Source organism: Pseudomonas sp. P5_109 (assembly GCF_034009455.1).
GTDB lineage: Bacteria > Pseudomonadota > Gammaproteobacteria > Pseudomonadales > Pseudomonadaceae > Aquipseudomonas.
Genome location: NZ_CP125380.1, coordinates 5494108 through 5548983, shown reverse-complemented (window position 1 = coordinate 5548983; position 54876 = coordinate 5494108). Strand labels below are relative to the sequence as shown.

General features: G+C 59.7%; 59 protein-coding genes and 1 pseudogene (2 of these 60 cut by a window edge). 33 read left to right on the top strand and 27 right to left on the bottom strand.

Annotation, left to right across the window (positions count from 1 at the left end):
* The 3 genes in view from zwf to QMK54_RS24590 are tightly spaced (at most 17 nt apart) and all read left to right on the top strand, a layout consistent with a single transcriptional unit that may run on beyond the window.
* Positions 1–208, top strand: the end of a protein-coding gene (gene zwf, locus QMK54_RS24600) for a glucose-6-phosphate dehydrogenase (RefSeq protein ID WP_320401488.1). The gene continues 1262 nt to the left of window position 1, outside the view; only the last 208 of its 1470 coding nucleotides appear in the window; its start codon lies off the left edge, out of view; the stop codon is at positions 206–208.
* Positions 195–908 carry a 6-phosphogluconolactonase gene (gene pgl / locus QMK54_RS24595; protein WP_320401487.1) on the top strand — a complete coding sequence of 238 codons (714 nt, stop codon included), beginning with the start codon at positions 195–197 and terminating at the stop codon, positions 906–908. The genes zwf and pgl overlap by 14 nt, the downstream gene beginning before the upstream one ends.
* 17 nt (positions 909–925) lie before the next feature.
* Positions 926–1591, top strand: coding sequence for a bifunctional 4-hydroxy-2-oxoglutarate aldolase/2-dehydro-3-deoxy-phosphogluconate aldolase (locus QMK54_RS24590; protein ID WP_008032978.1), 666 nt, complete (start codon positions 926–928; stop codon positions 1589–1591).
* Positions 1592–1798: 207 nt separating this feature from the next.
* On the opposite strand, the gene QMK54_RS24585 is transcribed toward QMK54_RS24590, so the two are convergent.
* Together QMK54_RS24585 and QMK54_RS24580 are read right to left on the bottom strand one after the other, a co-directional pair.
* Positions 1799–2980, bottom strand: coding sequence for an aminotransferase class V-fold PLP-dependent enzyme (locus tag QMK54_RS24585; protein ID WP_320401486.1), 1182 nt, complete (start codon positions 2978–2980; stop codon positions 1799–1801).
* A 19-nt stretch (positions 2981–2999) separates the two neighbouring features.
* The gene (locus QMK54_RS24580; RefSeq protein ID WP_003227425.1) at positions 3000–3236 is read right to left on the bottom strand and encodes a DUF3820 family protein; all 237 of its coding nucleotides are present in this window, start codon (positions 3234–3236) and stop codon (positions 3000–3002) included.
* A gap of 203 nt (positions 3237–3439) precedes the next feature.
* Between QMK54_RS24580 and QMK54_RS24575 the strand changes: the two genes are divergently transcribed.
* A complete protein-coding gene (locus tag QMK54_RS24575; protein WP_223589308.1) occupies positions 3440–3907 on the top strand; it encodes a ferritin-like domain-containing protein in 468 nt (155 codons plus the stop codon).
* Positions 3908–4035: 128 nt separating this feature from the next.
* Here the strand turns inward: QMK54_RS24575 and QMK54_RS24570 are convergent, their stop codons facing one another.
* Both QMK54_RS24570 and QMK54_RS24565 read right to left on the bottom strand, forming a co-directional pair.
* Entirely contained in the window at positions 4036–4506 is a 471-nt protein-coding gene (locus QMK54_RS24570; RefSeq protein WP_095967928.1) for a MaoC family dehydratase, read from the bottom strand.
* A 42-nt stretch (positions 4507–4548) separates the two neighbouring features.
* Entirely contained in the window at positions 4549–5493 is a 945-nt protein-coding gene (locus QMK54_RS24565; RefSeq protein ID WP_110662509.1) for an alpha/beta hydrolase, read from the bottom strand.
* A gap of 245 nt (positions 5494–5738) precedes the next feature.
* Here QMK54_RS24565 and fadD2 point away from each other — a divergent pair, with 245 nt between their 5' ends.
* Positions 5739–7427 (top strand): long-chain-fatty-acid--CoA ligase FadD2, encoded by a 1689-nt coding sequence (gene fadD2 / locus QMK54_RS24560; RefSeq protein ID WP_320401485.1) that lies wholly within the window; start codon positions 5739–5741, stop codon positions 7425–7427.
* Between the two features lie 394 nt (positions 7428–7821).
* The gene (fadD1, locus tag QMK54_RS24555; protein ID WP_110662809.1) at positions 7822–9522 is read left to right on the top strand and encodes a long-chain-fatty-acid--CoA ligase FadD1; all 1701 of its coding nucleotides are present in this window, start codon (positions 7822–7824) and stop codon (positions 9520–9522) included.
* Positions 9523–9731: 209 nt separating this feature from the next.
* Here fadD1 and QMK54_RS24550 read toward each other — a convergent pair whose 3' ends face one another.
* Complete coding sequence (locus QMK54_RS24550) at positions 9732–10109, bottom strand: hypothetical protein (protein WP_110659627.1); 378 nt, start codon at positions 10107–10109, stop codon at positions 9732–9734.
* A 202-nt stretch (positions 10110–10311) separates the two neighbouring features.
* On the opposite strand from QMK54_RS24550, the gene QMK54_RS24545 reads away from it, so the two are divergent.
* From QMK54_RS24545 to def, 3 genes are all read left to right on the top strand, one after another.
* Positions 10312–10503: a CsbD family protein gene (locus tag QMK54_RS24545; protein ID WP_110659626.1), complete on the top strand. Its 192-nt coding sequence runs from the start codon at positions 10312–10314 to the stop codon at positions 10501–10503.
* Positions 10504–10680: 177 nt separating this feature from the next.
* Positions 10681–11640: a YihY/virulence factor BrkB family protein gene (locus QMK54_RS24540; protein ID WP_110659625.1), complete on the top strand. Its 960-nt coding sequence runs from the start codon at positions 10681–10683 to the stop codon at positions 11638–11640.
* A 2-nt stretch (positions 11641–11642) separates the two neighbouring features.
* Positions 11643–12182 (top strand): peptide deformylase, encoded by a 540-nt coding sequence (gene def, locus QMK54_RS24535; RefSeq protein ID WP_110659624.1) that lies wholly within the window; start codon positions 11643–11645, stop codon positions 12180–12182.
* Between the two features lie 117 nt (positions 12183–12299).
* Here the strand turns inward: def and QMK54_RS24530 are convergent, their stop codons facing one another.
* The gene (locus QMK54_RS24530; protein ID WP_223589315.1) at positions 12300–12713 is read right to left on the bottom strand and encodes a GNAT family N-acetyltransferase; all 414 of its coding nucleotides are present in this window, start codon (positions 12711–12713) and stop codon (positions 12300–12302) included.
* Positions 12714–13041: 328 nt separating this feature from the next.
* Between QMK54_RS24530 and QMK54_RS24525 the strand changes: the two genes are divergently transcribed.
* The 4 genes from QMK54_RS24525 (at position 13042) to QMK54_RS24510 (ending at position 16655) form a co-directional block, all read left to right on the top strand.
* Positions 13042–13983 carry a fatty acid desaturase gene (locus QMK54_RS24525; RefSeq protein ID WP_320401484.1) on the top strand — a complete coding sequence of 314 codons (942 nt, stop codon included), beginning with the start codon at positions 13042–13044 and terminating at the stop codon, positions 13981–13983.
* 139 nt (positions 13984–14122) lie between these two features.
* Entirely contained in the window at positions 14123–14914 is a 792-nt protein-coding gene (locus QMK54_RS24520) for a phosphate/phosphite/phosphonate ABC transporter substrate-binding protein (protein WP_110659621.1), read from the top strand.
* A 182-nt stretch (positions 14915–15096) separates the two neighbouring features.
* Entirely contained in the window at positions 15097–15645 is a 549-nt protein-coding gene (locus QMK54_RS24515; RefSeq protein ID WP_320401483.1) for a sigma-70 family RNA polymerase sigma factor, read from the top strand.
* Positions 15642–16655, top strand: coding sequence for an ABC transporter substrate-binding protein (locus QMK54_RS24510; protein ID WP_102675437.1), 1014 nt, complete (start codon positions 15642–15644; stop codon positions 16653–16655). The genes QMK54_RS24515 and QMK54_RS24510 overlap by 4 nt, the downstream gene beginning before the upstream one ends.
* Positions 16656–16769: 114 nt before the next feature.
* Here QMK54_RS24510 and gstA read toward each other — a convergent pair whose 3' ends face one another.
* Complete coding sequence (gstA, locus tag QMK54_RS24505; RefSeq protein WP_320401482.1) at positions 16770–17372, bottom strand: glutathione transferase GstA; 603 nt, start codon at positions 17370–17372, stop codon at positions 16770–16772.
* Between the two features lie 99 nt (positions 17373–17471).
* Between gstA and QMK54_RS24500 the strand changes: the two genes are divergently transcribed.
* From QMK54_RS24500 to QMK54_RS31290, 3 genes and pseudogenes are all read left to right on the top strand, one after another.
* The gene (locus QMK54_RS24500; protein WP_320401481.1) at positions 17472–18344 is read left to right on the top strand and encodes a LysR family transcriptional regulator; all 873 of its coding nucleotides are present in this window, start codon (positions 17472–17474) and stop codon (positions 18342–18344) included.
* 415 nt (positions 18345–18759) lie between these two features.
* Positions 18760–19533, top strand: a pseudogene (locus QMK54_RS31295) (PAS domain-containing protein); the annotation flags it as partial.
* A 6-nt stretch (positions 19534–19539) separates the two neighbouring features.
* Positions 19540–20079, top strand: coding sequence for a methyl-accepting chemotaxis protein (locus QMK54_RS31290; protein ID WP_413787377.1), 540 nt, complete (start codon positions 19540–19542; stop codon positions 20077–20079).
* A gap of 169 nt (positions 20080–20248) precedes the next feature.
* On the opposite strand, the gene QMK54_RS24490 is transcribed toward QMK54_RS31290, so the two are convergent.
* From QMK54_RS24490 to QMK54_RS24480, 3 genes are all read right to left on the bottom strand, one after another.
* On the bottom strand, positions 20249–20794 hold the full coding sequence (locus QMK54_RS24490) for a hypothetical protein (RefSeq protein WP_320402945.1): 546 nt from the start codon (positions 20792–20794) through the stop codon (positions 20249–20251).
* A gap of 148 nt (positions 20795–20942) precedes the next feature.
* The gene (locus tag QMK54_RS24485; RefSeq protein ID WP_320401479.1) at positions 20943–21581 is read right to left on the bottom strand and encodes a glutathione S-transferase; all 639 of its coding nucleotides are present in this window, start codon (positions 21579–21581) and stop codon (positions 20943–20945) included.
* Between the two features lie 125 nt (positions 21582–21706).
* Positions 21707–22201 (bottom strand): hypothetical protein, encoded by a 495-nt coding sequence (locus tag QMK54_RS24480; protein ID WP_320401478.1) that lies wholly within the window; start codon positions 22199–22201, stop codon positions 21707–21709.
* 425 nt (positions 22202–22626) lie between these two features.
* Here QMK54_RS24480 and QMK54_RS24475 point away from each other — a divergent pair, with 425 nt between their 5' ends.
* Positions 22627–22875, top strand: coding sequence for a DUF6124 family protein (locus tag QMK54_RS24475; RefSeq protein ID WP_007974480.1), 249 nt, complete (start codon positions 22627–22629; stop codon positions 22873–22875).
* A 178-nt stretch (positions 22876–23053) separates the two neighbouring features.
* Here QMK54_RS24475 and QMK54_RS24470 read toward each other — a convergent pair whose 3' ends face one another.
* Complete coding sequence (locus QMK54_RS24470; RefSeq protein WP_320401477.1) at positions 23054–24085, bottom strand: LacI family DNA-binding transcriptional regulator; 1032 nt, start codon at positions 24083–24085, stop codon at positions 23054–23056.
* A gap of 215 nt (positions 24086–24300) precedes the next feature.
* Between QMK54_RS24470 and QMK54_RS24465 the strand changes: the two genes are divergently transcribed.
* Entirely contained in the window at positions 24301–24834 is a 534-nt protein-coding gene (locus QMK54_RS24465; RefSeq protein ID WP_223589349.1) for a gluconokinase, read from the top strand.
* A gap of 81 nt (positions 24835–24915) precedes the next feature.
* A complete protein-coding gene (locus QMK54_RS24460; RefSeq protein WP_110662595.1) occupies positions 24916–26268 on the top strand; it encodes a GntP family permease in 1353 nt (450 codons plus the stop codon).
* Positions 26269–26495: 227 nt separating this feature from the next.
* Here the strand turns inward: QMK54_RS24460 and alaC are convergent, their stop codons facing one another.
* On the bottom strand, positions 26496–27713 hold the full coding sequence (gene alaC / locus QMK54_RS24455) for an alanine transaminase (protein ID WP_223589353.1): 1218 nt from the start codon (positions 27711–27713) through the stop codon (positions 26496–26498).
* 137 nt (positions 27714–27850) lie between these two features.
* Between alaC and QMK54_RS24450 the strand changes: the two genes are divergently transcribed.
* The 3 genes from QMK54_RS24450 (at position 27851) to QMK54_RS24440 (ending at position 29652) form a co-directional block, all read left to right on the top strand.
* On the top strand, positions 27851–28513 hold the full coding sequence (locus tag QMK54_RS24450; protein ID WP_110662620.1) for a LysE family translocator: 663 nt from the start codon (positions 27851–27853) through the stop codon (positions 28511–28513).
* A gap of 66 nt (positions 28514–28579) precedes the next feature.
* Positions 28580–29065, top strand: a complete 486-nt coding sequence (locus QMK54_RS24445) for a GyrI-like domain-containing protein (RefSeq protein WP_320401476.1) — start codon at positions 28580–28582, stop codon at positions 29063–29065.
* Between the two features lie 98 nt (positions 29066–29163).
* Positions 29164–29652, top strand: coding sequence for a GNAT family N-acetyltransferase (locus tag QMK54_RS24440; RefSeq protein WP_320401475.1), 489 nt, complete (start codon positions 29164–29166; stop codon positions 29650–29652).
* Positions 29653–29776: 124 nt separating this feature from the next.
* Here the strand turns inward: QMK54_RS24440 and QMK54_RS24435 are convergent, their stop codons facing one another.
* Entirely contained in the window at positions 29777–30262 is a 486-nt protein-coding gene (locus QMK54_RS24435; protein WP_320401474.1) for a GNAT family N-acetyltransferase, read from the bottom strand.
* A gap of 140 nt (positions 30263–30402) precedes the next feature.
* Between QMK54_RS24435 and QMK54_RS24430 the strand changes: the two genes are divergently transcribed.
* The 3 genes from QMK54_RS24430 to QMK54_RS24420 all read left to right on the top strand — a co-directional run bounded on the left by QMK54_RS24430 (position 30403) and on the right by QMK54_RS24420 (position 32488).
* Positions 30403–30828, top strand: a complete 426-nt coding sequence (locus QMK54_RS24430) for an SgcJ/EcaC family oxidoreductase (RefSeq protein WP_320401473.1) — start codon at positions 30403–30405, stop codon at positions 30826–30828.
* A gap of 78 nt (positions 30829–30906) precedes the next feature.
* On the top strand, positions 30907–31251 hold the full coding sequence (locus QMK54_RS24425) for a YciI family protein (RefSeq protein WP_057713581.1): 345 nt from the start codon (positions 30907–30909) through the stop codon (positions 31249–31251).
* A gap of 1 nt (position 31252) precedes the next feature.
* Entirely contained in the window at positions 31253–32488 is a 1236-nt protein-coding gene (locus QMK54_RS24420) for an RNA polymerase sigma factor (RefSeq protein ID WP_320401472.1), read from the top strand.
* A gap of 93 nt (positions 32489–32581) precedes the next feature.
* On the opposite strand, the gene QMK54_RS24415 is transcribed toward QMK54_RS24420, so the two are convergent.
* A complete protein-coding gene (locus QMK54_RS24415; RefSeq protein ID WP_110662187.1) occupies positions 32582–33436 on the bottom strand; it encodes a LysR family transcriptional regulator in 855 nt (284 codons plus the stop codon).
* A gap of 90 nt (positions 33437–33526) precedes the next feature.
* Here QMK54_RS24415 and QMK54_RS24410 point away from each other — a divergent pair, with 90 nt between their 5' ends.
* Complete coding sequence (locus QMK54_RS24410) at positions 33527–33958, top strand: multidrug/biocide efflux PACE transporter (protein WP_320401471.1); 432 nt, start codon at positions 33527–33529, stop codon at positions 33956–33958.
* 138 nt (positions 33959–34096) lie between these two features.
* Here the strand turns inward: QMK54_RS24410 and QMK54_RS24405 are convergent, their stop codons facing one another.
* Positions 34097–34855: an SDR family NAD(P)-dependent oxidoreductase gene (locus QMK54_RS24405; protein ID WP_110663078.1), complete on the bottom strand. Its 759-nt coding sequence runs from the start codon at positions 34853–34855 to the stop codon at positions 34097–34099.
* A gap of 121 nt (positions 34856–34976) precedes the next feature.
* Between QMK54_RS24405 and QMK54_RS24400 the strand changes: the two genes are divergently transcribed.
* Positions 34977–35873: a LysR family transcriptional regulator gene (locus QMK54_RS24400; protein ID WP_223589395.1), complete on the top strand. Its 897-nt coding sequence runs from the start codon at positions 34977–34979 to the stop codon at positions 35871–35873.
* A 103-nt stretch (positions 35874–35976) separates the two neighbouring features.
* Here the strand turns inward: QMK54_RS24400 and QMK54_RS24395 are convergent, their stop codons facing one another.
* Positions 35977–37590 (bottom strand): inorganic phosphate transporter, encoded by a 1614-nt coding sequence (locus tag QMK54_RS24395; protein ID WP_320401470.1) that lies wholly within the window; start codon positions 37588–37590, stop codon positions 35977–35979.
* A 286-nt stretch (positions 37591–37876) separates the two neighbouring features.
* The gene (locus QMK54_RS24390) at positions 37877–38899 is read right to left on the bottom strand and encodes a transporter (protein WP_223589399.1); all 1023 of its coding nucleotides are present in this window, start codon (positions 38897–38899) and stop codon (positions 37877–37879) included.
* A 272-nt stretch (positions 38900–39171) separates the two neighbouring features.
* Between QMK54_RS24390 and QMK54_RS24385 the strand changes: the two genes are divergently transcribed.
* A complete protein-coding gene (locus QMK54_RS24385; protein ID WP_110660762.1) occupies positions 39172–40797 on the top strand; it encodes a methyl-accepting chemotaxis protein in 1626 nt (541 codons plus the stop codon).
* A gap of 60 nt (positions 40798–40857) precedes the next feature.
* Here QMK54_RS24385 and QMK54_RS24380 read toward each other — a convergent pair whose 3' ends face one another.
* Positions 40858–41163, bottom strand: a complete 306-nt coding sequence (locus QMK54_RS24380) for a PepSY domain-containing protein (RefSeq protein ID WP_007974512.1) — start codon at positions 41161–41163, stop codon at positions 40858–40860.
* Positions 41164–41411: 248 nt separating this feature from the next.
* Positions 41412–42539: a glycerophosphodiester phosphodiesterase gene (locus QMK54_RS24375; protein ID WP_320401469.1), complete on the bottom strand. Its 1128-nt coding sequence runs from the start codon at positions 42537–42539 to the stop codon at positions 41412–41414.
* 211 nt (positions 42540–42750) lie between these two features.
* Here QMK54_RS24375 and QMK54_RS24370 point away from each other — a divergent pair, with 211 nt between their 5' ends.
* A complete protein-coding gene (locus tag QMK54_RS24370) occupies positions 42751–43077 on the top strand; it encodes a DUF2025 family protein (RefSeq protein WP_320401468.1) in 327 nt (108 codons plus the stop codon).
* 122 nt (positions 43078–43199) lie between these two features.
* Here the strand turns inward: QMK54_RS24370 and QMK54_RS24365 are convergent, their stop codons facing one another.
* Complete coding sequence (locus QMK54_RS24365) at positions 43200–43523, bottom strand: antibiotic biosynthesis monooxygenase family protein (RefSeq protein ID WP_110660764.1); 324 nt, start codon at positions 43521–43523, stop codon at positions 43200–43202.
* Positions 43520–44227 carry a CTP synthase gene (locus QMK54_RS24360; RefSeq protein ID WP_320402944.1) on the bottom strand — a complete coding sequence of 236 codons (708 nt, stop codon included), beginning with the start codon at positions 44225–44227 and terminating at the stop codon, positions 43520–43522. The genes QMK54_RS24365 and QMK54_RS24360 overlap by 4 nt, the downstream gene beginning before the upstream one ends.
* Positions 44228–44242: 15 nt before the next feature.
* On the opposite strand from QMK54_RS24360, the gene QMK54_RS24355 reads away from it, so the two are divergent.
* On the top strand, positions 44243–45184 hold the full coding sequence (locus QMK54_RS24355) for a LysR family transcriptional regulator (protein ID WP_320401467.1): 942 nt from the start codon (positions 44243–44245) through the stop codon (positions 45182–45184).
* A gap of 6 nt (positions 45185–45190) precedes the next feature.
* Here the strand turns inward: QMK54_RS24355 and QMK54_RS24350 are convergent, their stop codons facing one another.
* The 3 genes from QMK54_RS24350 to QMK54_RS24340 form a co-directional block, all read right to left on the bottom strand.
* Complete coding sequence (locus QMK54_RS24350) at positions 45191–45724, bottom strand: DUF1003 domain-containing protein (RefSeq protein ID WP_110660767.1); 534 nt, start codon at positions 45722–45724, stop codon at positions 45191–45193.
* Positions 45725–45806: 82 nt separating this feature from the next.
* Complete coding sequence (locus QMK54_RS24345; protein ID WP_223589407.1) at positions 45807–46874, bottom strand: diguanylate cyclase; 1068 nt, start codon at positions 46872–46874, stop codon at positions 45807–45809.
* A gap of 157 nt (positions 46875–47031) precedes the next feature.
* Positions 47032–47640, bottom strand: a complete 609-nt coding sequence (locus QMK54_RS24340) for a TetR/AcrR family transcriptional regulator (protein ID WP_110662718.1) — start codon at positions 47638–47640, stop codon at positions 47032–47034.
* A 215-nt stretch (positions 47641–47855) separates the two neighbouring features.
* Here QMK54_RS24340 and QMK54_RS24335 point away from each other — a divergent pair, with 215 nt between their 5' ends.
* A complete protein-coding gene (locus tag QMK54_RS24335; protein WP_320401466.1) occupies positions 47856–48911 on the top strand; it encodes an MBL fold metallo-hydrolase in 1056 nt (351 codons plus the stop codon).
* Positions 48912–48972: 61 nt separating this feature from the next.
* On the opposite strand, the gene QMK54_RS24330 is transcribed toward QMK54_RS24335, so the two are convergent.
* From QMK54_RS24330 to QMK54_RS24320, 3 genes are all read right to left on the bottom strand, one after another.
* Positions 48973–49224, bottom strand: coding sequence for an XRE family transcriptional regulator (locus tag QMK54_RS24330; protein ID WP_080925349.1), 252 nt, complete (start codon positions 49222–49224; stop codon positions 48973–48975).
* Between the two features lie 10 nt (positions 49225–49234).
* Positions 49235–49552, bottom strand: a complete 318-nt coding sequence (locus QMK54_RS24325; protein WP_007998876.1) for a helix-turn-helix transcriptional regulator — start codon at positions 49550–49552, stop codon at positions 49235–49237.
* Between the two features lie 121 nt (positions 49553–49673).
* Entirely contained in the window at positions 49674–50639 is a 966-nt protein-coding gene (locus QMK54_RS24320; RefSeq protein WP_110662631.1) for a hypothetical protein, read from the bottom strand.
* A 115-nt stretch (positions 50640–50754) separates the two neighbouring features.
* Here QMK54_RS24320 and QMK54_RS24315 point away from each other — a divergent pair, with 115 nt between their 5' ends.
* Both QMK54_RS24315 and QMK54_RS24310 read left to right on the top strand, forming a co-directional pair.
* Positions 50755–52536, top strand: a complete 1782-nt coding sequence (locus QMK54_RS24315; RefSeq protein WP_223589416.1) for a SulP family inorganic anion transporter — start codon at positions 50755–50757, stop codon at positions 52534–52536.
* A 53-nt stretch (positions 52537–52589) separates the two neighbouring features.
* A protein-coding gene (locus QMK54_RS24310) for an alkaline phosphatase family protein (RefSeq protein WP_223589418.1) crosses the window boundary here: on the top strand, positions 52590–54876 show its 5' portion. It continues 1217 nt past the right edge of the window; the window shows 2287 of its 3504 coding nt (coding positions 1–2287); the start codon lies at positions 52590–52592; the stop codon falls past the right edge of the window.

Below are 54876 nucleotides of genomic sequence, written 5' to 3'. Positions count from 1 at the left end.
GTTGTTGCTGGAAGTGATGCGCGGCAATCAGAACCTGTTTGTCCGTAAAGATGAAATCGAAGCCGCGTGGAAGTGGTGTGACCAGTTGATCGCCGGGTGGAAAAAATCCGGTGATGCGCCCAAGCCGTACGCGGCCGGGTCCTGGGGGCCGATGAGCTCCATTGCTCTGATCACGCGGGACGGGAGGTCGTGGTATGGCGATATCTAAACTGAATCTACCGCAGGGCGTCAGCGCCCATGCGTTCAAGAGCCCGGTGCTGCTGGCTGAAAGCCTGGCACTGAATGTGGCCAAACAATTGAGCAATGCGATCGACGCCCAGGGCACTGCGACCCTGGTGGTGTCCGGTGGCCGCAGCCCGGTGGCGTTTTTCCAGCACCTGGCCAAGCAGGCGCTGGACTGGTCGAACGTGGTGGTCAGCCTGGCCGACGAGCGCTGGGTGCCGGTGGAGCACGCTGACAGCAACGCCGGCCTGATCAAGCGTTACCTGCTGCAAGGCCCGGCGGCCAAGGCGCAGTTCCTCAGCCTCTACAGCGCTAGCGCCAATCTTGAACAGGCGGCCGAGCAGGCCGACCGGTTGCTGTCCGAACTGCCGGTGATCGATGTACTGATCCTCGGTATGGGCGATGACGGCCACACCGCGTCGCTGTTCCCCAACAGCCCGAACCTTGCCGAGGCATTGCAGGCCGATGGCACCCGTCGCTGCTGGCCGATGCTGGCGCCGACCGTGCCGCATCAGCGCTTGACCATGAGCCGCGCACTGCTGGCCTCGGCCAAGCACAAAGTTCTATCGATTTCCGGTCAGTCCAAGCTGACCACCCTGAGTACCGCACTGGCCGGTGACGATGTCGCCGAAATGCCGGTGCGCGCATTTCTGCAACCCACGTTAGAGATTTACTGGTGCCCATGAGCCAAGGAACAGCCGCTATGACAACCCCATCCCCGACCGTTTCCATGGCGGACAAAGTTGCCCTGATCGACAGCCTCTGCGCGAAAGCGCGGATTCTGCCGGTGATCACCATTGCCCGCGAGCAGGATGTCCTGCCGCTGGCCGATGCCCTCGCTGCCGGTGGCCTGACCGCACTGGAAGTGACCCTGCGTTCGCAGTTCGGCCTCAAGGCCATCCAGATTCTGCGCGAGCAGCGTCCGGAGTTGGTGACAGGTGCCGGTACCGTGCTTGATCGCCAGATGCTGGCGGCGGCGGAAGCGGCGGGTTCGCAGTTCATCGTCACGCCGGGCATCACCCGCGACTTGCTGGAAGCCAGCGTTGCCAGCCCGATTCCACTGTTGCCGGGCATCAGCAATGCCTCGGGCATCATGGAAGGCTATGGTCTGGGCTATCGCCGCTTCAAGCTGTTCCCGGCGGAAGTCAGCGGTGGTGTTGCAGCCATCAAGGCTTTGGGCGGCCCGTTCGGCGAAGTGAAATTCTGCCCGACCGGCGGCGTGGGCCCGGCCAATATCAAGAGCTACATGGCGTTGAAAAACGTCATGTGCGTGGGCGGTAGCTGGATGCTTGATCCGGAGTGGATCAAGAACGGCGACTGGGCCCGCATTCAGGAATGCACCGCCGAGGCCTTGGCGCTGCTGGACTGATCGCTTCACCCGACACTTCGTTGTGTGTTCTACGGCTTTACGGTGCGCTTGGTCGGTGCACCGTTTTTTTTGCCCGTAGAAAACTGCGCCAATCCCTGTAGGAGCGAGCCTGCTCGCGAAAAAACCGAGAGCGCCACTGGGCATCAGGATTCACGCGTTATCGTTCACGACCATCGCGAGCAAGCTCGCTCCCACAATGGTGAGTGTTCAGCGCAGTTCTTTCAGCGCGGTGATCAACTGCTGCATATGGTCGGCAGTGCTGGTCAATCCCGGTGTCACGCGGATGCACGGCCCGCAAGCCGCGCCACTGCGCACCACGGTGAACAGGTTGTAGTCGTTGAGCAGCCGTTCGACCATCACCTGTTGATCGGCCTGTTGGGTAAAGCGCATCGAAGTGATGCCGCAATACAGTCGTGGATCATCCGGGGTCAACACCTCGATGCCCGGAAGTTCGCGAACTTCGCGCACCCACAGGTTGCGCAGGTAATTGAGGCGCGCGCCCTTGGCCCCGGCTCCTCCCATCGCCCAATGTTCTTCGAGCACCAGCGGCAGGGTCAGCAGCGCCGGGATGTTGGGAGTGCTGTACGAAGTGCGGGCACGGATGTCAGTCGGCGGATAATGCATCTCGCCCATGTCCGGGTCGATGTCGGCCAGGCGCTCGGGAGCGATATAGATAAAGCCGAGCGTCAACGGCGCGCCGATCCACTTGTGCAGGTTGAAACCGGCGAAGTAGATGCCCAGGTCGGTGAGGTCGAATTCGATCTGGCCGAGGGCATGGGCACCATCGAGGATGACGTCGATGCCATGTTCCTTCGCCGCGGCAGCAATCGCCTGCACCGGCATCACCAGGCCCGTGCGATGGGTGACGTGGGTCAGGGCCATCAACTTCAGCCGTGGATACTTCGCGAAGGCTTCCCGATAGGTATTGAGCAAGCCGTCGAAGGTTGCCGGGTGCGTGTGTTCGATCTCGATCACTTCGACACCACGATTGCGTGCCAGCCAACGCATGGCGCCCTTGACCGTGTCGTATTCCAGATCGCAGAACAGTACTTGATCGCCGGGCTGCAGCCGGTTGTAGTTGCGGATCAGCGACTGCAAGCCTTCCGACGCGTTACGGGTCAGGGCGATGCTGTCGGCGGGTACACCAATCAGCCTGGCCAGTTGCGCGCGGATCTTCAGGCTGTCGTCCTGTTCGAAACGCTGACGCACGTACACCGAGTTACTGCGATTGATGAGTTCGATGTTGCGCTGGTATTCCTCGACCACCGTGCGCGACATGCGCCCGAAGTAACCGTTTTCCAGATTGAGCGGGCCGGGTTCGACATCGTAGCGGTCGGCAAAGGTTTGCCAGAAAGCTTCATCACGGGCGCGGCGGGTGTTGTCGGGCATGGGCTACTCGGTAGGTGATTCAGTGGCGCGGGGCCGGTTTGCCGTGTTTGGCGCGCAGCGGTTCAAGCAAGTCCGACAAACCGTTGTGATCGATTTCCTGCATCAGTGCCAACAGGCCACCCAACTCGCCATGGGGGAAGCCCTCCCGGGCGAACCAGTTCAGGTAGGGGCCGGGCAGGTCGGCAATGATTCGACCCTTGTACTTGCCGAAGGGCATTTCGCGGGTGATCAGCAGTTCGAGCTTTTCAGGATTCATCGATCGGTCGTCTTGATTCAGTCAGTCTGGAAAATACAGGCATTCTGCATGCAGGCCAAATGACAGATCATGCAAATAAAACGGATACAGATTTTCGGATAATAGATAACTGTTTGAAAAATAAAGAATAACGTAACAGTTCCAGGCTGGCATGCAGGGTGCACTACTCATTGCATCTTTCATCACCCGCGAGGAATTGAAAAATGACCGACATGAACAAAGAAGCGATTTCTGTACTCAATGACCTGATTGAAACCAGCAAGGACGGTCAGGCCGGGTTCAAGACTTGCGCTGAAGACATCAAGCACCCTGAACTCAAAACCCTGTTTATCAATCGTGCGACTGATTGCGGCACTGCCGCTGCGGAATTGCAGTCTGCCGTGCGTTCGATGGGTGGCGATCCGGAAACTTCCACCAGTGTCAGCGGCGACCTGCACCGTCGTTGGGTCGACGTGAAGTCGATGTTCACCAGCAAGGACGAAGAGGCTGTACTCAATGAAGCCGAGCGCGGTGAAGACCATGCATTGAAGGCTTATCGGGATGCCATGGAGAAAATCAACAAGCACAACCTGGTGGGCATTCGTGACCTGGTTGAGCGTCAGTACCACGGCGTACAGCGTAACCACGACCAGGTCAAAGCCCTGCGTAACCAGGCGCGTGCCCGTTCGTAAGCCAGCCTGAAACAACTGTGGGAGCGGGCTTGCTCGCGAAGGCGATCCGCCTGTCACCATTATCAGTGACTGACACGCCCCCTTCGCGAGCAAGCCCGCTCCCACATTGTTTGTTTTTGACCCGTCAATCAGCCGATGCTGATCGCCGGCAGTTCAGTCAACGTCACGCTCTGTTGCTTGCGTGGCGCGAGGATTTCCGCCTCGCCGTCCACCACCAGTTCATCGCGCTGGTTGAACACGCGCGTGGCAATGCGCACGCGAAACTTCGGCAATTTTTCGAGGATTTCCAGGCGCACTGTCAGGGTGTCGCCAATTTTCACCGGTTTCTGAAAGCTCATTGTCTGGCCGATGTAGATAGTCCCCGGCCCAGGCAATTCGCAAGCGACCGCCGCGCTGATCAGTGCACCGCTGAACATGCCGTGGGCGATGCGTTCCTTGAACATGGTGCTGGCGGCGTATTCGGCATCCAGGTGCACTGGGTTGTGGTCGCCGGACATTGCAGCGAACAACTGGATGTCGCGCTCTTCGACGGTCTTGCTGAAACTGGCGGTCTGGCCGACTTCGAGGGCTTCGTAAGGGGTGTTGGTAACCTGGGTCATCTGTCTCAATTCCTGTGACGAATTAAAAAATTCACAAAAAAACTATTCGGATCGGTGTGGCCGAGGAGTGCTCAAGGCCTGTGCGATCCAGTTCAGCACATCGGCGATGATTTCATCGCGGTTGCTCTCGTTGAACAGTTCGTGCCGTGCCTGCGGGTAAACGGTCAGTTGCAGGTGCTGGCTGCCGGCCGCCCGCAGCGCGTCGGCCAGATCCTTGAGACGTTTGCCCTCACTCACCGGATCACATTCACCGCCAATCACCAGCAGCGGCAGGCCCGGATCGATCTGGGCGAGATTGGACGCTTTGCTGATTTGCTGCAAGCCACCGAGCAAGTCGATCCACAGTTGATTGGTGCAGCGGAAACCGCAAAGCGGGTCGTTGACGTACAGATCGACCTGCGCCGGATCACGGCTGAGCCAGTCGAACGGCGTGCGTGCCGGTTTGAATTTGTTGTTGAACGAGCCGAAGGACAGCCATTCGATCAAGGCGCTGCGTCCTTTGCCGCCCTGGCGCAGGCGTTCGAGACGGGCGATCTGCCGTGCCGCGCGATAAAGCGCTACGGGTTGGAAATTCGAGCCGCTGAGGATTGCCCCGTGCAGGCTGGCACTGTGGTGCAGCAGATAAGCCTGGGCAATGTAACTGCCCATGCTGTGGCCGAGCAGCACGATCGGTATGCCAGGGTGCTGCTGGCCGATGTGCTGGTTGAGGCTGGCCAGGTCGCTCACGACCTTGCACCAGCCATCGTCATCGGCGAAATGTCCGAGCGTCCCGTTTTCGGCAGTTTTGCCATGTCCACGCAGGTCCGGTGCACACACGCCATAGCCCTGATCACAGAGTTTTTCCGCCAGCGGGCCATAGCGAGCGCTGTGCTCGGCCATGCCGTGGGCCAGCAGAATAATTGCCTTGAGGCTGCCGTCGGGAAGCCACTGGTTGACGAAGAGGCGACTGTGGTCGCTCGTGGTCAGCCAGAAAGTGTCATGGATCATGGCGGTTCCTTTGCATGGGGCTGCCTGGTTGGAAACAGCTCGTTGCAGTTTATAGCGCATCCTTGAACGGGCGTCTGATCAGGCTACGCCACGGCAGAAAGATTCATACGATCAATGACGGCGGTTGGCATATTTGCCTGCTACGTCATAACTGCTAGTGTCCGTGAAGCTCCGCTTTTTGCATTTTTCTTGAGAAATGACAGAACAGTGGCCCCGGATAGATTCAGGTAAAGAGGACAAGAACAATGCAACCTGATTTCTGGAATGACAAACGCCCGGCCGGCGTCCCCCTGGATATCGATCTGGGGGCCTTCAAATCGGTGATCGAGGTGTTCGAGCGTTCCTGCAAGAAGTTTGCTGACCGCCCCGCGTTCAGCAACATGGGCGTCACCCTGACCTACGCCGAACTGGAACGCCAGAGCGCTGCTTTCGCAGGCTACCTGCAAGCCCACACCGACCTGGTACCGGGTGACCGCATCGCAGTGCAGATGCCCAACGTCCTGCATTACCCGATTGCCGTGTTCGGTGCCTTGCGCGCCGGGCTGATCGTGGTCAACACCAACCCCTTGTACACCGCACGGGAAATGCGCCATCAGTTCAAGGATTCCGGTGCCCGGGCGCTGGTGTACCTGAACATGTTCGGCCAGAAAGTCCAGGAAGTGCTCCCCGACACCGATATCCAGTACCTGATCGAAGCGAAGATGGGCGACCTGATGCCCACCGCCAAGGGTTGGCTGGTCAACACTGTGGTGAGCAAGGTCAAGAAGATGGTCCCGGACTATTCCTTGCCCCAGGCTGTTTCCTTCAAGAGCGCGCTACGCATGGGCCGGGGGCTGGGTATCAAGCCGCTGAACGTCGGCCTCGACGACATCGCCGTGCTGCAATACACCGGCGGCACCACCGGCCTGGCCAAGGGCGCGATGCTGACCCATGGCAACCTGGTGGCGAACATGCAACAGGCACGGGCCTGCCTCAGCCAGTCGTCCCGCGACGGTCAACCGTTGTTGCGCGAAGGCCAGGAGGTCATGATCGCGCCGCTGCCGCTGTACCATATCTATGCCTTCACGGCGAACTGCATGTGCATGATGGTGACCGGCAACCACAACGTGCTGATCACCAACCCACGGGACATCGGCGGTTTCATCAAGGAGCTGAAGAACTGGCGGTTCTCGGCGTTGCTGGGGCTCAACACGCTGTTCGTCGCGCTGATGGATCACCCGGACTTCAAGACCCTGGACTTCTCCAGCCTCAAGCTCACCAACTCCGGCGGCACTGCGCTGGTCAAGGCCACCGCCGAGCGTTGGGAGCAACTGACCGGTTGCCGCATCACCGAAGGTTACGGCCTGACCGAAACTTCGCCGGTGGCCTGTACCAACCCGTATGGCGACAAGTCGCGGATCGGTACGGTCGGCATGCCGGTGCCGGGCACCACCCTGAAAGTCATCAGCGATGATGGCGTCGAACAACCTTTGGGTGAGCGTGGCGAGCTGTGCATCAAAGGCCCGCAGATCATGAAGGGCTACTGGCAGAAACCCGATGCCACGGCCGAGGTGCTGGATGCCGAGGGTTGGTTCAAGTCCGGTGACATTGCAGTGATCGACCCGGACGGTTTCGTGCGCATCGTCGATCGCAAGAAGGACATGATCATTGTCTCGGGTTTCAACGTGTACCCGAACGAGATCGAAGACGTGGTGATGGCTCACCCGAACGTCGCCAACTGTGCGGTCATCGGTGTGCCAGATGAACGGTCGGGAGAGGCGGTGAAGTTGTTCGTGGTGGCCCGAGAGGCGGGCGTCAGCCTTGAAGAGCTGAAGGCTTACTGCAAGGAGAACTTCACGGCGTACAAAGTACCCAAGCACATCGTGCTGCGTGAGTCGTTGCCAATGACGCCGGTGGGCAAGATTTTGCGGCGGGAGTTGCGTGATATCGCCTGATTGGTGAATGGCCGCGCTTTGCGCGGATCCCTGTAGGAGCGAGCTCGCTCGCGATGGACGTCAACGATAACGCGCCCTGTTTGAATGATCGCGTTGTCCGGACGTTTTTCGCGAGCAAGCTCGCTCCTACAGTTTTAGCGCTAAAGCCCCGGTTTTCGTGGGCTCCAGGCATAAATAGATTTTTTGCTCTAAAATGACTGCTTTAGGTTCTTGAGTCACAAATGTGACCGTAGAGGCCGTTTTTGGCTCTAGTCGACCCTTGGCAAAGCTGCTACTCTCGGCGCGCTTTGTGCTTCTTGGCCTGTGTAAAAGCCCAGATTCACCAATGACCAAACACCAATAATAATCGCATCAAATGCGGTGCTGAATTCGCGTTGCTGAGGAGTGGGCTTCCATGATCGAAGACTTTTGGAAGGATAAGTACCCAGCTGGGATTGCTGCAGAAATCAATCCAGACGAGTATCCGAATATTCAGGCAGTGTTGAAGCAATCCTGCCAACGCTTCGCCAACAAGCCGGCATTCAGCAACCTGGGCAAGACACTCACCTACGGTGAACTGTATGAATTGTCCGGTGCGTTTGCCGCTTATCTACAACAGCATACCGATTTGCAGCCCGGCGATCGAATCGCCGTGCAACTGCCCAACGTGTTGCAGTACCCGGTTGCCGTCTTCGGCGCCATCCGCGCCGGGCTGATCGTGGTCAACACCAACCCGCTGTACACCGCGCGGGAAATGGAGCACCAATTCAACGACTCCGGTGCCAAGGCCCTGGTCTGCCTGGCCAACATGGCGCACCTGGCGGAAACCGTGGTGCCGAAAACCGGCGTCAAGCACGTGATCGTCACCGAAGTCGCTGACCTGCTGCCGCCGCTCAAGCGCTTGCTGATCAATAGCGTCATCAAGTACGTGAAGAAAATGGTGCCGGCCTATCACTTGCCAAAAGCCGTCAAGTTCAATGACGTGCTGAGCAAAGGCCTGGGCCAGCCAGTGGCGGAAGCCAACCCTGCCAGCAGCGATGTTGCGGTGCTGCAATATACCGGCGGCACCACCGGCGTGGCCAAGGGTGCGATGCTGACCCACCGCAACCTGGTGGCGAACATGCTGCAGTGCAAGGCGCTGATGGGTTCGAACCTCAATGAAGGTTGCGAGATCCTGATCACGCCGCTGCCGCTGTACCACATCTATGCATTCACCTTTCATTGCATGGCGATGATGCTGGCGGGCAACCACAACATCCTGATCAGCAACCCGCGCGACCTGCCGGCGATGGTCAAGGAACTGTCGAAGTGGAAGTTCAGCGGCTTTGTCGGCCTTAATACCCTGTTTGTGGCCCTGTGCAACAACGAAGGCTTCCGCAAGCTGGACTTCTCGGCGCTGAAAGTCACCTTGTCGGGCGGCATGGCCCTGCAACTGGCTGCGGCCGAACGCTGGAAAGCGGTGACCGGTTGCGCCATCTGCGAAGGCTACGGCATGACCGAAACCAGCCCGGTGGCGACGGTGAACCCGATCCAGCACATCCAGGTCGGCACCATCGGCATTCCGGTGCCGTCGACCCTGTGCAAAGTCATCAACGATGCCGGTGTCGAGCAGCCGTTGGGTGAAATCGGCGAGCTGTGCGTGAAGGGCCCGCAAGTCATGAAGGGTTACTGGCAGCGTCAGGAAGCCACCGATGAAATCCTCGACAGCGAAGGCTGGTTGAAGACCGGTGACATCGCGCTGATCCAGCCCGATGGCTTCATGCGCATTGTCGATCGCAAGAAAGACATGATCCTGGTTTCCGGATTCAACGTGTACCCGAACGAACTCGAAGACGTGCTGGCCACCCTGCCTGGCGTGCTGCAATGCGCGGCCATCGGCATACCAGACGAGAAGTCGGGCGAGGCGATCAAGATTTTCATCGTTGCCAAGCCGGGTGTGACCCTGACCAAGGAACAGGTGATGGAGCACATGCGCGCCAACGTCACCGGCTACAAGGTTCCGCGCTCCGTGGAGTTCCGCGACGCTTTGCCGACCACTAACGTTGGCAAGATCCTGCGTCGTGAACTGCGCGATGAAGAGCTGAAGAAGATCAACGCGAAGAAAGCCACCGCGTAATCAACAAAAAGCCCCGCAGATGCGGGGCTTTTTGTTGGTGCAGACTTTTGGCGAAGGGGCTTTTGTGGCGAGGGGGCTTGCCCCCGTTCGGCGGCGTAGCCGTCGCAAATCAGATGAGCGCGGTGTGTCTGACAAATCTCGGTTGCAGGTTTTGGGGCCGCTTCGCAGCCCAACGGAGGCAAGCCCCCTCGCCACAAGGGTTCTGTGTATTACAAGCGAAACGGCGCGAAGTTGACGTTGGTGCCCGCCGGGCGCATGTCCTGCAGGAAGGAGTCCTTGTCAGCGCTCAGTTCCAGGCTCAATGCCGCCTTGCGCTTGCCTTCATTGCGCACCACCAGGCCTTCGAGCTTCTCGCGCAGGAACACGGTCGGCACTTTCAGGTGCAGCAACTCGTCGGTGGCCGGCGAGTGCATCAGCAGGTGAATCCACTCGTACTGACCGATGGCCAGGCGCGTCACCGGGAGGTCGAACCACCAGATGTTGCGGTTGCGGTTCAGTTCGGCGAAGTGGCAGTTGTTGACGCCAAGCACAGCACCGCCGAGTTCCTGGTTTCTGCGGGCAATGGCCTGCTTTTTATCGAGTTTCATAACATTCCTACGGGATTGGATCTTCAGCGCCATGGCCTGAATGTGTTGCGCATTCTCAGGGGTTGGCCCGCAAACATAAAGCGCAACCTGCACTGAGCGATGAAATGTCGCGGTGAAAATAAATGAAACTCCCTGCAAAAGCCCCCGGTCAACCTTGTGTAACGACTTTTCTTCCCATTGAAATGTTCACCGGAGAATCACCATGGGCAGCACAAGCGATAAAGTCAAAGGCATGGCCAATGAAGCCGCCGGCAACGTCAAACAGGGCGTCGGCAAAGCCACCGGCAACGATAAACTGCGTGCCGAAGGCGTGATGCAGGAACGCAAAGGCGAGGCCCAGCAAGCGGTCGGCAAGGCCAAGGATGCGCTCAAGAAAGGTATCGACAAGGCGTGATCCGGCCTTTAATGAAAACAGCAAGCGGCCATCTTCAGATGGCCGTTTTTGTGTCAGCCTGAACTTGCGCATTGAAATTGTTTCAAAGTCGCCAACTGGGCTACCTTGATGAAAGAAAACGGCCCCTGAGTCGCCACGACTTCAACCCAAATCCGTATGCGGCGAATGGAGACGCGAATGATTTTTCCGGACATGAGAGGCTTGCCCCTGCACCGTGTGATGATGCGCACGGTCACCGAGTTCATCGACGACGAGATGTCGACCTATGCCTCGGCGCTGGCCTATCAAATGCTGTTTTCGCTGTTTCCTTTCATTCTGTTCCTGATTGCCCTGATCGGCTTCCTGCACCTGCCGGATTTCTTCTCCTGGCTGCGCCTGCAATCGGAACTCGTATTGCCGCCCCAGGCGTTGGAGCAGGTCAACCCGGTGATCGACCAGTTGCAGCAGTCCAAGGGTGGCTTGCTCTCGGTGGGTATCGTGATTGCGCTGTACACCGCCTCGGCGGGTGTGCGGCTGATGATGAGCGCGATGAACGCGGCCTACGACGTGGTTGAAGGGCGCCCGCTGTGGAAACGCTTTCCGTTGTCGATTATCTACACCGTCGGCATTGCCGGCATGCTGCTGATTGCGGCGGCGCTGATGGTGCTCGGTCCGCAAGTGATGGGCTGGATCGCCTCGCAGGTCGGGCTTGAGGATTTCATCGTCACCTTATGGACCATCGTGCGCTGGCCGGTGATCGTGATTCTGTTGATGGTCGCGGTGGCGTTGATCTACTACGTCATGCCCGACGTCAAACAGGAGTTTCGCTTCATTACCCCCGGTTCGGTGCTGGCGGTGGTGGTGTGGATCATTGCCTCCCTGGGCTTCGGTCTGTACGTCAAGGAGTTCGCCAACTACAACGCCATGTATGGCAGTATCGGTGCGATCATCGTGCTGTTGCTGTACTTCTACATTTCCGCCGCGGTGCTGCTGCTGGGCGCGGAGATGAACGCGGTGATCGAACACATGTCGCGAGAGGGCAAGGACCCGGGCGAAAAAGTTGCCGGCGAGCATGGTCCCGTCCATGAGGAAAAACACCACGTTTCGGGACTGGGCCGTGATCATTCACAACCCAAACCAACCATTGATGAAACCTGATCATGATTCGTGAAATTCTGAAAATGGGCGATGAGCGCCTGCTGCGCATTGCCCCGCCGGTGCCGGCCGAAATGTTCGACAGCCCCGAACTGTGGCAACTGATCGATGACATGTTCCAGACCATGGAAAGTGTGGGGGGCGTTGGCCTGGCTGCACCGCAGATCGGCGTCGACCTGCAACTGGTGATCTTCGGTTTCGAGCACAGCGAGCGTTATCCGGATGCCGAAGCCGTACCGCAGACGATCCTGATCAATCCGTTGATCACACCGTTGAGCCCGACCCTGGAAGAGGGTTTTGAAGGCTGTTTGTCCGTACCCGGCCTGCGCGGCGCGGTGCAGCGTTACCAGCAGATTCGCTACGAAGGCGTCGACCCCAAGGGTGATCCCATCGTACGCATTGCCTCGGGGTTCCACGCACGGGTGGTGCAGCATGAGTGTGATCACCTGATCGGCCGCCTGTACCCGTCGCGCATCACCGACTTCAGCAAGTTTGGCTTCACCGAGGTGATGTTCCCGGACCTGGACCCCAACGCGGACGATTAAATCGCCGCTAAAGCTGTGGGAGCGGGCTTGCTCGCGAAGAGGCCCGGTCAGTCAATATTGCTGGCGACTGATACACCGTCCTCGCGAGCAAGCCCGCTCCCACATGTTTGATCCCGGTTACTTCGGCTCCAACCCCATCGCAATCATCGGCTTGCTGCGCGCATATCGACTCAAGCGTTCAACCATCGCGTAAGGCATCGGCGGATCGACCGTAAACCCGCGACGCTCATAAAACCCGCGCAAGTCCGGATGACAGAACAACCACACCGGCTGTTCGCAATCCTTCACCGCGGCCGCAATCAACCCGGCGGCAATCCCTTGTTCGCGACACTCGGGATCGACAAACAACCCGGTCAGCCAATGCCCGCCGGAGACCGGACGCAAACACAGCGCGGCAACAATCCGGTCACGCCGGGCCACCCACAACTGCGCGTCGCGCACGGCTTTCATCGATGATTGGTGAGCGCGGTAGAACTTGTTCATCAAGGGCCATAACGGCTCGTCGAGCAGGGCGTATCGGGTGTCGGACATGGTCTTGGGCTGTCGGTGTGCAAAACGGGCGATTATAAAAGAACACGCGCTGCGGGATAGGTGTATACCTGATCTCACATCCCCTCGAGTGGAGTACGCATCATGTCCAAAGGTATGGATTCAAAGAAATCGGCGAAAAAAAAACCGGTGAAAACCGCCATTGAAAAACGCGCGGACAAGAAGGCCAAGAAGGTTGGTGTGTTCGGTCACTGATCCCGCGTTGATTGATCGCTCCCATGCAACATGGGAGCGATCCTCCCGAAAATAATCTGCAGGATTTCCCAAGGCCATTGCACAGAAGGGGACTGGTCCCAATCTGAGCAACGCCATGCCCCTTTATTTCGATAGCGCCCACCAAGAAGAAATCGAAACCCTGCGCCGACGCTTCACCGCCCGTACCGAATGGCCGACCTGGTTGCTGTTGATCGGTGTGTATGGCGGCTGGTTTGGCATCGTGTTGAGCAGCCATCGGCTAGGTTTGTGGTGGAGCACGCTGTTGCTGATTCCATTGCTGGTGCTGTGGTTGTCCGTGCAACACGAACTGCTGCACGGTCATCCCACGCGCCGGACAACCCTGAACAAGATCCTTGGTTACGCGCCGTTTGCCGTCTGGTATCCGTACACCCTGTATCGCGATAGCCATTTGCTGCATCACCGTGACGAAGACCTGACTGTCCCCGGTCGCGATCCGGAGAGCCGCTATCTGAGCGCCGGGCAATGGCAGGGCAGTTCACTGTGGGTGCGCAGCCTGCACTGGCTGAACAAGACCGTGCTCGGCCGCTTTGCCCTGGGTGCACCGCTGGCCTTGCTGGCGCTGGCCGGTGAAGAGTTGCAACGATTGAAAGCAGGTAATCGCCAGGCCTGGCTGATGTGGCTGAGCCACGGTTCGCTGACGCTGTTGATGCTGCTGTTCATCGCGCACTTCAGCGTGTTTGCAGTCTGGCATTACCTGTTTTTGATCAGCGTGCCAGCGCTGTCGATCGCCATGATCCGCTCCTACTATGAACATCGACCCCATGCCGCGCCGGAGCAACGAACCGTGCTCAATGAAGCCGCCTGGCCGTGGCGCTGGCTGTTCCTGAACCTCAATTTCCACCTGGTGCATCACGAGTTGCCGGGCTTGCCCTGGTACGACTTGCCCCGCGCTTACCGGGCCCGCCGCGAGCAATGGCTGGCGCGCAGTGGCGGGTTTTTGGTGCAGGGTTATGGACAGTTGTGGCGTGAACATGGCGTCAAAGCCATCGACAGCCCGAGGCATCCGTTTCACTGATTTGCTAACAAAACAATCCCTGTGGGAGCGGGCTTGCTCGCGAAGGCGTCGTCTCTGCCAGCATCAACCTAGGATCACACACCGCATTCGCGAGCAAGCCCGCTCCCACATTGGATCTACGCTGCTTTGGAACATTTTTATGACCCAACACATCGCCGAACTACAGATGTACGTCGCCCCCGAGCTGATTCACCAGGCCAACGAACGTTGGCTGGCGCGAATCCTCGAACATCTGGGCGAAACCCGCCGTGATGCCGCAGGCCTGTCACTGCCGGACCAGTGGCTGTCGCCGCACTTGCTGCTCACACAAACCTGCGGTTATCCGCTGATGACGGCATTGCGCGGCAAGGTCCGGGTACTGGGGCGCCCTCGGTATGAGCTGCCGGACAGCAGTGGCGGCAATCATTGCAGCCTGATTCTGGGACGGACCGACGATTCGCGCCGAACCCTGGCGGATTTTCGAGGCAGCCGGGGCGTGATCAATGGCGAGGACTCCAACAGCGGCATGAATTTGCTGCGCCACCGGTTGGCGTCGTTGCAGCGTGACGGGCGATTTTTTGCTGAGGTCGGCATCAGCGGCAGTCATCGCGAAAGCCTGCGTTGGTTGCGCCAACGCCTTACCGATCTGGCGGCCATCGACAGCGTGACCTTTGCCTATCTGGCGCGCCACGTCGCAGAGGAAGTGGCTGGTTTGCGGGTGATTGAGCGCAGTGCCTTGAGCCCGACCTTGCCTTACATCACGGCAGCCACCGTCAGCGATCAGCAGGCTGAAGCGCTATTGCAGGTGATGAATCAGGCGTTGCGCGAATTGCCTGACGTCGCCGAAACCCTCGGTCTGCCAGAGGTGCTGCCGGCTAGCGAAAGCGACTATCAGGTGGTGCTCGATTATCAGCGTGAAGCCGAGGTGTTGGGGTATGGGCATTTGCGATAGGGCGCAAATGTTGGGTCGACAGGTCCATTTTTCGCGGGCAAGCCCGCTCCTACAGGTATAGCTAAACTATCCAATTGGAATATAAAAATAAGTTTTAAGTATTATTAATGAATAAGGCTCCTTGCTAGGATCCGCCTCACCGGACCACCGGACATTCAGCGACCCCTAACCCAGGAGCCCCTATGTCCGGCGCCGATATTCTTCATCGCAAACACGTGGACGGACTGTTCCGCGCCCACTACCACTGGCTCTGCACGCGCCTGCGCCAGTCCTTGAACGATGCCGCCGGTGTCGAAGACATTGCCTGCGAAACCTTCGTGCAACTGCTCGAAGCCCCTGGGCTGACGGCCATCCGCGAACCCCGTGCCTTGCTCACCACCATCGCCCAACGCCTGCTCTATCAGCGCTGGCGTCGAGCTGATCTGGAGCGCCGGTATCTTCAGCAACTGCAACAGGCCGAGCCGATCCACGCCGATTCGCCGGAGCAGCTGGCGCAGTTGTCCCAGATCCTGACCCGTGTCGATCGCAGCCTTCAGCGCCTGCCCGGGAAAGTCCGCTCGACCTTCCTGCTGTCGCGGATCGACGGCCTGACCTATGCGCAAATTGCCGCTGCGCTGGGCATCTCGCTGCGTTCAGTCAGCGACTACATGACCCGTTCCCAGGCCCTGTGCGACCGGCACAGCGCCAATCAATCCCTGAACCGTCCACTCCAGAACAAGAGGTCCGCATGAGATCGATCAAAACCCTGCTCGGCAGTTCGTTGCTGGCCCTGAGCCTGTTGTCCCACCCGGCATCGGCCACGGAAAAAGCCGCCCCCATTCACTTCGGCGACATCACTTGGGAAAGCGGCAGTTTGATCACCGAAATCCTGCGCCTGATCGTTGAGAAGGGTTACGGCTACCCGACCGACACGCTGCCGGGCAGCACCGTCAGCCTGGAAGCGGCGCTGGCGAAAAACGATATCCAGGTCATCGGTGAAGAGTGGGCCGGACGCAGCCCAGCCTGGGTCAAGGCAGCGGCGGAGGGCAAGGTGTTTGGCCTCGGCGATACGGTCAAAGGCGCCACCGAAGGCTGGTGGGTGCCGGAGTACGTGATCAAGGGCGATCCGGAGCGCGGCATCAAGCCGTTGGCCCCGGAGTTGAAATCCGTTGCCGATCTGGCGAAGTACAAGGACGTGTTCCGTGACCCCGAAGACCCGAGCCGCGGACGCTTCCTCAACAGCCCGACCGGCTGGACCTCGGAAATCGTCAACAGCCAGAAACTCAAGGCCTATGACCTGACCGCCAGCTACGTCAACTTCCGCACCGGCTCCGGTGCCGCGCTGGATGCCGAGGTGGCGTCGTCGATTCGCCGTGGCAAGCCGGTGCTGTTCTACTACTGGTCGCCGACACCGCTGCTGGGGCGGTTCAAACTGGTGAAACTCGACGAGCCGCCGTTCGACGCCGAAGCCTGGAAAACCCTGGCCGATGCCAACAACCCGAACCCCAAGGGCACGCGCTCGATGCCGGCGAGCCTGGCCATCGGTGTATCGGCACCGTTCAAGGCGCAATATCCTGACCTGGTGACGTTCTTTGAAAAGGTCGATTTGCCGATTGATCTGTTGAACCAGACCTTGGGCCAGATGAGTGAAAAGCGCCAGAAACCCCGGGAAGTCGCCGAAGCCTTTTTGCGTGAGCAACCGCAGGTGTGGAAGGGCTGGGTGCCGGGGGAGGTGGCTACCAGGGTGAGTGCAAGCTTGTAGTACTTTCTGACGTTTCTGTGGTGCTTGAACTGCCGTCTTCGCGAGCAAGCCCGCTCCCACATGAGTTCTTTACCGTCCTGTGGGAGCGGGCTTGCTCGCGAATAATCTTCAGTCTTACGCCAATTCGGCGGCCAACGCCGCCTTCACCGCCGGCCGCTGATCCACCCTCGCTTGAAACCCTGCCAACGCCGGCCACCCATTCAAATCAATCTCAAACAACCTCGCCCAACGCAACACCGTAAACAAGTACGCATCCGCAACACTGAACCCGCCCACCATCAAAAAATCCTGCCGCTCCAACGTCTGGTTCAACACCGCAAAACGCTTGAACAGCTTCTCCTTGATCAACGTTTTCACTTCATCCGGGAAGCGGCTGTTGAACAGCCACCCGAGCCCGCCATGAATCTCCGTTGAAATGAAATTCAAACACTCCTGCAACCGTACCCGCTCGAAGGTCCCCTGGGCTGCGGCCAGTTTCGCTTGCGGCTGCAGATCCGCCAGGTATTGCAGGATCGCCGGGCCTTCGGTCAGCAGCTCGCCGTTCTCCAGTTGCAAGGCAGCGACGTAACCCTTGGGGTTGATGGCGAGAAAGTCGTCGCCGTCGGCGGTGGTTTTGGTGATGTTGTCGACGCGGATCAATTGGAAGGGCAGTTCCAGTTCGCGCAATACGATATGCGCTGCGAGCGAGCATGCTTGGGGGGCGTAATACAGCTTCATGGGGCGGGCTCTGGTTGTGGGTTTACGCCAGTGTCATAGTGCTCGGCACCCTCGGTAAAATTAATCTTTCAGAAAACTGCCATAAGGAAAGCTACTGCCATGATGAACCTGATGCACTGGCGAATGGTGGTGGCCGTGGCGGACACCGGCAACATCACCCGCGCCGCCGAACGGGTCGGCATGACCCAGTCAGGCGCCAGCCAGGCCCTGGCCTTGATCGAGGAAACCCTGGGCGTGCAGTTGTTCAGCCGGGAGAATCGCCAGACGTTGCCGACAGCCATCGGCCTGCCGGTCATCGAGCAGGCACGGACCATGCTCGGTGCGCTGGAAGCCATTCGCAGCACCGTCGAGGCCGCAAAAGGTATTCAACGCGGGACGATTCGCCTGGCCAGTTTTCCCATGGTACTGGCGACCTTTCTGCCGCCGTTGCTGCGTCAGTTCAACAGGCTCTACCCCGGCATCGAGGTGGTCGCCCTGGAAGTCAGCGATGACGAAGTGGAAACCCTGCTCGGCGCAGGGTTGGTGGATGTCGGCGTGGTGCTCAATCCATCCGCCGAGCGCAAGGCCAGTCCATTGGGACGCGATGCGTGGATGGCGGTATTGCCCGGCGGCCACCCGCTGGCGCGGCGCTCCCATGAAGAAGGCGTGTCCCTCGCCGAGTTGGCGGCGCAACCCTTTGTATTGGCCACGGGCGGTTGTTCGACCAATGCACGAAGCCTGGCTGCCGATGCGGGCCTGCAACTGCAGGATGTGCGCGTCGAGGTCCGTGAATGGAGCAGTGCGTTCACCCTGGTGCGGGAAAACATCGGCGTGAGCCTGGTGCCGGAAATGACATTGCCGGGTAATCGCCAGGGTTTGCGTGTGGTGCCGGTGTTGCCGAGGATCGAGCGCGAGTTTGCCTTGGTGGTCGCGGCGAACAAACCAACGTCGGCGGCAGTGCAGGCGCTGCTGGACATGCTCGACGAACGGTAACCCCCCAACCAGCTGCTGAACCGTTTTTGTCCTCAATGCTGGCCGACTAGTGGCCTTGCAAGCCCAAGGTTGCTGTCTATGATCAGATGTAACTAACCATGTCGGCCGTGATGAGGCGGTCGATGTCTTGGCGAAAGAGTGCGCAATCGAAGGCACCCACAGTTGATGACAAGGAGCTTTGCGCTAAATGGAGTTTGTTGTGAATCTGTTAGGGCTGGCCCGCATGCGGGCTATCAAGAGAAGGATGTCTTGATGAGCGTGTCGCTATAAGGACCCTCCGATTGATCATCATTTATCACCTGACTAGTCCTTCTTTTTGGAGGGATGCGTGTGCCTGTTCCACGGAACGTAGTGGTGGATGTGAAAGACCTGCAACTTTCATCAATCAAAAAACCGCGCTGAAGGTGATACAACAATGTTCAACCTACATCACAAGGCTGACCTGCTGGAAATCGAACGCTTCAGCTGTGCGCTGACAGAGGCCAACGCCAAGTTGGCGGCGGTCAGTCGTTCAATGGCGATGATTGAATTCACCCCGGACGGCATCGTCATCGATGCCAACGAAAACTTTTGCAGTGCCATGGGTTATAGCGCCGACGAAGTGCGCGGCAAGCATCACCGGGTCTTTTGTGAAGAGCAGTATTACCGCAGCGATGACTACACCAAGTTGTGGCGCGACCTGGCGCGGGGCGAGCCGGTGAGCGGGACCTTTTTGCGCTTGCATAAAAGCGGCCGGGAGATCTGGCTCGAAGCCAGCTACATGCCGGTGCTAGGTCCCGACCGACAAGTTAAAAGCGTGATCAAGGTCGCCACCGACATCACCGCCCGGGTCAACAAGGAGCACGAAAACGAAAGCCGGCTCGCCGCGATCGGCCGCTCCATGGCCGTGATTGAATTCACCCCGGACGGCAAGGTCATCAGCGCCAACGAAAACTTCCTGAAAACCATGCAGTACTCGCTCAACGAAGTGGTGGGGCAGCATCACAGCCTGTTCTGCCACCGTGTCGAAGCCGAGTCCCAGAATTACCGGAATTTCTGGGCGTCGCTCAACCGCGGCGAATATCACTCCCATCGTTTCGAGCGCAGAAACAAACAGGGACAGACCATATTCCTTGAAGCGTCCTACAACCCGTTGTTCGACGCCAAGGGCCGATTGTACAAAGTGGTCAAGTTTGCCAGCGACATCACTCACCAGATGACCACCCTGCAAACCGCCGCTGAATCGGCCCACAGCACCTCGGTGCAAAACGACGTCTGTGCACGCAAGGGTTCCGAGGTGGTGCAGCAGACGGTGCAGATCATCCAGGACATTTCCAAAGACCTGAACGAAGCGGCGCTGAGCATCGATGCCGTGAGCAAGCAGTCCGACATCATCGGCACCATCGTGCAGACCATCCGTGGCATTGCCGATCAGACCAACCTGCTGGCGCTCAACGCCGCGATCGAGGCGGCCCGCGCTGGCGAGCACGGGCGCGGATTCGCGGTAGTGGCCGATGAAGTGCGCAGCCTAGCGGCACGCACCAGTCAGGCGACGCTGGAAATTGTCGAGGTGGTGCGCAAGAACCACGACTTGTCGCTGAGTGCGGTGTCGAGCATGCAATCGAGTCTGAGCCGGACCGGCCTCGGCGTGGAACTGGCGAACGAGGCAGGGGAGGTGATCCTGGAGATCCAGCAGGGCTCGCGCCACGTGGTGGACGCGATCAGCCAGTTCAACTCGACGTTGCAACTGAACTAAGCAGGGCAACTTGTAGGAGCGAGCTTGCTCGCGATGGTCGATAACGATAACGCGTGTTTTCTGGCTAAACGCAGCGCTCTTGTATCCATCGCGAGCAAGCTCGCTCCTACATGAAATGAGCAAATGAGAAAGGGTCCCGGTAGAGGGACCTTTTTTTATTGCGCAATGGTTAGAGCGAGGCGAGGAACTTGTCGACCACCTGGGGACTGCCTTTTTCGCTGCTGCTGTCTTTATCGGCTTGCGCCAATTGCATTTTGTCTTTCATGCGATCGGCAATCTCTTGAGCGACCGCCTGTTGTTTCTCCGGCGGCATGGCTTTCAAGTCTTCTTCGGTAATGCCCATCTCTTTCAGAATACTGTCACGCAGGCGCTGTTCAGGCGTTTTGCTCATGTAGTCCTTGAACTCGGCGGTGGCCGAGCCTTCGTTGAGCTTGGTGGAGTCTGTCGCTTGCAGGTTCACGCGGGTCTTGGCGAACGCTTCGTCGACGTTGTCGCTGATCTTGCTCGCCTCGCCGACCTGCTGCGTGGCGATCTGGGTGGCGGAGTCCTGCACCTGTTTGGTGGCTGTGGTTTGCGCCTGCACATTGTTTTGCATGGCCTGGGCGATGACCGCCTGCATGCCGCCCTGAAGACCGGCGGCGGCATCGGCGGATGGCTCGTCACCGGGACGCTTGGGGAGTGGGGTCACCAAGGATTGTTTTGCACTGACCAACATGATGAAGAGACCTTGTGGGTAATGGCGATACCTGGTCTGAGCAAATAGCGTGCCTCGTCGATTAAAATCAACAAAATCAAATAGTTGAGTTAATGGTGGCAGAGAGGTTTCGGTCACCGGTTGCCGCTGGGCGGCAACCTGCGGCCATTCAAGGCAAGCCGTTGCAGCCGTGCTTGAGGAAACCCGGACGCTGCGCCAGGCGCTGGAAATACTCATCGACGGCGGGGTAGTCCGGGCGCTCGATCGGGGTCATCAGCCAGCGATTGACCGACAAACCGATGACCACATCGGCCAGGGTAAATCGTGGCCCGGCGACATACGCCTTGGTGGTTGCGAGTTGATGTTCGAGAATGCCCATCTTCTGGTTCCAGCCACGGGTACCGACCTCGAGGCTATGCGCGTCCTGGAACTCCGGGTCCTTGCGCACCAGTGCCATGAACGGGTATCTCCAGGACGGATTGAGCTCGGTGGCTTGCCAATCCATCCACTGCTCCACCCGGGCGCGGGTGGCCGGGTCGGTTGGCAGCAAATCGGCATGATGGTGATGGTGTTTGCCGACCAGGTAGCGGCAGATGGTATTGGACTCCCACAACACTCCGGCTTCATCGATGATTACGGGCACTTGGGCGTTGGGGTTGAGCCTGAGAAACTCGGGGCTGTGGGTCGAGGCAAAGCCACTGCCCCAGTCCTCGCGTTCAAAGGACAGGCCCAGTTCCTCGCAGGTCCACAGAACCTTGCGGACGTTGATCGACGAGGCTTTACCCAGGATCTTCAGTGTGTGTTCCATTGAGCTACTCCGTTAGCGAATTGGTGCGCTACGGGAATCTAACAGCGTGCCCACCAGAGGGCGACATTCGTTGCTCTAAAAGGTTAGTTGAAATCCGCTCGCCGCGTTCGGCTCTTGATTGGACTTCAGGCGCTCGGCCGAACCTGGTTGCCCGGCACCAGGTGGGTCCAGATCGGGGTCGAACAGGCACTGGGAATGTATGGATGGAGGGCAGGTTGCTTGAGGATCCAGCCCTGAAGCTGTTGGTCGATGTATACCGGGGTTGGCTCGATACACTCGCCTTTGGGGGCAACCTTGGCTTGATCCACAGATACAAACAGTGGGCCGGGCAGATCAAACACCGTCTGGGAATGGCTTAAAACCCCCGTGTCCTTGCGGGCGAAACAGTTGTTCCTGCGTCCGCTCAGGTCGGTTGTCATGATCCCGGCTTCTTCCAGGTTCGCATGCCAAACATTCATGACAACGGCTGGCCCCTCGGCTTTCGGGTGCAAGGCGAGGCAACTTTTGATTGCCGGCATGAAACGCGGATCACTTAGAAACTGCGTCCAGTCGTTCGGCTGCGAAGCTTGCGCCTGAATCGTTTGGCCGAGCAAGAAGGTCAGGAAAATCGCTTTGCGCACAGGAATATCCGCGAGAAAAAAGTTTGCGGATTCTGCACTCGACGCTCGGGTCGCGGAGGGTAAAAGATGTTTCGAAATGCTGTGTAGGAATGGTCTGAGGCAATCGGCTTCAGGGGCGTTCCGCGGGCTACGATTTCTTGCACCCTTGCCTACAACTACGCCAGAATCCGCCGACTTGTGCGCCTGGTATCCGGACTCTATCGTTCCGTGTCGCTGTAAATTCAGCGATCGGGTCTAGCAGCCCGGATACTTTAGGCGCATAGCGTCCACCATTCGTGATCAGTTCATGTTATGGCGGCTGTGCGTGGGAAGACCTTCGGGTCTACCGGGTTCTAGAGTCCTGGTCTGCTAGCCCGCGCACGGCTGCCACCTTATTTTCGTCTAGCAGCGAATCGTGGCAGCTCCACCACTCTAGGAGCATTGCCATGTTCAAACCCACGCCGAACCCCCCACGCAATCCCAGCCCAATGTTCTCCATCTCACCTGGCATCAATAACGAAACGCTGCTGGCGCACGCCTGCGAATCACTGGCCTCGGCGAGTGTGATGACCAATGACTTTGCTACGTTTCTGGAAGGCAGCCAGCGCAATACGGCACTGGCGATCGCACAGATCATCATGCTGGCCGAGCTGGCGGTGAACCGGGTGCTGGATAACCTTGATCCGCAGGATTAAACACGGAGCGGGGGTGAGAGGCTTTCCCTGTGGCGAGGGGGCTTGCCCCCGTTGGGTTGCGAAGCAACCCCCAAAAAACAGACGCCGCAGTCATACAGGTATACCCCGTGAACTGGATTACGACTGCTTCGCAGCCGAACGGGGGCAAGCCCCCTCGCCACAGTGGTCTATGTCGCGGCTACGTACTCTCGCGCACCTTCAACTCAAACCCCATGTCCTGCACCGGCCTGGCCACGGTATTGCCGGCCATCAGCGTCAGCATCTGCTCTGCCGCACGGCGGCCGATGGCTTCGCGTGGGGTGTTGATGCTGCTCAGGCGCGGGACCATGTGTTCGGACATGGGCAGGTCGTTGAAGCCGAGGATCGCCACTTGCTCGGGGATCTTGATCCCGTGTCGCAGCGCTTCTAGCAGCGCGCCCTGGGCCAGGTCGTCGTTGCCGAAGAAGATCGCATCGACATCCGGGTGACTGGCGAGCATCTGCAGGAACAATTCACCGCCCAGCCCGACCGATGACGGGCGGGGCGTCAGCACTTCCAGCGCCGGGTCATACAAACCGGCCTTTTGCAGGGATTTGCGGAAGCCTTCGCCGCGCAGCAAGGTGCGCTGGTCCAGTTGCGCGCCGATGTAGGCCAGGCGTTTGCGGCCGCGAGACAGCAAGTGTTCGGCTGCCGTTTCGCCGGCGGCCAGTTGCGAGAAACCCACGCAATTGAGCCCGGCGGCGCTGTCCAGCTCCATCATGTACACGCAAGGAATGTTGCTGGCTTCGATCATCCGCCGCGAACTTTCGGTGCGGTCGAAACCCGTCAGCAGCAAGCCGCGCGGCTGATAGGCCATGTAGTTGCGCAGCAGGTTTTCTTCTTCATCGCGCGAGTAGTGGAAGTTGCCGATCAGCACTTCGAAGCCCTTGGGCCGCAAAACCTGATGAATGGCTTCCAGGGTGTCGATGAACAGCAGGTTGGACAGTGACGGCACCAGCACCACGACGGAATGGCTCTGGGCCGAGGCCAGGGCACGGGCGGCAGGGTTGACCACATAGTTGAGTTCCAGCGCCGCTTTCTGCACCTTTTCCACCAGTTCAGTGGCAACAGTGCTGACGCCACGCAAGGCGCGGGAAGCGGTGATCGGGCTGACGCCGGCCAGTCGGGCTACTTCGTTCAGGGTAGGGCGGCCAGTGGTGCGGGTATTTTTATCGTTCTTGGTTGGGTTCATCGATGGCTTGCCAAACAAAATTCAAGGCACTAAGGTAGCGCTGTCTCGATGCAGCTGCAAATGCGTGAGCGAGGGTTCGCCTGATCCTTGCTTTTTGGCGTTGGGACCTAACCTGCTGCAACCCATAAAATGACAAGAAAGGCGTCGGCAACTTCTGCTTTTGGTCTAGTGTCATAACTGGCAAAGGTAGCGCTGTCTGCGCGCTGAGGTGTTACATGAATCATCCCATCACCGCCCTGGTCATCATGGGCGTTGCCGGTTGCGGCAAGACGTGCGTCAGCGAGGCCCTGTGCCAATTGAGCGGCGCCACTGCCATTGAAGGCGACTCTTTCCACCCTGCCGCCAATATCGAAAAGATGAGCGCGGGGATCCCCCTGAACGATGAAGACCGCGCCGGCTGGCTCGACAGCCTGTGCGATGAACTGCGCCGTGTCGACGCCATGGGCCAGCGCCCGGTGCTGACCTGCTCGGCACTCAAACACATCTATCGCGAACGTCTGCGCAGTGCCTTGCCGGGCCTGGGCTTCGTGTTCCTTGAACTGACCCCCGAAGTGGCCGCGGACCGCGTCTCCCATCGGCCGGGCCATTTCATGCCGTCGACCCTGATCGACAGCCAGTTCGCCACCCTTGAATCGCCCGTGGGCGAGCCGCTGACCCTGGCGCTGGACGCTTCGACCCATAGCGTCGAGCAACTGGCAGCGCAGGCTCATGTCTGGTGGCAGGCGAACGGCCTGAAACAGGCGGTATGACTGTGTTTGCAAAGACAGCGCTGTCCTCACGACTTCTGATCAACCCGCTTTAATAACAACAACAACCAGGAGACACCCCTAATGTTTGGCATGTCCCACGAGACGTTCCTGCTGCTCGATGCAGTGGTCACGGTGATCGGGCTTATCTTCCTGATCACCAAGTTCAAGTTGCACCCCTTCCTTGCCCTGATCATCGCCGCAGCTTTCCTCGGGCTGACCTCCGGCATGCCGATCGGCACCATCATCAAGGCGTTCCAGGACGGCTTCGGTGGCGTGCTCGGCTTTGTCGGCATCATCCTCGCGCTGGGCACCATGCTCGGCAAAATGATGGCCGAGTCGGGCGGTGCGGATCAGATTGCGCAGACGTTGATCCGCGCGTTCGGCAAGGACAAGGTGCAGTGGGCGATGATGTTCGCCGCGTTCCTGGTCGGTATTCCGCTGTTCTTCGAAATCGGCTTCGTGCTGCTGATCCCGCTGGTGTTCATCGTTGCCCGCCGCACTGGCGTGTCGATCATCAAGATCGGTATCCCGTTGCTGGCTGGCCTGTCCGCCGTGCACGGCCTGGTGCCGCCGCACCCGGGTCCGCTATTGGCTATCGGCGTGTTCGGTGCCGATATCGGTAAAACCATTCTGTATGGCCTGATCGTTGCGCTGCCAACCGCCATCATCGCTGGCCCGATCTACGGTACGTTCATTGCCAAGCACATTCCCGGTCATCCGAATCAGGAGCTGGTGGATCAACTGGCGCGCGAAACCGATTCGGCCGAACTGCCGAGCTTCGGCATCACCCTGGTGACCGTGCTGCTGCCGGTGTTCCTGATGCTGCTCAAGACCTTTGCTGACGTGGTGCTGCCGGATGGCAATATCTTCCGCGCCTTCATGGACCTGATCGGTCACCCGATTTCGGCGTTGCTGCTGGCGTTGCTGCTGTCGCTGTATACCTTCGGCTACAAGCAGGGCATCGGTTCCAGCCAAATGATGAAATGGCTGGATGCGAGCCTGGCGCCGACCGCCGCGATCATCCTGATCATCGGTGCCGGTGGTGGCTTCAAGCAGATGCTGGTGACCAGCGGCGTGGGCGACGTGATCGGCCATATGGCGGTCAACGCACAGATCTCGCCGATCCTGCTGGCCTGGCTGGTGGCGGCGGTGATTCGTATCGCGACCGGTTCGGCAACCGTGGCGACCATTACCGGTGCTGGCATCGTGGTGCCGGTGGTGGGGATGATTCCAGGTGTGAACCGTGAGCTGCTGGTGCTGGCCACCGGTGCAGGTTCGTTGATCCTGTCCCACGTCAACGACGCCGGTTTCTGGCTGGTGAAGCAGTACTTCAACATGACCGTGGCCGAAACTTTCAAGACCTGGACTGCGATGGAAACGATCCTCTCCGTGGTCGGCCTGGGCTTCATTCTGTTGTTGTCGCTGTTCGTTTAAGCGATTCGACAGGCACAAAAAAACCGCAGCGATGCGGTTTTTTTGTGCCCCAAGGATAACCCAGTTCATTGTGGCGAGGGGGCTTGCCCCCGTTGGATTGCGCAGCAATCCCAAAAGCAGTCACTGCGGTTTTTCAGGCGGAATGCGTTAACTGGTTTTACGACGGCTTCGCCGCCGAACGGGGGCAAGCCCCCTCGCCACAGGAAGTTGTTGCCACAGGTTTTGTGTCAGGTGTTGGATTTGCTGACTAGTCCATCCGCCCTGAACATCCCGCGAATCCCGCGCACGGCCTGGCGAATCCGGTCCTGGTTTTCGATCAGGGCGAAGCGCACATGGTCGTCGCCGTATTCGCCAAAGCCGACGCCCGGCGAAACGCACACCTTGGCTTCAGCCAGCAGCTTCTTGGCGAACTCCAGCGAACCCAGGTGCGCATAAGCTTCGGGAATTTTCGCCCAGACGTACATCGACGCTTTCGGGTTTTCCACCATCCAGCCCAGTTCATGCAGGCCCTTGACCAGCACGTTGCGGCGCTGCCGATACTGCTCGGCGATGTCGCGCACGCATTGCTGATCGCCTTCCAGCGCGGCAATCGCCGCCACTTGCAGCGGGGTGAAGGTGCCGTAGTCGTGGTAGCTCTTGATCCGCGCCAGGGCGTTGACCAGTTCCGGGTTGCCGACCATGAAGCCGATGCGCCAGCCGGCCATGTTGTAGCTTTTGGACAAGGTGAAGAACTCCACCGCAATGTCCTTGGCGCCGGGCACTTGCATGATCGATGGGGCTTTCCAGCCGTCGTAGACGATGTCGGCGTAAGCCAGGTCGTGCACCACCAGCACATCGTACTGCTTGGCGAGGGCGATGACGCGCTCGAAGAAATCCAGCTCCACGCACTGGGCGGTAGGGTTGGACGGGAAACCGAGGATCATCATCTTCGGCTTCGGAATCGAACCACGAATGGCCCGCTCCAGTTCAGCGAAGAAGTCCACGCCCGGCACCAGCGGCACCGAACGCACCTGGGCGCCGGCAATCACGGCACCGTAGATATGAATCGGGTAGCTCGGGTTCGGTACCAGCACGGTGTCGCCCTGGTCCAGGGTGGCCAGCATCAGGTGTGCCAGGCCTTCCTTGGAGCCGATGGTGACGATGGCTTCGCTTTCCGGGTCGATGTCGACCTCGTAGCGCTCCTTGTACCAGTTGGAAATCGCCCGGCGCAGGCGCGGAATGCCTTTGGAAGTCGAGTAACCGTGGGTGTCTTCGCGTTGAGCAACTTGTACGAGTTTTTCGACAATGTGCGGCGGCGTGGCGCCGTCGGGGTTGCCCATGCTCAAGTCGATGATGTCTTCGCCACGACGACGGGCGGCCATCTTCAGCTCGGCAGTGATGTTGAAAACGTAAGGGGGGAGTCGATCTATGCGCGCAAAGCGGCGCGGCGAACCTTGTTCGGCCATTGTTGCCTCGGATAACGTAAGCGCCCGGAACCGTCCGAGCGACGCAGGTCAGCGGTGACCTGTGGCGGAATGTACGGGCAGCTGTGGCAGACTGTCCAGCCTCAATGTGAACAAATTTTTCCGAAGGAATTGGGTCGATGGAATTTACCAGTGGCTTCCTGCTGAGCCTTTCGCTGTGCCTGGACATTGGCGTGGCGAACATCGCGATGATCACCCTTGCGATGCAGCGCGGCTACTTTCAAGGCTTTGCGCTGGGCCTGGGTACCTGCGTCGGCGACCTGATCTACGCGGTGCTGGCGCTGGCCGGCATCACCGTGTTGCTGCAATACGAAACCGTGCGCTGGGTGTTGTGGATCGGTGGCTCGGCGTTGCTGGTGTACTTCGCGGCGAAGATGGTCTATTCGGCGATTCACCACGAGGCGCTGCTGGCCGAGACGGCAGAGGTCGGGAACAACTCCCACCGCAAGGAATTTTTCCGCGGGATCTTTCTCGCCATGTCTTCGCCCAGCGCCATTCTCTGGTTCGCTGCAGTGGGCGGCACCCTGATCGCCCGTTCCGGTGGCGGTGGCCCGCTCAGTTCGGCGCTGTTCCTCGGCGGTTTCCTGTGTGCCGGGCTGCTCTGGTCGGCAGGCTTGTGCTTCGCCGCAAGCCACGGCGGCAAGTTGCTGGGGGACAAGCTGCTGCGCTATTCCTACATGGCATCGGCGGCGATCTTCTGCTATTTCGCGGTCTACGTGATCCTATCGGGTTACAACGAGTTCTTCGGTGCCGCGGCCGTCGAGCAGTTGCACGCACTGTAATTGGGCGAATCGGGTTTGGCCTCTATACTCCCAGCCGAACCCACTTTTAAGCGCAGGAGTCGAGTCATGGATGAGCAAACACGCGTCGAAGTGTCCGAGCCACGTTTTGAGCACGGACACTTCCTGCTGATTGCAGGGCTGGGCGGTCAATTCACCCAGCAAACCACCCAGGGCATTCCTGCACTCTGGGAAAAATTCGAGCCCCACATCGGGAACATTCCCGGCCAAAAAGGCGAAGTCACCTACGGTGTCTGCTGCAATTTCGACGGCAAGGGCGGCTTCGATTACATCGCCGGGGTCGAGATCAGCAAGCTCGACGATTTGCCGGACACGTACCGCTGGGTAGAAGTCCAGCCCCAGCAATACGTGGTGTTTGAACACAAAGGGTCGCTGGAATCGCTGCCGCAAACCTTCCAGTACATCCATAGCACTTGGCTACCGCAGTCCGGTAAAGAGGCGGCGGACGCCCCGGAGTTCGAACGCTATAGCGAAGACTTCAACCCGAAGCTCAACACCGGCAAGCTGGAAATCTGGCTGCCGATCAAGGCGTGACACCGGCATCGAGAGGCGGCTCAGCCGATTCGTCTCTCGATGTCGCGTCAGTGCTGATTTATCATCCCCAGCCTTTCCCCCGCTTATTCCGAGTCGCCATGAACACCGTCATCCGCAATGTCACGCCTGCTGACCTGGACCGCTGCTACGCCATCGAAACCATTGCCTACGAAGGTGACGAAGCCGCGACCCGCGAGAAAATCGCCACCCGCATCGCCACCTGGCCCGAGGGGTTCATCGTCGCTGAAGTGGACGGGGTTGTAGCCGGTTTCATCAATTCCGGTGCGGCGTTTCAGGTGGAAATGTCGGACGAGGCGTTCAAGGAGCTGATCGGCCACGACCCGGCCGGACCGCACGTGGTGATCATGTCGGTGGTGGTGCACCCGGATTATCAGGGGCAGGGCCTGGCCAAGCTCCTGATGGGCGAGTTCATCGAGCGCATGCGTGCGATGGGCAAGGTCAGCATCAACCTGATGTGCAAGGAACGGCATATTCCGTTGTATGCCCGTTTTGGCTTTGCCTATATCAAGCCTTCGGCGTCCGACCATGGTGGCATGGCGTGGCATGAGATGGTGCTCGAGCTCTAAGCACACCGCAAATCCCCTGTGGGAGCGGGCTTGCTCGCGAAAGCGGTGTGTCAGGCAACAGAGATGTTGAATGTACCGGCCTCTTCGCGAGCAAGCCCGCTCCCACAGTTGGGTTGTGGTGGCTTCAGAATCTCAACCCCATCCGCCGCTCATAACCGATCCGGCCCCTGTACGCCTCGCCGCTGTCGACAAAGCCATACCGGGCATACAAACCGATCGCCGATTCGTTGTCCGCATCCACCGACAACTCCAGCCCCTTGATCTCCGGCCAGGCCAAACGCGCCGCCTCGGGCAGCGCTTGCAGGCACGCCTTGCCGTAACCTTTGCCCTGGGACCGTTGATCGACTTGCAGCGCATGCAGCGTTGCGCTGTGTTCATCGGCCCAGGCGGGCAGAACGGGCGGGCGCTTGAGCAGCAGGAACGCCACGGGAGTGTCCTCGACCAACAGGGCAAATCCTTTGACCCCCGGGCCTGGCTTGGACAGCAGAGAATGCAATGCACCATGAATGTCGCCGGAGAACCTGACCTGTTCCGGATGTACTTCAATGGCCTCGACCTGCTGGCGCTGCAGCGCATTCAGGCTTTCATAAGGCACGAGTCGGGCTGTCACGGGAGTGTCCTTTTTCCATCACAAATGAGCCTCGGATTCTAGCGAGTTTGCCTGTTTGGATTATTTTTATTTCACCTGTCGATTCGCCGGATCGCCAGACGACTAAGGGTGTCTTCCAATAAAAACCACGGAGAACCACCATGAGCTCGCAAACCCAGATCCAGAACCTGATCGAAACCTACCGTCAGGCCATGATGGCCAAGGACGTGGATAAAATCATGACCCTGTATGCGGACGACATCGTCTCCTTCGACGCGGTCAAGGCCTTGCAATTCAAGGGCAAGGAGGCGTACCGCGCGCATTGGGAAGATTGCATGAAAATGTGCCCCGGCCCGCACATTTTCGACTTCCAGGACATCCGCATCGAAGCGTCCCAGGAGATCGCCTTCGCCCACTGGCTGGCCCGTTGCGGCGGCACCAACGACAAGGGCGAGACCCAGGCCTGCTGGATGCGCGGCAGCGCATGCTATCGCCAGGAAGACGGGTTGTGGCGGATCGTCCATGAGCACTGGTCGGCGCCGTTTGACATGATGAGTGGCACCGTCCTGTTCGATCTGAAGCCCTGATCGATGTTATTTGTCGGGGCGCCGCGCCAAATGATCATTCCACGGCCATAGTTGATCCGTTCGAGTCAGGAGACGTTCATGAAGTATTTATGCCTGGTCTACAGCGATGAGCGCCTGCTGCACTCGCTGCCGGAAAGCCCGAAGGACGAAGAGTGCATGGCCTATGCCGAGTCGATCCAGGGCAGTGGCCGGATGGTCGCCGCCGAGGCGCTGGAGTCGGTGCAGACCGCCACCACGGTGCGCATGCGCAACGGCAAGATGTCGATCACTGACGGGCCATTCGCCGAAACCAAGGAGCAGTTGGCCGGTTTTTATCTGATCGATGCCAAGGACCTCAACGAAGCCATCCAGGTCGCCGGGAACATTCCGGCGGCCCGGGTCGGCAGTGTCGAAGTGCGCCCCGTTCGGCAGTTGAATCCTTAAGATGCCGGGGCTGCCGGTTCAGGCGCAGGTCGAGCGGGTCTATCGCGAAGACTCGCGGCGGATTCTCGCGACCCTGATTCGCTTGCTGGGGGATTTCGACCTCGCCGAAGAGGCCTTGCACGAGGCGTTTTTCGTCGCGGTCGAACGCTGGCAGCGTGACGGCGTGCCCGGCAATCCTCGGGCCTGGCTGGTGTCCACCGGGCGTTTCAAGGCCATCGATGCCTTGCGTCGGCGCGCACGTTTTGCCGCGTCGCAGCCCTTGCTGATCGCGCAACTGGAGGAGCTGGAACATGCAGACTGGAGTGATGAAGACGTGGAAGACGATCGCCTGCGGCTGATCTTCACTTGCTGCCACCCGGCCCTGGCGGCGGACGCGCAAGTGCCGCTGACGCTGCGCGAAGTCTGCGACCTGACCACGGAAGAAATCGCCCGGGCCTTCCTCTCGGCCCCGGCCACCATCGCCCAGCGTATCGTGCGCGCCAAGGCGAAGATCCGCGACGCGAAAATCCCTTATCAAGTGCCGACGCTGGCAGAGTTGCCCGAGCGTCTGGACAGCGTATTGCGGGTGATTTACCTGGTGTTCAACGAGGGGTATTCGGCGTCCATCGGCGCCGAACTGATCCGCGAGGATTTGACCCGCGAAGCGATCCGTCTCGGCCGGTTGCTGGTGGAACTGCTGCCGGAGCCAGAGGTGAAGGGTTTGCTGGCGTTGATGCTGCTGCACGAGTCACGACGCCCGGCCAGGACCTCGGCGAGTGGCGAGCTGATTGTGCTGGACGAACAGGACCGCTCGCTGTGGGACGCCGGGTTGATCACTGAAGGCTGCGCGCTGATCGAACAGGCGCTGACCATGGGGCGCTTCGGACCCTATTGCCTGCAAGCGGCCATCGCGGCGGTGCACGCCGAAGCCCCGACGGCGGGGGAAACCGATTGGCCGCAGATTGTCGGTCTGTATGACGTGCTGCTGCGGGCGGTGCCGTCGCCAGTGATCGAGTTGAACCGCGCGGCGGCGATTTCGCAACGCGATGGTCCACTGGCGGGCCTGACATTGGTCGATGCCATTCTGCAGCGGGGAGAACTGCTCGACTACCACCTGGCGTATTCGGCGCGGGCGGAGTTTTGTCGACAACTGGGCCGCAAGCAAGAGGCGCGGACGGCGTGGGAGCGGGCACTGGAGCTGACCCGGCAAGAGCCGGAGCGGCGCTTTATCGAGGAGCGACTCAAGGCACTGGATTGATGTGATTTCACTGGCCTCTTCGCGAGCAAGCCCGCTCCCACAGGGATCACATTGAACCTGTGGGAGCGGGCTTGCTCGCGAATGGCCGCGCCGCTATTCCAGCATCTTGCCCAGCAACCAACTCCCCGCCGGCCCCGGCGGATTGAGCCGCGACCACAACGCATCCACCGACACCGTTTTCGGCCAGCCACGCACCACCAGCTCCTGCAACGTGCCAGGCCCAAACCGTTCGACCAGCCAGCGCGGCAACGGCGCCCAGCCGAATCCGCCCTGGGCCATTTCCAGCAGCATCAGATAACTCGGCGCCGACCAGACGCGGCCTTTCGCGCGACTTTCATAGGGATTGATGATGGTGGCCAGGCGCAGTTCGCGGTGCTGTTGCAGCACGTCCTGATCGACGTAGTCCAGCGTCGCCAACGGATGTGCCGGGGACACGAACAAGGCAATTTCGGTGCGCTCGTCCACTGTCGAACTGACCAGGTCCGGTGGGTAACTGTCCTGCATTTCGGCGAAGGCAATCTGCGCCCGGCCGCTTTGCACCAGGGACACCAGGTCATCGCATTCGGCGATCAGGCATTCGAGTTCCAGGTCGGGATAACGTTGCTCGAAGGCACCGAGGGCGGCTTCGAAGCGGTCCGACTGATAGGTATCGGACAGCGCCACCGTCAGCTTCGCTTCCACCCCTTGGGACAGTTGGCTGGCGGTCATCTCCAGGCGACTGGTGGCGGCCAGGATTTCTTCGGCCCGTTGCAGCATGACGCGCCCGGCCGGGGTCAGCCCGGGCTTGCGGCTGCTGCGGTCGAATAGGGTCAGGTTGAGATCGATTTCCAGGCTGGCCACCGCCGCGCTGATGGTCGACTGGCTGCGGCCCAGCTTGCGCGCCGCGGCGGAAAACGAGCCTTGGGTTGCCGCTTCGACAAACGCCAGCAACACTTCGTGAGAAGCCATGAACTATCGCCTTGATCGATGGTTATTGGTTATGAAGTATCGGTGTGATGACAGATCATGGCAACCACAGTCACTCAAGGGAGCTCGGCCATGAGCGCCAACAAATCCATTATTGAACGTATTTTCCAGGCCATCGGTTTCGAACTGCTGGCCATCCTGATCTGTACCCCGTTGCTGGCCTGGATCATGAAGAAACCGATGCTGGAAATGGGCATGGTCACCGTCCTCATCGCCGGCCTGGCCCTGGCCTGGAACGTGGTCTTCAACGGTCTGTTCGACCGGGCGCTCAAGCGCCTCGCCATTGCACACAACGCCTGGGTCCGCGTGGTGCATGCGCTGTTGTTCGAAGGCGGGCTGGTCGCGCTGGGCGTGCCGCTGATCGCCTGGTGGCTGAACATCAGCCTGTGGCAGGCGTTTGTGCTGGATATCGGCGTGCTGCTGTTCTTCCTGCCGTACACCTATATCTACCACTGGGTGTATGACGTGGTTCGCGAGCGGATGGTCGTGCGCCAGGTTTGCTGAGTCGTGTTTTTGTGGCGAGGGGGCTTGCCCCCGTTCGGCTGCGAAGCAGCCGCAAAGCTGGGGAGCGCTTCGCACTCCAACGGGGGCAAGCCCCCTCGCCACAAGTATTGTGTCCTGCCAGTTGTTCAGCATTAAGCCTTACAGAAACATCCCCCCCGAAGCCTCGATGCGCTGGCCAGTGATCCACTGGCTGCCCGGCGCCAGCAGCAGTGCAATCGCGGCGCCGATGTCATCCGGCAATCCGGCGCGACCCAGGGCGGTGTTGTTCGCCACCAGCGTGTTCAGGTCGGGGTTGTCGCGCACGGCGCCGCCGCCGAAATCGGTTTCGATCGCGCCCGGTGCCAGGATGTTCACTGTGATGTTGCGCGCGCCGAGTTCCTTGGCCTGGTAGCGGGTCAGCACTTCCATCGCACCTTTCATCGCCGCGTAGGCGCTGTGACCCGGCAGGCTGAAGCGGGCCAGGCCGCTGGAAATGTTGACGATGCGCCCGCCGTCATTAAGCAATGGCAGCAGCGCCTGCGTGAGGAAGAACGGTCCCTTGAATTGGATGTTCACCAACAGGTCAAACTGTTCGACGGTGGTGTCGACGAAGTTGGCGTGCAGGCCGATCCCGGCGTTGTTGACCAGAAAATCGAAGTGCTCGCGCTGGAAGTGGCTCTGCAAGACCTTTGTCACTTCGCTGGCGAAGGCGCTGAAGCTGTCACTCCGGGCAACGTCCAGTTGCAGCATGACGGCGCGACCGCCCAGGCTTTCGATCTCGGCCACCAGTGCCTGCGCCTCATCGGCGCGGCTGTTGTAGGTGCCGATGATGTCGATGCCTTGGGCGACCAGATGCAGGGCTGCGTTTTTGCCGAGGCCGCGGCTGGCGCCGGTGATCAGTGCGATTTTACGGTTCATGGGACTTCCTCAGGTGCAGTGAGCGGTTGATGTGAGGAAGTTTATTTATCCGCTTGGTGGTGATAAACAGAGTGAAAGCGGAATCACTGGTCGGATAAACCGAACAATAAAGAGCAAGCTGATGAACAAACTGGAACTGTTGCGCACCTTTGTCCGAGTCAGCGAGATGTCCAGTTTCACCCTGGCCGGAGAGAGCCTGGGCCTGCCTCGTTCAACGGTCTCCGAGCATGTGCAGGCTCTGGAGGCATTGCTCGGCACCCGGCTATTGCAACGCACCACGCGCAAAGTACAGGCGACCCAGGATGGCCTGGTGTTGTACGAGCGCAGCAAGGACCTGCTGTCGCACATGGACGAAATCGAGGGTTTGTTTCGCCAGGACGAGGCGTCGCTGGTCGGGCGGATTCGCATCGACCTGCCGAACATTCTTGCTCGTCGCGTGGTGATGCCACGTTTGCCGCAGTTCATGACGCAACACCCCTTGCTTGAACTGGAAATCAGCAGCACCGACCGCCGGGTCGATCTACTCGCCGAAGGCTTTGATTGCGTGCTGCGCATCGGCGCCCAACCCGATCAATCGGTGGTAGCGCGACACCTGTGTGACTTCACCATGGTCAACTGTGCCAGCCCGGCGTATTTGCAGCGATACGGCGTGCCGGAGCGGCTGGACGATCTGGCACAGCATCGACTGGTGCACTACGTCGGCGTGCTGGGCGGGCGTTCGGAAGGGTTTGTGTATGTCGACAAGGGGCAGGTGCAGCGACTACCGATGGCCGGCAGTGTCACGGTCAACAGCACCGATGCCTACGAGGCCGCCTGCCTGGGTGGTTTCGGCCTGATCCAGGCGCCGAGGATGGGTATGCAGCAATACCTGCAAAGCGGTGAATTGGTCGAGGTGTTGCCGGCGTTCAACGCGCCGTCCATGGAGGCGTCGCTGCTCTATGCCCGGCAACGGCATTTGCCGTTGCGGGTGAGGGTGTTCATGGATTGGTTGGGGGAGGTGATTCGTTCAGAAGTCTGAGGCCAGGCTTTATGTGGGAGCGGGCTTGCTCGCGAAGACGGAGTGTCAGTCAACATCAATGCTGAATGATAAAGCGCTTTCGCGAGCAAGCCCGCTCCCACATTTAGAACAACTGCGTGAACAACCAGTACAAACTGCCCGACAGCAGGATCGCCGCCGGCAAGGTCAATACCCAGGCCATCAACAGGTTGCGGATGGTCTTCATCTGCAGGCCGCCACCGTTGGCGACCATGGTCCCGGCCACGCCCGAAGACAGCACGTGGGTGGTCGACACTGGCAGGCCGAACATGTCGGCGGCGCCGATGGTCAGCATCGCCACGGTTTCTGCCGAGGCGCCCTGGGCGTAGGTGAGGTGGGTCTTGCCGATTTTCTCGCCGACGGTCACCACGATGCGCTTCCAGCCGACCATGGTGCCAAGGCCCAGGGCGATGGCCACGGCGATCTTCACCCACAGTGGAATGAAGCGCGAGGAGTTGTCGATCTGTTGCTTGAACAGTTGCAGCTTGCCGCTGGTGTCGGCATCGAAGTTGCCGACCTTGTTCTTGTCCATCAGGCGAATGGTTTCGCTGGTCAGGTACATGTCGTTACGCACGTTGCCCACGGCCTCGGCCGGGACTTTCGACAGCGAACCGTAACCCTTGACCTCGGCGCCGATGCTGCCGGTCAGTGCGGCCAGCGCCGGCACCAGTTGCGGGGTCGCTTCCTTGCTGCGCACGTATTCGGACAGCACCGGGCGCGGGTCGGCTGGCGCTGGCAGCGGCGCGGCCTTGACCAACGCTTGCTGCGTGACTTCGGCCACCGCCGCGAACTGCAAGGCCTGATCGGCCGGCATGGTGCGGTTCAATGCGTACGCCATTGGCAGGGTACCCACCAGAATCAGCATGATCAGGCCCATGCCTTTCTGGCCGTCGTTTGAACCGTGGGCAAACGACACACCGGTGCAAGTCAGGATCAGCAGGCCGCGAATCCACCATGGCGGCGGGGTCTCGCCCTTGGGCTCCTTGTACAGCGCACGATTCTTGACGAACGCGCGCAGGGCCAGCAACAGCAGCGCGGCACAGCCAAAGCCGACCAGGGGCGAGAGCAGCAGTGCGTAGCCGATCTTGGTGGCTTGCGCCCAGTCCACGCCGCTGGTGCCGTCGCGGCCGTGCATCAGGGCGTTGGCCACGCCGACGCCGATGATCGAGCCGATCAGGGTGTGCGATGACGAGGCCGGCAGGCCCAGCCACCAGGTGCCGAGGTTCCACAGGATCGCGGCGATCAGCAGGGCGAAGATCATCGCAAAACCGGCGGACGAGCCGACTTGCAGGATCAGCTCCACCGGCAGCAGGGCGATGATGCCGAACGCCACCGCGCCGCTGGACAGCAGCACCCCGAGGAAGTTGAAAAAGCCCGACCAGACCACCGCAACATTCGGCGGCAGCGAGTGGGTGTAAATCACCGTGGCCACCGCGTTGGCGGTGTCATGGAAGCCGTTGACGAACTCGAAGCCCAGGGCAATCAAAAGCGCCACGCCCAGCAACAGGAATGGCGTCCAGGTGGTGACCACCGTGCCGAGTTCGTTCATGTCGTGCATCAGGCTGTAGGCGGTAAACAACAAGCCGATGGCCAGCACTGCAACAAACACCACGATGGTGATCAGGCCGGGTTTCTTGTCGAATTGCGGTTTGGCGCTACTGGCCGGTGCCGGGGCGGCGGTGAAGGAGGGCGTAGCCATCACGGACATTCCTGAGGAGGGAGGTGTATCAGTGATAATCGTTGCCAATTGTTACAGGGAGAGTGCTCTGGGTCAGTGTTTGGGTTTTTTGCAGGGCCGCTGATCTGAATCGCCACACATTGCCTGGGGGGCATGCAAAACCTTGTGGCGAGGGGGCTTGCCCTCGTCGGGTTGCGAAGCGACCCCAAAACCAGTCACCACAGTCATCAGATTTACGCCTGCTGCGCAGTCGAACGGGGGCAAGCCCCCTCACCACAGTTGATTAGTGTCAGGTGAGGACGGGGGCTCAATAATCCCGCTGCTTGCGAAATGCCCAGCGCCCGGCAATCACGGTAAAGGTCGCGACCAGCGCCACCAGGATCCAGAAACCCTCCGGATCACCGGCCAGCGGAATGCCGCCGACGTTCATGCCGAAGAAGCCGGCAATGATGTTGATCGGCAGCGCCAGCACCGTCACCACCGTCAGGGTGAACAGCGTGCGGTTGGTCTGTTCGTTGATGTTGGCGGCGATCTCTTCCTGCAACAGCTTGATCCGCTCACCCAGTGCCGTGAGGTCGTTGATGATCAGCGCAAACTCTTCGGTGGATTTGCGCAGCTCCTTGACGTCTTCCTTTTGCAGCCATTGTGGCGGCCGGTTGAGCAGGCGCAGCAATGAGCCGGGCTCCAGTGCCAGCAACCGTTGCAAACGCACCAGCACCCGGCGATTGGCGCCCAGTTCGGCGCGGTTGGTCGACAGCCGCGAGGACAGCAGTTGGTCTTCGATCAGGTCCACGCTCTGGCTGGTCTTGCGCACGATCTGGGTCAGCACTTCACCCTGGTCGCGCAGCAAATGCACCAGCAGCTCCAGCGGGGAGCGAAAGCATTCCCGGGCCTTCACCGAGGAGCGCAATTTGTCCACCGAGTGCAGCGGTTGCAGACGGGCACTGATGATCAGCCGACTGCGGGCGCACACCCACAGCGTCGAAACATCCGACGAGACCATGTTGCTGAGGTTGAACACCACGTCGTTGACCACCGCCAGCAGCGCCGAATCGACATGCTCGATGCGCGTCGAACGCGAGCCTTCGTGCAGTGCCTCGAAAAACTCCTCGGGCAATTCCAGATGACTTTTCATCCAGCGTTCGCACGCGGCATGTGCGAGGTTCAGATGTAGCCAGAGAAATTGCTCGTCGCTCTCTGGTTGTCGCAGATAGTGCAAGGCCTCGGCCGAGTTGATTTCCCGACCGGGTTCACCGGGGCGAAAGCTGAAACCGTAGAGCAGGCCGAACAGATCCGTGTCGCGATGGCTTTGATCGATGCTGTGGTTCATGAGGACTCGCAAGGGGAGGCGCCTGTCGCGTGTTTTACAGGTTCACTTGAGCGGCATGATCGCAAGGCGAGATGACGTTTTTGTGACGGGAAAAAAACCAAAACGATTGCTCTACCGGCGGTCGGGATTTTCTCAAGAACCGCTCTGGCACGCCGATCACGCTTGGGTTAAGTTGCGCGCCGCCGGCGATCAGCCGGGACCGCAGACAGGGATGTCCGGACACCTTTCACGCCTTACCGGGCGTGCCTCATTCCTGTCATGAGTACCCTCCGATGCTTTTGCAAAAGTCCCTGAGAGCGCAAATTCTCGCCCTGCTGAGCGGCAGCCTGCTGGCGATGCTGTTGATCGCCCTGGCGTGCTTTCACTTCCTGTCCAGCGGCGTGCAGAACTACGCCAATCTGATCGAAGGCCCGCTGCATACCTCGCAATTGATCGATGAAGCCAACCTGCAATTCAAGGTGCAGGTACAGGAGTGGAAAAACGTCTTGTTGCGCGGCAAGCAACCGGCGGATTTGAGCAAGTACTGGGGGCAATTCGAAGACCGTCAGCGCGATGTGCAAAACATTCTCGGCGAACTGGCCGCGCAGAAGGGCATCGAGCCGCAACTCAAGAACCGCATCGAGCGCTTGCGTGACGAACATCGCCAGTTGGGTGCGGCCTATCAGAAGGGTCGGGACGCGTTCGTGGCCGCCGGTGGTGATCCGACGGCGGGCGACACGGCGGTCAAGGGCGTGGACCGCGCCACCAGCGATCAAATGAGCGAACTGGTCAGCGAGTTGCGCAAGCAGGGCGCCGAGCAATCGACATTGATCAGTGCCAGCGCCGATCGCACGGTGTTGCTGGGGCTGGTCGTGATGCTGGTTTCGGGGGGGCTGATCGGCCTGCTGAGCCTGTGGCTGGTCAACCGCAATCTGGTCGAACCGATCCGCAAACTGATCGAATACGTGGCGCAACTCAGCCAAGGACGTATTGCCGAGCGCGTGGCCAGCACCCGCCAGGACGAGTTGGGCAAACTGGCAATGGCCGCCAATACCCTGCGCGATTTCCTCGCCGAAACCTTCAGCCGTTTACAACGCAGCGCGTCGGACCTGGACAGTGCCAGCGGCGAGCTGAATTCGATAGCCACCGTGATGGCCGGCGGCACCAACGAGCAGTTCAACCGCACCGATCAGGTGGCCACGGCGATGAACGAAATGTCCGCGACGGCACAGGAAGTCGCCCGTCATGCCGCCGAAGCGGCGCGGGCCGCCGATGATGCCGACCAGTCCGCCCAGCAGGGCGAAAAAGTCATGCAGGGCACTATCCACACCATCACCCAGATGCGCGGCGAAATCGCCAACACCGCCACGGTCATCCGCCAACTGGAAACCGACAGCGGGCGCATCGGCAAGGTCCTGGAAGTGATTCGCGGCATCGCCGAACAGACCAACCTGCTGGCGCTCAACGCGGCCATCGAAGCGGCCCGCGCCGGTGAGGCCGGACGCGGATTCGCGGTGGTGGCCGATGAAGTGCGCAGCCTGGCCCAGCGCACGGCGGCGTCGATCATCGAGATCAACCAGATCATCCAGACCGTGCAGACCGGTGCAATCGAAGCGGCCCAGGCCATTGAAAGCGGTCAGTCGCGCAGCGAACAAAGCGTGCAGCAAGTGACCGAGGCTGGCGCCATGCTCGAACGCATCACCCTGGCCGTGGAAGCCATCCGCGACATGAACCGCCAGATCGCCACTGCCGCTGAAGAGCAAACTTCGGTGGCCGAAGACATCTCGCGCAATCTTACCGAGATCACCAGCATCGCCAGCACCAACCTGGACAACGTGCAGCGCACCGAAGCGGCCAGCAACAACCTGCATGGCTTGTCGGGTCAGTTGAACGAGGTGACGGCGCGCCTGAGCGCTTGAATCCAGAATGCACAAAAGCCGCACGAGTTTTGAGTCGTGCGGCTTTTGTGTGTTTCAGGATTACTTGTCCTGTTTGTTTTTCAGGACCTTGCCATTGGAGGCATCGATGTCCACATCCCACTCGACGTTCTTGGCGTCACGCAGCTCGATCTCGTACTCGTAACCGTTGAAGTGGTTGTCCAGTTCGGTTTTGGTGATCGTTGCACCCGGGTGCAGATCCAGCGCGATCTTGTTCAGGTCTTCCAGCGGCTTGATCTTGCCGTCCTTGACCAGTTGCGGGATCTCATCGACCCGGACATCGGCCTGGGCCAGGCCCGCGGTGAGCGTCAGGGTTGCAGCGGTAAACAAAGCAGTCAGGGTCTTCATGGGCTTCTTTCCTTGGGTGATCCGTTTAAGTGAGATCAGGTTAGCTTGTGTAACTTAATCCACCCTTAAATCCCTCTACATGTCCTGCATCAACTCCTGTGGGACTGTGTTCGGACACACAAACACAAATACATAACCTGTGGGAGCGGGCTTGCTCGCGAAAGCGGTTTGTCATTCAGCAATGGTGGTGACTGACACTCCGTCTTCGCGAGCAAGCCCGCTCCCACAGGGTTTTGCGCGTCTCTGGATCAGTAGCCGTTGTTCTGTAGCACCTGCGCCACACTCGCCGGCGCTGGACGTTTATAAAACTTCAACAACTCACTGGCGCGATTGGTGAAAATACCGTCGACACCGGCGTCCATGACTTTCTGGTAGTCCACCGCATCGTCGATGGTGTAGACGTGCACGAGCAGGCCTTGATCGTGGGTGTACTGGTTCATCCACGGTTGCACCAGGTCTGAGTAACTCTGGTCGCCACCCTGGGTCAGTGCGGCGGACGGGCCGGTACCGATGGCACCCTGGGCCTTGGCGTAGTCGATCCAGCGCTGGAATTCGGCTTTATCCTTCGGTTCCTGCTTGGCGTAGTAGGCGGCTTTATCCTTTTCGCCGGACTCGGCAAAGGTCACCTTGGACTTGGGTTCGATACTGCCTTCACCGACCCACAACAGCAGGATCTTGGGCACCGTCGGCATTTCCTTTTGCAGCAGTTCGAGGCTGTTCTTCTCGAAGGTCTGCAGGACCACCTTGCCTTTGCCCAGGCCGACCGCCAGCTCGCCATTCGCCTGTTTCGAAGCGCTCGGGCTCAGCCAGCCACGGTCGTGGAGTTTTTCCTTGAGGTCGTGTTCGATGCCGGGAAACTGCTTAGGCTCCTTGGTCTCGATGTACAGGCCGGGCTTGTGCAGGGCGTTGCCCTCGGCGATGTCGATGATTTCATCAAGGGTCAGAATCTTCAGGCCGGCGAAGGCAGGACGTGCGCGATCCGGGTACGCGGCATTGAACCAGCTGCCCGCATCCAGGGTTTTCAGTTCGGCCATGGTGAACGCATTGGCGGGGCTGTCCTTGCGCTCGGGGAATTTGCTGGCGACGTCGGTGGTGCGTTGCAGGTTGTTGTCGTGCAAGGCGAACAGCACGCCATCCTTGCTGCGCTGCAGATCCATTTCCAGGTAGTCGGCGCCCAGGTCGAGGGCAGTCTTGTAGGCGGCGGCGGTGGATTCCGGTGCATCGAAAGACGCGCCACGGTGGGCGATCACCGCTGGATGTGGAATACCCAAACGGGTCGCCAACGCCGTGGGAGTGGGTTCGCTGGCGGCCTGTGCCTGGCCGAGGCCCAGCAACAGGCTCAGTAACAAGGCACTTTTAGTAAAGGTTGCCGGCATGCTCGAGTTCCTTTCGTTATGAGTGAGCGGTCCCTTTTAACAATTCATCTTTGCAGGCGCTATCGCGAGACCGACATAAAGTTGTCTAAAGCTGATGTTCGTCAGCGCTTTTGTGCGCCCGTTTGCAGTACGCTGGGGCGCTGCAATTTCCCCGGCAGAGGGAGACGCAGGCCCTGCGTGCAAACCAATGATCACCATTGCGGGGTTTAACATGCGCATCACTTCCCAGCTCATCTGCCAGGCTGCCGACCAACTCAAAGGCTTCGTCGGCCTCAATCGCAAGACCGGCCACTACATTGTGCGCTTCAGCGAAGATTCATTCGGCATGGACGTGGCGGACGACGGCATCATCCCGACCAGCGAATTCGTCTGGGTCGCGGGGCCCGGGCAGACCATGACGCTCAAGCGCGAATTGATTCGGTTGTTGTTGGACCAGAACATCGATGACCGGATCAACATCACCGAGCCATTGCGGGTGTACATGAGTCGGGTGGAGGTGCCGGAGATTGCGGCGGTTCGCAGTCTGGTGCAGGGTTGATCGTTTTGCGTTGACCGTTCTGGCCTCTTCCTGGGCAAGCCCGCTCCCACAGGGATCTTGGGTGTGACACAAGACACTGTGCGGGCTTGCCCGCGAAGACGGCCTCAAGCACACCGCATCATTTACAAGCTGAACCCATAGGCCCGCTCAACCCGGCACACCCGCGTTTTACACCGCGCATACCAGGTCGAGCGCCCACGCTCGCGAATCGCCGTGTGTTCCGGATGATGCTTCCACGCCAGAATCGCCGCTTCACTGGCCCAGTACGACACGGTTATTCCCAACCCATCCTCGCCCCGAGCCGATTCCACCCCGAGAAACCCCGGCTGTTCACGGGCCAGCTCCAGCATCCGTGCGGCCGCTGCGGCGTAACCCTGGTCACCCTCGGTGCGCAGAGAGGTAAAAATCACCGCGTAATAAGGCGCAGCTGGCGTATCGGCGATCATGCTGAGCGCCCCGCACAGGCTTCGACAAAGGCGCCAACCAACGGCGGCAAGACGCCCTTGAGCGCCGTTCGCTCGGGTTGGAACAAGGTCGCGACAAAGAACGGATGACCGCTGAGTTCGACCACGCGCAGTCCGTGTTCCGCATCGTGGCCGACGGCGTGCAATTCGCGCTTGAGCAGCTCCCCTTCGAATTGTGGATTCACCCCATAGCGACAGCGATAGCCTTCACGTATCTCGGTACTTTCGTACGCCTGGGCGATCAACGAGCCTTCATCTAAATGAATGGTATCGACCGCCTCCACCAGCGCGCACGTCAGCGGTGTCAGCAGCGCCCGAGTTGCATCGGGCGCCGTTTCGCCGTGTTCGGCGTCCGACCAGCCCAGCACATTGCGCGCATATTCCAGCACCGCGTGTTGAAATCCGCCGCAGGTGCCGAGGAAAGGTCGCTGCTGTTCGCGGGCAAAACGAATCGCCAGCAATGCACCGTCCATGTTGCGGTAGGGGCTGGCCGGTACACACCAGAAGCCATCAAATGTGCGCAGTGGTGTCCCGGCGTGGATTTCATCGGTGGCGAGCCAGTGCCATTGCAGGTTCAGGCCAGTGTGTGCGGCGATTCTTTCGAGGGCGATGGGAATGGCCTGGTGGGCGGTGACTTGCGGGTCGTAATCGCCGATCAAGGCGATGCGAATCGGGCGGGTTTCCATGAGAGGCCTCTGCACTTGTTGATTCCTGGTGCCCACTATAGATTGGCGTTCACGCATTCAATATTGGCGTTTCCCCAAGTGATCAATGCAGCGACGCACTATCGACTGGACTACCCGGACCTGGCCCTGATCCTCGCGCTGGTACGCGGCGGGTCTCTGGTCCGGGCATCGCAACTGCTCAAGGTGGATGTCTCGACGGTGTTTCGAGCGGTGCGCCGGCTGGAGGCTGCGCTGGGTCAGCAACTGTTCGAAAAAAGCCGCGCCGGTTACCTGTCGACCACCCTGGCGCAGTCCCTGGCTGAACAGGCCGAACGTGCCGAGCAGGCTCTGGAGGCGGCGCGCATCGGTGTGGAGCAGGGCGGTGAAGTGATCAGCGGCATTGTGCGCCTGACCTGCACCGACTCGGTCCTGCAAGGTTTGCTGTTGCCGGCGCTGGCGCAGTTCATGCCGAACTATCCGGCGCTGATGCTCGAACTGAGCACGTCCAATGATTTTGCCAATCTCAGCCGTCGGGATGCCGATATCGCCCTGCGCCTGACCCGCACGCCACCGGAGCATTTGGTAGGACGGCGATTGGCGGATATTTCCTACCGCGTATGCGCCAGCGAACGCTATCTGCAAACGGTCAACACCACAGACCTGGCCTCATTGACCTGGATCGCCCCGGATGACTTCCTGCCCGATCACCCGACCGTTACCTGGCGTCGCCAAGCCTTGCCGGGTGTAACGCCAGGCTATCGCTGCAACAGCATGCTTTCGGTTACCCAGCTGGTCAGGGCGGGGCTGGGTGTCGCGGCACTGCCGGATTTCTTGATCGGTGACGGATTACGGCCACTGGGCGAGCCGCTGCACGGATACGACACCGCGCTGTGGCTGCTGACTCGTCCCGACTGCCGCGCCTTGCGCTCGGTGGTCACGCTGTTCGATGAGCTGGGGCGGGCATTGAAACTGCCGTGAAACCGTTCAGGTCTTTGGCACGTCCTTTCGCACGAAATGTTGATGCATTTCTGTGGTCAGGTTTTCGATGCGCTCGGTGAGGGACTTGGTCATCTCCGTGAGGCGGGTGTTCTGCTCCAGCAGTTCGAGTAGTTGCGCGGTGTTTTTTGCGGCTTCTGCCTGCCGCTCACTGTTGGCGATCGCCAGCGCTTCGCGGTGCTGCGCATCGGCATCGGATTGGGCTTTGTCCCGCGCAGCCTGACGAGTCTGGGCCAACAGAATCAATGGCGCGGCATAGGCCGATTGCAGGCTGAAAGCCAGGTTGAGCAGGATGAATGGGTACGCATCGAAGTGGGTGAAGCCGGACAGGTTGAGGCACACCCAGACCACAACGATCAGCGTTTGTGCGCCGAGAAAGGTCGGGGTGCCAAAGAACCGGGCAAAGGCTTCGGCGCGCAGGGCAAACTTGTCATTGCCGAAGGTCGGCGCCAAGTGGGCATGCTTGCGATGGAAACGCAGGTGATCGACGGGGGCGGTGGTTTCGTGGCGGGTGGTGGTCATGATGCTCTCTGTCTGGCGCTGGGACTGAGGCTCACTATAGCCTCAGCGTCATTCGAGCAGCGCAATCGCCAAGCTATTGCCATCATACGGCCGACGTTTCCAGGCCGATGTTGCTTGGGTTGACACTGACCTTGTTGCGCCCGGTGTTTTTCGCGGTGTAGAGGGCTTTGTCAGCGTCATCGAGCCAGGCCATTGCATCGGTAAACGACGGTTGGTAAGCCGCCAGGCCGATACTCAGGCTGACCCGCAGCTTCGGCACTTCCCGATGTCGATAGTCTTGCAACACTTTGCGCAATCGCTCCATAACGTCCATGGCCTGATTCAGCGGCATGTTGGGCAGGATCACGCAAAACTCGTCACCCCCATAGCGGCCGGCCAGATCGCTTTCGCGCAGGTTGCATTTGAGCTCGATGCTTAACTGGCGCAACACCGAGTCGCCAATGATATGACCGTAGGTGTCATTGATGGCCTTGAAATGGTCGATGTCGATCAGTGCGATGGCGGCCTGCTGCTGACGCTGGCTGCACTCGCGAAACTTCATTTGCAGCAAGTCCTTCCAGGCGCCGTGGTTGAGGAGCCCCGTCAAACTGTCGGTGCGGCTCAAAGCGCTCAGTGTACGTTTATGCTCCGACAACTTGATCGCCAACTGGTAGCAGACCATGCCCAACGCCAACGGGTAGAGCGTCAACATCGGCAAGCACGCCCAAATCTGCAGTTGCGTGGTCGACAGGGTGTATGCCGCGCCGAACAGCGACCAGGCAATCATCACGCCCGCCACTTGACTCAGACTGCCCAACAGGAACATCCGTTGGCCGCCGGCGGCGACATTGTTCATCGCCATCATCGCCAGAATGGTCACGGTGCAAAGCGGATTGAACTGGAACGTCGCGACCCAAAAACCACCGCACAGCGAATCGTAAAGTAGATTGCGGCGTTCGGCCTTGTAGGGAAAAACCGAGCGACTCGAAAGTTGATAAGCGAGATGCGGCCAGACAAAACCATTCAGTGCCAACAAAACCCAGACCCAGACCGGCAGGTGCAACGGATACAGTGCCGCGGCCACGCTGAAACTGCCGATGCCCAAGCCAATGGTTCGAGGCATGTAGATGCGTCTGGCAAATGACAAACCCTTGCCGTGTTGTTTATCCATAATTCCCTGCGCCAGATTCATTCTGAAACACTTTACTGCATGGGGTTTAGAATTACCGTTCATCGGTAATAGTGGCGCACATTGTCATTTATTCCAGCCGGAATAATCAGTGTCCTTCGAAGCCATTTAATTCCAGCCTGTGCTGCAAACAACTGATTTAGAGCTGGTAGTACGCCAGGAACATGTCCAGCGCGGAATCCGCCACCGTATTTTGCTCCTCGGCGGACAAGCTGGGCTGCCCCATGGAAATCTGCGGCCAGAATGCAAATGACTTGAGCAGGCCATGGATCTGTTGAGCGGCGAATTCGGGAGCCACGGCCTTCAACCGGCCATCAGCCTGAGCGGCCCGAATCCACACCGTCAGCCCCTCTTCGCGCTCGCCCATTCGGGCCACCATGTCTTGCGCTCGCTCCGGGGAATGAATCGTCGCCGCAATGGCGACCCGGGCCAGGTCGAGCAGATTGTCGTCGCCCAACATCTGCAGTTTGGCCATCAGCAGCGAGCGCAACTGGTCGCGCAATGGTTGGTCGGGACGGTAGGACGTTTCCTGTTCTGCCGTCACCCGGATCCATAACTGATTGAGGATCTCGGCGAACAACTCTTCCTTGCTGGGAAAGTGGTTGTACACCGTGCGCTTCGACACGCCGGCAGTGGCGGCAATCTTGTCCATGCTGGTGATCTCGAAACCGTTGTCACGGAACTCGTTGATCGCTGCCTGGATGATCGCTTGGCGTTTTCGGTCGGTGAGGCGCTGTGGAGCTGTCATAAGTACGCTTCGGCAGGAAGAAGGGGGGAATTACACTCAGTAGTTTACTTGTCATCGACTTTGATGCAACCTAGAAACTACACTGTGCAGTGTAATGTTTTGTTAATCCTGCCCAGTAAAAATAGAAAGTCCGGCTGATGCGTGCGTGCCTTGGCCATTTATCGTCCCAAAGCGGAAAGTCGCGTCATGCGCGGTTTTTCTGGAGTCATTCAGTCATGGCCAATTCAAACTCCCCGGCGGACACCGCCTCCACACCTGAAGCGTCCCGACAGGCTCAAGGGCAGTATCAAAACTTCACGCCGGTTCAACGTCTAAGCTTTGGCAAAACCATGGGCATCCTGTGGAGCGCGCTGTTCCACAAGCCGCAAAACACCCGCCCGAGCGCACCCGTCCCGGTGCAAGCCCTGACTCAAGCCGCGCTGATCGCAGCACCCAACCACAGCGTCTATCGCTTGGGTCACTCCACGGTGCTGCTGAAGTTGCGCAACAAGTTCTGGATCACCGACCCGGTCTTCGCCGAGCGCGCCTCACCCGTGCAATGGGCCGGCCCCAAGCGTTTCCACCAGCCACCGATCAGCCTGGAAGAATTACCACCGATCGAAGCGGTGATCCTGTCCCACGATCACTACGACCACCTGGATCATCAGGCGGTGCTGAAGCTCGCGGACAAGACCAAACACTTCCTGACCCCGCTAGGTGTAGGTGACACCCTGATCAAGTGGGGCATCGACGCCAGCAAAGTCCGCCAACTGGATTGGTGGCAAGGCACGGAAGTCGATGGCATCCAGTTCATTGCCACCCCGTCGCAGCACTTTTCCGGTCGTGGCCTGTTTGACAGCAACAGCACCCTCTGGGCCTCGTGGGTAATGATCGACGGCGATACACGGGTCTTCTTCAGTGGCGACAGCGGCTACTTCGACGGCTTCAAACGCATCGGCGAACAGTACGGCCCATTCGACCTGACCCTGATGGAAACCGGCGCCTACAACGTCGACTGGCCACACGTGCACATGCAACCCGAACAAACCCTGCAAGCTCACCTTGACCTCAAGGGCCGCTGGCTACTGCCGATCCACAACGGCACTTTCGACCTGTCGATGCACGCCTGGTACGAACCTTTCGACCGCATCCTCGCCCTGGCCTGGGAGCGCAACGTATCGATCACCACACCGCAGATGGGCGAGGCGTTCAACTTGATGCATCCGCAGCGTGGTGGGGCGTGGTGGCTGGCGGTGGAAGGGGAGAGTGAGCGGGTGGTGCAGAACGCGTAAAGTTGTGATCCCGGCCGGTCTGCGGACCGGCTTAGGAGCTCAACTAAATCAGTTAGCCACGCTAGTTCTTTAACTGCTCAAGGAACCCCGAGATCTTTTCCACGCTCAGGTCGCGAAACTTCCCTCGAAGTATTTCGTTTAGTTCTTCGGCAGACAATCCGAGCTTCTGCGCAGCATCAGTCTTACTCAATCGACCGCTTTCCAGCAGAAGGCCGATCTTCATAACGCATTCAGATTTGGCCCGCATATCACCAGCATCGGGAATGCCCAGTGCCTGATAAACGCAGTTTTCGCCATCGTCGATTTCGTTCATCTGTTGATCCTCACTCCACCATCGCAAAATCCGCCCGTCCAACCGGGTTCGGCGTCGACCCCTTCACATTCATCCCCCGACCCGGCGCAAACCCCGGGAAGAACACCAACCCTTCCGATTCGAAGCGATAGGCCAACGCCAGGCGTGTGACATCCAGCACCTCCTGGCGCGCCTCGAAGCGTTGAATGGCATCCACCGAGACTCGGGACTCCCGCGACAGCTCTTCCACGCTCCAGCCCAGCATCGCTCGGGCCTGGGCGCAGTGGGCCGGGGTGAATTGAAAGAGGGCGATACGTTCCAGGGTGATTTTCATCGCTTGAGAGGCCATGGGTATTCTCCGGGCTCGAGAGTGTTGGTCAAAATCTACTGTGTTTTTGTACAGTTGTTTTGAGCCCGGATCAAATGCAATTTTTGAATAGTACTTTCAGGCAGACGGACGGTCCCCGTCGTTATTTAGCGTGCAACCCCGGCGCTTCCCGCACGATAAAGTGATCCAGATTCTCGATATTGGCGCTGAACACCCCGAACGTCTGCTCGGGGTTTTTCTTGCTCGGCACCTGCTTCAACTCGGGCGTCACCCCATAAAAGAAGCAATACAACTCCCGCCCGCTCTCGATGGCGTGCTTGATCTCCTCCAGGAACGCCTTGCGCTTGCGGTAGCTGTCGATCAGCTTCTTGCTCAGGTAGACATTGACCGAGTAAGGCTTTTTCTCGAACCAGACCTTCTTCTCGAAATCGATGCGAAAGCTCTGGGTGTAGTCCTTGATCTCCTTGACCTTGCCCCAGTAAATCAGCCCCTTGTTGTCCTGCAGATACTCGATCTTCTTGAAAAACGCGCCGTAAGGCGCGGTGTGCTCGCCAATCTTCAGCGGCACACGCTTGAGCAAGTCCTTGTCGTCGAAGTTCGAAACGAAGCATTCCACCGGGTGGGCAAAGACGCTGGTCTTGTCCGGGGCCGATTCCTTGCCCGGTTGCTCGACGTTGCTGGTCACCGACGACGTTGGCGACTCATCCCGCACCTCGTCCACCGCAACCTTCGGGCTGGGCGGTTTACGCACATACTCACGCCGAGTCAGTAACAATTCCGACGGGAAGTTTTCCTCGCGGCTGTCATCCGTTTCCGCCTCATCCACACCCGACCCCGGGGTCTTCAAGCTGACATAAGGGCAGCCCTCGACATGCCGTGTACTCGGCAGGTTCTTGAAGTGCGGCGTGCGCACGTAATTCACATTCTTGGCGTTGAACGTGCCCAGCTCATTGGTCGTATCGAATGCCAAGCGGCAGGCATCGTTGGGGCACTGGAAGTGTTCCCTGGCGGAGTCGAAATCCATCGTCTCGTCGAAATTCAGATCCCGAACGTCGTAGATCGACAACTTGTCGTTGAGGCCGAGGCAGTAGGCGAGGTCGAATTTCATGTCGGGTTCCAAGTCCTTTAGGTGAACAGCTTCCAGTGATGGCGCATTTGAAGCAATAGCTACACTGATCACTTCGATATCGCCGCGTCGGCATGGTCCAGCAAGTAGGACGTTTATGAGCCATTCAGATGCTTCGCCCCCGCTCCCGGAGCAGGGCCGGATAACCCGCCGGGACGAACAGACCGGTTGGCGCCGCTGGCTGCCGGGGCTGGGCGTGCTGCGCGAATACCAATGGGCGTGGTTGCGATACGACATTATGGCTGGCCTGGTGCTGACCACGATGCTGGTGCCCGTCGGTATCGCCTATGCGGTGGCATCGGGAGTACCCGGCATTTATGGCCTGTACGCGACGATCGTTCCGCTGCTGTTCTATGCCTTGTTCGGCCCCAGCCGGATTCTGGTGATGGGCCCGGATTCCTCTCTAGTGGCGGTCATACTTGCGGTCATCCTGTCACTCTCCGGCGGTGACCCGCAGCGTGCCGTCGCCCTGGCGGGGATGATGGCGATCGTCTCCGGAACGGTGTGTATCCTGGCCGGTATCGCGCGCCTGGGGTTTATTACCGAGCTGCTGTCCAAACCGATCCGCTACGGATACATGAACGGCATCGCACTGACCGTATTGATCAGCCAACTGCCTAAGCTGTTCGGTTTTTCGATTGAGTCCAACGGTCCGTTGAGAGACCTGTGGGCTATTACCTCAGCGGTGATGGAGGGAAAGGTCAACTGGACCACCTTCGTGGTGGGCGGGCTTACCCTGGCGGTGATTCTGCTGCTCAAAAGATGGCCGCGACTGCCGGGTATCCTGATCGCCGTGGTCGGCGCGACAGTCGCCGTGGGTATGCTCGACCTTGCGACACGCGCCGGTGTGAAGGTCCTGGGTTCGCTACCGCAAGGTTTGCCCGGGTTCGCGATCCCCTGGATCACCACCGCCGATATCGTCCCGGTGTTGATCGGCGGTTGCGCCGTCGCTCTGGTCTCGTTCGCCGACACCAGCGTGCTTTCCCGTGTCTATGCAGCGCGAACCCGAACCTACGTCAACCCGAACCAGGAAATGGTGGGGCTGGGTATCGCCAACCTGGCAACCGGATTTTTCCAGGGCTTCCCGATCAGCAGCAGTTCGTCACGTACGCCCGTGGCCGAAGCGGCCGGAGCCAAAACCCAGTTGACCGGCGTCGTCGGCGCACTGGCGGTGGCCTTGTTGCTGTTGGTGGCACCGGACCTGCTGCAACATTTACCGTCCAGCGCCCTGGCGGCGGTGGTGATCGCCTCGGCTATCGGCCTGATCGAAATTACCGACCTGCGCCGGATCTATCGCATCCAGCGCTGGGAATGCTGGCTGTCGATTGTCTGTACGGTCGGCGTGGCCGTGTTCGGCGCGATCGAAGGCATCGGCCTGGCCATCGTGATTGCGATCGTTGAATTCCTCTGGGATGCCTGGCGCCCGTACTCCGCGGTGCTGGGGCGTGCCGATGGGGTCAAGGGCTACCACGACATCAAACGCTACCCCGACGCGCGCCTGGTACCCGGGCTGGTCCTGTTTCGCTGGGATGCGCCCTTGTTTTTCGCCAACGCCGAGCTGTTCAGCGACCGCGTGCTGGACGCCGTGGCGGCATCGCCCACACCGGTGCGCTGGCTGGTGGTCGCCGCAGAACCGGTCACCAGCGTCGACGTGACCTCCGCCGACATGCTGGCCGAACTGGACGACACCCTGCACGCGGCAGGAATCGAGTTGTGCATTGCCGAGATGAAAGACCCGGTCAAGGACAAGCTCAAGCGGTTCGGCTTGTTTGCGCGGCTGGGGGAGACAGCGTTTTTCCCAACGATAGGGACGGCTGTGGACAGCTATGTGGCGAACTATCAGGTGGATGACAGGGAGCGGGAAGATGATGGGAACTGATTGCCGTGAAACCCGCGAGATCGAAACCGAGACTTCACATCAAGGAGCGCACCATGGCGAACAACTGGCCCGCAGGGATTGAGCACGTTGTCGTGTTGATGATGGAAAACCGTTCGTTCGACCATTTGTTGGGGGATTACACAAGCATCAACCCCGCGTGTAACGGTATCGACCGCAAGGCGCCCAGCACCAACCCGCTGAAGCTGGCCAATGGCAATTCGACGGTGATTACCCAAGCGTCAGAGTTCCCGGAAAACTACAGCCTGTGGGCACCACCGCCACCTCTACCTCCGGCGTTACCGCCGAGCAATAGTGAGGGATTCGACCTTGGCCACGAGTTCGACAACGTAGAGAAACAACTGGGCGTCTCGTTCAAGACCAGTCCGGCCATCCCCAAACTCGATGGTTTCGCCCAGGACGCCTACGAAAAAGCTCGCAAAGGCCTGACGGTGTACAAAACCTGGTCGCAATCCATGGCCCAACGGGCGATGAACTACATCCCGTTCGGCGCCACGCCAGCGGACGATACGCTGCCGGCAATCCAGGGGTTGGCGCGCAACTTCACCGTGTGCGATCGCTGGTTTTCCTCAGTGCCAGGCCCGACCTGGCCGAACCGTTTTTTTGCCATGCTCGGCAGTTGCAATGGTCATTTACTGATGCCCTCCACTGGCACGGTACTGGCCGGCATCAAAAGCCTGATCGCGCAGTTCGGCGGCGAGAGCATTTTTTCGCTGCTGCGCAACAACGGCCACGACGCGCGTATTTACTCCGACGGTGCCGTTCCGCTGGCGGCGCTGGTCAAGGGTGGTCTACAGCACCTGGGCATCGAGGACTTCAAGGCGGACGTCGCCGCTGACACACTCCCCGAACTGTCCTGGATCGAGCCAAGTTATGGCTTGCTTAACGGCAAGCTCGGGCCAAACGTGTCGCATCATCCACCTGAAGACCTGCGCTTTGGCGATCAGTTTGTCGGTGAGGTGTTCAACGCCTTGTCGGCCAAACCCGCTGTCTGGAACAAAACCCTGTTCGTGCTGCTGTACGACGAACATGGCGGTTTCCATGACCATGTGGTGCCACCGACTTGCGTGGCGACCGGTTCAACGGTCGATGTCGAGTGGAAGAACCCCTTCACCCGCCTCGGCGTTCGTGTGCCGGCGATCCTGGCTTCGCCGTGGCTCAAACCAGGCTTGATTCCCTGGACGGGTAACGTCCAGGCACAGCACTACGATCACACCAGCCTGCTGGCTTTTCTTTGCGATCATTTCAAATTGCCGCGCAGTGCCCTCGGCCCTCGGGTGATCGCGGCACAGCACTTTGGTAACGCGCCCATCTGGCGCGCTGCACCGAACGCAACGGCCGCGCCAAAGTTGGCGGCCACCGTGGTGCCGAGTCGAGTCGGGCTGCCATTGATCGAGTCCGAACTGGCGACCCAAAGTCGGCAAGTGGTGGACAGCGCCACCGGTTACCTCGACGGCCTCGACCCAGAGCAGATCTGGAGGAACAGCGCCCAATGGGTCAACGGATTTCTTGGCAACCGCAACCGTACATTGCCTGATCCCGGCCAGGACGCTCGCACGCCTGCCGCGCCCAGTGCAGACAGCCTGGAAGCGAAACTGCGGCGCTTGCAGGATTTGATGGTCACCGCCCAAGGTCAAACAGTGCCTGCGGTTACGGCGCCTGCCAGTAAAGCCTTGGTCGAGCCGGGATCGGATGTCGCGCCAGCACGGCTGCGTGTCCTGTGCCTGTCAGGTGTTGGATTCAGCCGGGCAATCGACGGGCGGGGGAGCATCGATGCGAACTGGCAGGAGCAATGGCGCACCTTGATCCGCACTCAACTGGCGCAGAACGGTCGCCTCATTGATGACCAGGACATCGACTTTCTGTCCTTCGACGACCAACTGGAAGGTGGGCCGGACTTCGCCCAGATCACCCGAGGCCTGGCGATGTTGAGCGCCGACGCCAGGGGCAAGGCCGACGAGAATTTCGGCAGCTGGGGCCTGCCAGTCAATCAAATGTTGCGCGTTACGGTGGGCGCCATTGTGCAGTGGATCGAAGACGCCGATTTACGTAGCCGACTGACCCAGCACCTGTTGGCGAAGATCGAGGCATTCGATCCACAGATCATCTTCGCCCAAGGGCTGGGCAGCTTGATCGGCTACGATGCGTTGCGCCGTTCGGTAGCGAAAAAAGGTTCGGCACTCAAGCGCATCGATGGCCGGGTGTTCGTCAGTTTCGGCTCGCCGATCGCGTTGCCGCTGGTGATGCGCGAAGTGTGGGGCGGGCGGGTCCTGCGCCTGAGCGAAAGTGGCCGAGGCATCCGCCGCTGGTTCCACCTCTACA

Coding starts and splice junctions, on each gene's coding strand:
- pgl (WP_320401487.1), top strand. CDS start 195: ATGGCGATATCTAAACTGAATCTACCGCAGGGCGTCAGCGCCCATGCG.
- QMK54_RS24590 (WP_008032978.1), top strand. CDS start 926: ATGACAACCCCATCCCCGACCGTTTCCATGGCGGACAAAGTTGCCCTG.
- QMK54_RS24585 (WP_320401486.1), bottom strand. CDS start 2,980: ATGCCCGACAACACCCGCCGCGCCCGTGATGAAGCTTTCTGGCAAACC.
- QMK54_RS24580 (WP_003227425.1), bottom strand. CDS start 3,236: ATGAATCCTGAAAAGCTCGAACTGCTGATCACCCGCGAAATGCCCTTC.
- QMK54_RS24575 (WP_223589308.1), top strand. CDS start 3,440: ATGACCGACATGAACAAAGAAGCGATTTCTGTACTCAATGACCTGATT.
- QMK54_RS24570 (WP_095967928.1), bottom strand. CDS start 4,506: ATGACCCAGGTTACCAACACCCCTTACGAAGCCCTCGAAGTCGGCCAG.
- QMK54_RS24565 (WP_110662509.1), bottom strand. CDS start 5,493: ATGATCCATGACACTTTCTGGCTGACCACGAGCGACCACAGTCGCCTC.
- fadD2 (WP_320401485.1), top strand. CDS start 5,739: ATGCAACCTGATTTCTGGAATGACAAACGCCCGGCCGGCGTCCCCCTG.
- fadD1 (WP_110662809.1), top strand. CDS start 7,822: ATGATCGAAGACTTTTGGAAGGATAAGTACCCAGCTGGGATTGCTGCA.
- QMK54_RS24550 (WP_110659627.1), bottom strand. CDS start 10,109: ATGAAACTCGATAAAAAGCAGGCCATTGCCCGCAGAAACCAGGAACTC.
- QMK54_RS24545 (WP_110659626.1), top strand. CDS start 10,312: ATGGGCAGCACAAGCGATAAAGTCAAAGGCATGGCCAATGAAGCCGCC.
- QMK54_RS24540 (WP_110659625.1), top strand. CDS start 10,681: ATGATTTTTCCGGACATGAGAGGCTTGCCCCTGCACCGTGTGATGATG.
- def (WP_110659624.1), top strand. CDS start 11,643: ATGATTCGTGAAATTCTGAAAATGGGCGATGAGCGCCTGCTGCGCATT.
- QMK54_RS24530 (WP_223589315.1), bottom strand. CDS start 12,713: ATGTCCGACACCCGATACGCCCTGCTCGACGAGCCGTTATGGCCCTTG.
- QMK54_RS24525 (WP_320401484.1), top strand. CDS start 13,042: ATGCCCCTTTATTTCGATAGCGCCCACCAAGAAGAAATCGAAACCCTG.
- QMK54_RS24520 (WP_110659621.1), top strand. CDS start 14,123: ATGACCCAACACATCGCCGAACTACAGATGTACGTCGCCCCCGAGCTG.
- QMK54_RS24515 (WP_320401483.1), top strand. CDS start 15,097: ATGTCCGGCGCCGATATTCTTCATCGCAAACACGTGGACGGACTGTTC.
- QMK54_RS24510 (WP_102675437.1), top strand. CDS start 15,642: ATGAGATCGATCAAAACCCTGCTCGGCAGTTCGTTGCTGGCCCTGAGC.
- gstA (WP_320401482.1), bottom strand. CDS start 17,372: ATGAAGCTGTATTACGCCCCCCAAGCATGCTCGCTCGCAGCGCATATC.
- QMK54_RS24500 (WP_320401481.1), top strand. CDS start 17,472: ATGATGAACCTGATGCACTGGCGAATGGTGGTGGCCGTGGCGGACACC.
- QMK54_RS31290 (WP_413787377.1), top strand. CDS start 19,540: ATGACCACCCTGCAAACCGCCGCTGAATCGGCCCACAGCACCTCGGTG.
- QMK54_RS24490 (WP_320402945.1), bottom strand. CDS start 20,794: ATGTTGGTCAGTGCAAAACAATCCTTGGTGACCCCACTCCCCAAGCGT.
- QMK54_RS24485 (WP_320401479.1), bottom strand. CDS start 21,581: ATGGAACACACACTGAAGATCCTGGGTAAAGCCTCGTCGATCAACGTC.
- QMK54_RS24475 (WP_007974480.1), top strand. CDS start 22,627: ATGTTCAAACCCACGCCGAACCCCCCACGCAATCCCAGCCCAATGTTC.
- QMK54_RS24470 (WP_320401477.1), bottom strand. CDS start 24,085: ATGAACCCAACCAAGAACGATAAAAATACCCGCACCACTGGCCGCCCT.
- QMK54_RS24465 (WP_223589349.1), top strand. CDS start 24,301: ATGAATCATCCCATCACCGCCCTGGTCATCATGGGCGTTGCCGGTTGC.
- QMK54_RS24460 (WP_110662595.1), top strand. CDS start 24,916: ATGTTTGGCATGTCCCACGAGACGTTCCTGCTGCTCGATGCAGTGGTC.
- alaC (WP_223589353.1), bottom strand. CDS start 27,713: ATGGCCGAACAAGGTTCGCCGCGCCGCTTTGCGCGCATAGATCGACTC.
- QMK54_RS24450 (WP_110662620.1), top strand. CDS start 27,851: ATGGAATTTACCAGTGGCTTCCTGCTGAGCCTTTCGCTGTGCCTGGAC.
- QMK54_RS24445 (WP_320401476.1), top strand. CDS start 28,580: ATGGATGAGCAAACACGCGTCGAAGTGTCCGAGCCACGTTTTGAGCAC.
- QMK54_RS24440 (WP_320401475.1), top strand. CDS start 29,164: ATGAACACCGTCATCCGCAATGTCACGCCTGCTGACCTGGACCGCTGC.
- QMK54_RS24430 (WP_320401473.1), top strand. CDS start 30,403: ATGAGCTCGCAAACCCAGATCCAGAACCTGATCGAAACCTACCGTCAG.
- QMK54_RS24425 (WP_057713581.1), top strand. CDS start 30,907: ATGAAGTATTTATGCCTGGTCTACAGCGATGAGCGCCTGCTGCACTCG.
- QMK54_RS24420 (WP_320401472.1), top strand. CDS start 31,253: ATGCCGGGGCTGCCGGTTCAGGCGCAGGTCGAGCGGGTCTATCGCGAA.
- QMK54_RS24415 (WP_110662187.1), bottom strand. CDS start 33,436: ATGGCTTCTCACGAAGTGTTGCTGGCGTTTGTCGAAGCGGCAACCCAA.
- QMK54_RS24410 (WP_320401471.1), top strand. CDS start 33,527: ATGAGCGCCAACAAATCCATTATTGAACGTATTTTCCAGGCCATCGGT.
- QMK54_RS24405 (WP_110663078.1), bottom strand. CDS start 34,855: ATGAACCGTAAAATCGCACTGATCACCGGCGCCAGCCGCGGCCTCGGC.
- QMK54_RS24400 (WP_223589395.1), top strand. CDS start 34,977: ATGAACAAACTGGAACTGTTGCGCACCTTTGTCCGAGTCAGCGAGATG.
- QMK54_RS24395 (WP_320401470.1), bottom strand. CDS start 37,590: ATGGCTACGCCCTCCTTCACCGCCGCCCCGGCACCGGCCAGTAGCGCC.
- QMK54_RS24390 (WP_223589399.1), bottom strand. CDS start 38,899: ATGAACCACAGCATCGATCAAAGCCATCGCGACACGGATCTGTTCGGC.
- QMK54_RS24385 (WP_110660762.1), top strand. CDS start 39,172: ATGCTTTTGCAAAAGTCCCTGAGAGCGCAAATTCTCGCCCTGCTGAGC.
- QMK54_RS24380 (WP_007974512.1), bottom strand. CDS start 41,163: ATGAAGACCCTGACTGCTTTGTTTACCGCTGCAACCCTGACGCTCACC.
- QMK54_RS24375 (WP_320401469.1), bottom strand. CDS start 42,539: ATGCCGGCAACCTTTACTAAAAGTGCCTTGTTACTGAGCCTGTTGCTG.
- QMK54_RS24370 (WP_320401468.1), top strand. CDS start 42,751: ATGCGCATCACTTCCCAGCTCATCTGCCAGGCTGCCGACCAACTCAAA.
- QMK54_RS24365 (WP_110660764.1), bottom strand. CDS start 43,523: ATGATCGCCGATACGCCAGCTGCGCCTTATTACGCGGTGATTTTTACC.
- QMK54_RS24360 (WP_320402944.1), bottom strand. CDS start 44,227: ATGGAAACCCGCCCGATTCGCATCGCCTTGATCGGCGATTACGACCCG.
- QMK54_RS24350 (WP_110660767.1), bottom strand. CDS start 45,724: ATGACCACCACCCGCCACGAAACCACCGCCCCCGTCGATCACCTGCGT.
- QMK54_RS24345 (WP_223589407.1), bottom strand. CDS start 46,874: ATGGATAAACAACACGGCAAGGGTTTGTCATTTGCCAGACGCATCTAC.
- QMK54_RS24340 (WP_110662718.1), bottom strand. CDS start 47,640: ATGACAGCTCCACAGCGCCTCACCGACCGAAAACGCCAAGCGATCATC.
- QMK54_RS24335 (WP_320401466.1), top strand. CDS start 47,856: ATGGCCAATTCAAACTCCCCGGCGGACACCGCCTCCACACCTGAAGCG.
- QMK54_RS24330 (WP_080925349.1), bottom strand. CDS start 49,224: ATGAACGAAATCGACGATGGCGAAAACTGCGTTTATCAGGCACTGGGC.
- QMK54_RS24325 (WP_007998876.1), bottom strand. CDS start 49,552: ATGGCCTCTCAAGCGATGAAAATCACCCTGGAACGTATCGCCCTCTTT.
- QMK54_RS24320 (WP_110662631.1), bottom strand. CDS start 50,639: ATGAAATTCGACCTCGCCTACTGCCTCGGCCTCAACGACAAGTTGTCG.
- QMK54_RS24315 (WP_223589416.1), top strand. CDS start 50,755: ATGAGCCATTCAGATGCTTCGCCCCCGCTCCCGGAGCAGGGCCGGATA.